Raw genomic sequence first — 57,671 nt, 5'->3', positions numbered from 1 at the left:
TGCTTTTTCTCCCATACCCAGAGTTTCATCTTCATGGGGTTCAAGAGCATGCACTTTGTCCCCGCGTAAAGGGTGCCGCAACAGAAGATAATGGTAAATCAGCACGGCCAGCGCATGTCGATCAGTTTGAATACTGGGCAGTTTTCTGGCGCTGTCATTTTTATCAAGATGAGCTGTTGCTACACATTCTGGAGCTATAAAATCAGGAGTCCCAACAACATCAGGCGGATACTTCCCCGGAACCACGAGTCCATCAACGTCGATCACACAAGTTTGAGCTCTGGTCGGGGCGACCAAAACATTCTTATAGCTCAGGTCAGAATGCGCCAAGCCAGCAGCATGCATACGTCGAACTGTACGAGCAATCTTCAAACTGATCTGAAGATAGTTTAACCAACTACCACGTTCCCGTGGGTCCAGAAATCGATTTTGGTTATTGGCTGATGCATACCATTTCCCCTGCTTTTCTTTCCCTTTAATACCAAGCATGTCGTCATTAACGCTGCCGTGTTCAAAAAAGAAATGCCCGGGATAAACCGGCATCACAAGCCCTAATTTCCCCTGGAACTCTATGATCTGATCAGGCCAACAAAATAATTCTTTCCAATATTCACCGCCCGGCACATCAAAAATACGCTCACGGTAAATACCGGTAATCATCTCAAGTCGTTCACGGGCGGCTGCATCCTGAGGCTCGCGATAGAATGCAACAACCTTGGTTTTACACGGTGTAAAATAGACATCCTTCATGGCTCCTGAGCCAATCAAGTCATCTATGTACTCAATATAATTGCCATCAGATAATGGCACTCGAACAATATCAGTCATTTCGGTCAATCCCAGCCAGAAATGCAATGGAGCGGTCATCATGATTTCCAGGCGACCAGAAATTCAGCCAATCCAACACCGCCTTTTCTGCGTCTTCTTTTGAGCCTTTCAATAACGGCTCTAACTCCATCCACAGGGCTTGCCAAGGGGCGCTCTCGCTCAACATGGATTCAGTTTCGAATCGTGCGTCGGTGATTCCATCTGTCATCGCCATCAATGCGGTGAAGTCTGGCAGCAAACACGCCTTGATTCTTTGGTAAACATCCGGTTGTTTAAAAACACCTCCATCCAGAAAACGAGTCTGACCTGCAAACTCGCCACTATCAGGTGTACAAAGGAGGTCTACGCCACCTTCTTTGCTATAGGCAGCAATCGCTCCATCTCCAACAGAAAACGATAGAATGAGATGACCTTTTTCTGTTTTTTTGTAAATCAGTATCAGCAAGGTTGTGGAAAAATCTTTAACGCTAAGGTCATGATGTTTAGCTTCACTTTCAATCCCCTTTGCAGCTTTCCATGCGGCCATGACCAATGTTTGATGTAAAGCCTGAGTTACAGACTGATCAAATCCACTTTCCAGCTGCTCCCGCTCCAAACAGACAGCCTCAAGCTGTTTTCCAACCTCGCCATTCAGTTCATCAGTCAGGTGTTGTAGAACAAACGTAATAGCGAGCTGTGAGCCGCGCCTTGAATATTGACAACTGCCTGCACCATCAGCCACTACAAGAATATGCCAGCCGCTTTCGGGAAGGTATTTAATGCCAGCCTCATCATCACGGTGTGTTCCCTTATGAGCGTGACTGCGACCTCTTTGGCTCGCAGCGATCATACGATACTCTTCGACATCTAAACTACTGCTATCAAAATCCGGTTTATGAAATTTTGCCTGTGAATCGGACTCAACATCTTTCCACAACGAACGAGGATCAGGGTTAATCGTAAAACGGGAAATTACAAATACATCCTTCCGGGTCTGCTCACTCGAAGAATTTTCCTCGGATAAGTAGCCCTGAAATCGAATTTCAAAGTCCCCAGCCTGCTTTGGGATACCACTAATACAATTTGATCCTTTATCAAATTGCAGACCCAGCTCATCTGGTATTCGACTGTCCTCTACATGAAGGTTGGCCAGCTGAATTATCTGGCTATATTCTCGCCCACACATACCGTTTGGCATATTGACATGAACCGTTTCCCTCTCTTGAACCAGCTGAAGATCCGGTGGGTTATGTTTCATAGCGTTGGACTCACCTACTTCCGATTCTTTAACAAGGCTTATGCTTGAATGGTCAGAGCTGTCTACCTTCACACTGTCATCAGCGGATGGATTCTCATCAGCACTATCCACGTTTACAGATAGCAAAGCTTCATCAGCTTCATGTATGGGAGCAACTATTGAAAGCTCTGCTGACTCCTGCTCATCAGGGATATCACTATTCGCGTCTGTAGTTGAAAGGTTTGAAGCATCACTTGCAACATCACCCTGCTCCTGAGGGCTACTGGAACTCTGGCTGGAGTTACTGTCACTGCAAAGATTTAAGAACTCACTCTGAGGGCTCTCAGATGTACTCTCATTATCAAGCATTTGCTCAATAGATTCTTTTGGTTCCATACTTTCATTGCTATCTTGCTGATCTGATGTATCTGCAATAGCAGTAAGGGTATCAGTGCCTTCGCCGGACTGAACGGCATCCAGTACGGGCGGTATCTGCTCAATATGCTGCAGAACCATGCTTTTGATACCTGAATAAAACGAACAGAAAGCACTATCTTCGAGCAGCTGCTGAATCAATCTCTCATCTGGTTCATGTTGAAAAATAGACACCAGTGTCCGCACTTCAGCGGAGGGTATACGCGACGTTTGACCCATTAGCCCATACCTCGGGTTACATCGAAATCTCCGTCACTGCCTTCTGAAAACATACCTTCAGTTTTGCACCAAGGACATGAATAAGGGCCAGCGCCATCAGTACACAGCAGTCCCCCACACGAACACATGGCAAAAGCAGTGCCGTTACCGCAATGTGGACAGGCCGGCACACCTATTAATTGGTCGGTATTGACCTGAGCGCCCTCTTTATCGATTGCAGACCATGCGAAGAAACTTTCTTCGATTGGGAATGCGCCCTCAAGCTCAAACTCTTGTTCACCAAAACCAGCATCGTCACTACGGTTATACTTTATGAGATAGGGTCGCTCACTCTTCTGGCAACGACCTGTCAGCACTACGACAGATTCATCAACAGCGCTTGCAGTATGTACGGGAAAGTCCTTTACCAACGTCAGTCCGGTTGGCTTCTTGGCAAGAGAAACTCCTGCACCAGCATTGCTCTCAACGAGGTAGCTGGTTGCAGTGACTGATGCGCTGATCCAGTCAATAAACTGCTTGAACGTCTTGCCATCATTTCCCTCAAGGCATAACACGTCATCAGTCATTTTTGAAAGAACAGACGTGTCAGCCTGATCACCCAAAGTAATAGCAACTAGTTGAGCCCGATGAGCAAACTCCGTATTCCATCGCCTGACAGCCTCATCGGTATTATCTGTGGGACGTCCATCAGTCATTAAAAAAATCACCGGCTTCCAGTCACCCCGGCGCTCAGTTGTTGTTTTCACAACATCTTTTTCAATATTGTCCATCAGGCAATTAAGAGCTGCTCCCAATGCAGTTCCACTACCTACCGGTAAACGGGGAGGATAAAAACTGACCACATCAATCAAAGGGACAATAACATCAGCCTTGCCCGCAAAAGCAACAACGGATAAATAAACGCTTTCAAGAGCCTGAGGATCTGTTCGTAAAGAACGAATAATCTGCTCCATGCCAGTTTCCAGCTGTCGCAATGGCAGACCAAGCATTGACTCAGATACGTCTAACAGAAAATAGACAGGTAATCTGCGCATCATTAAATTCCCTAATTACAGAACCAATTGAATTTCTTCAGGTGGAGGGGGTAATGTTCCGCCGCTTGTGCTTAGTGATACTCCTGCCGATTGACTACCAGCAGCAATGGAGTCAGAGACCCATTTAAAAAATGCGCTGAAGGCTGATGAATCCATAGTATCCAGAGTAACAACGGTATTGGTCATCTTCTGCAAAAATTCAGAGCTAGCTTTAGGCCCCGCAGCACAACCAACAATAGCGGCAAAATTCGCCTGCTTAATCTTGACTGACATCTGTTCAAATAACTGCAGATCACTGGGCTTACCATCTGTCAGCACAAACAGCATTGGTCGAAAATCGCCTTTACTGGTAGGAGTAGACTTGTGGACGTCTTTTTCCACTTTCTGGCAGAGAGTTTCGAGAGCTTCACCAAGATGGGTGGCACCACTTCTCGGCAAGGTGATTTCGGGAACTTGAACACTCTCCAGCGGAGTAAGAGGAAACAATTCCTCTATTGTGTTACTGAAAGTAATAATAGATAAAGCAACGGATTCAAGCGCATAAGGGTCCTGACGTAATCCAGCAACCAAAGAACTCAATCCAACATTAACAGCATGAATAGGCTCTCCAGCCATACTGCCTGAGGAGTCTATCAAAAGATAAACAGGTAAACGTCGCGCCATAAAAATCACCCGATAAAAAATCAAAAAAGGTCAAACGAAAAATGTGGAGATGGAGACTAAAAAACGATTTTGACTTCTTCAGGGGGAGGAGGTAGTTCATCCAAAGTGGATACTTCTTTCTTGGTCAAATCAATTTTAACCGAACTAGTACTGACAGAAGCGGAAACCCACTTAAAGAAAGCGGCAACACCCGCGCTGTCCAGAGTATCCAGCCGAACTACGCAATCGGTTATTTTTTTCAGCTCATCAACGTCAGCATGAGGTCCTGCAGCACAGGCAACGATCATCCCGAGCTTCGATTTATCCAGATCAGCCAAACCTTTTTGAAGGTCATCCGTTGGTATTCCATCGGTAAAGAGGAAAACCAATGGCTTCCAGTCACCTCGAGAATCCGCCGTTGTCTTTTTTACTTCCTCTGTCACTCTTGCGTTCAGAAGTGACAGCGCAGCCCCCATGGCTGTCCAGCCATTAGCTTCGATAGTTGGGACTTGAAAATTAATCAACTCAGTCAGTGGTACGCTCTGCTTTGCATCTGAGCCAAACTCAATAACAGATAACGCTGCAGTTTCCAGGGCATGAGGGTCTTGTCGAAGACTACTCAACAACGTGTCCATACCATTGCGTACAGCTTCTATTGGTTCTCCAGTCATTGATGTAGAAACATCAATGACTAGGTATACAGGGAGACGTCTCATACTTTATGAACTCCGAAAAAATACATACCCGTGCCAAATAATTACTGATGAAGAATTATAGAATCAGTGACTCATCAGCATAACCTGCATAAATGCAAGAAAACGACAGTCGCATAATACCTCTAAAGGAAGCCATCTTCACGGTAATTGGAAGACCTCAGTCAAGAGATATGGCATAAATCATTAGAAGTGAAATTCTCTCAATGATATGACTGCCTGTCAGCAGTAATCACACGAACTGAATTACGATTTGCGTCAATACAAAGAGCATTTTTACCATGCTAAGATTCTCCGGTTTGGAAAATCACTTTGAGGCCGATCGCTAGCTGATTTTTTTCAAAGATACTCAGATCACATTGAGGGCGTATTTACCCCTATCGATAATTCGATGTATGTATGGCAGCTCATTCAAAGAGTAAGTGGTCTACGAATTTCGACGGACGGTAGTGTGCCTGATTTATTCTTAGATAACTTAGATCAAAAACGTTAAAACCCAGAAAAGTGCAAAGTCTCTTCTCTTTTCGAGAATTGATGCCTTTTAAACTTTGCCTTCAAAACATCAATTGCTTAATAGGGTAACTTATGGAATTAACATCAATACTTGTCTCCTGTGCATTTGCTGTAATGGCATTTGTTCTGGGTTACATACTGTCAGCTCAGAAAAGTCGCCAGGGTCAGTCAGATAAGGATGCAGAACTCAGGCAATACAAAGCTGAAAGCACCCGGTTGTCTGAAGCCTTGGAGCAAGCAAGAAATGATGAAAAGGAAAACTCAACAGAGCTGCAGACGATTCGTCTCAGTCATGAGCGTTTAGATGCAGAACGAAAGAATTTGCTTTCACAGATTTCGCAAAAGGATCAGCGGATCGCCGACTATTCTCAGCGAATTCTAGAACTCAGAGAGTCAGAGCGCACTGTCAGGGAAAGCCTGGTCAAAACAGAGGAGACGATGTCAAACCTGAAGCAGAAAGAGTCTGAGAACAAAGACACGATCAGCCTGTTACAGAGTAAAATAGAACAGCTGCAAAGCAGTGAAAAAACTGCTTCTGAAGTTGCCGCCAAATCAAAAGAGACCGCGGAAAGTCTTACTCATCAGCGCTCAAAAGATGCTGCCGCCTATCAGGAAAGACTTCAGGAAAGGGATGAACGAATTCAGGAGGTTCTGGCTGACGCTAAAAATCTGGTCGAACAAAAAGAAGCACTATCAAGCATGCTTTCTGAAAGCAGACAGGCTCATAAAAAATCAGAGGCGTTGTTGGAAAACACAACTAAAAAAACAGCAGAATACAAAGAGCTCTGGGAAAAAACAGAAGGTAAATTATCAAGTCTGCAAGATGAATACCGTGACATTTTTGCTAACTATACCGAACTGAAAACTACCCTTGAGCAGAGAGAAAGAAACTTTGCAGAGCAATTTCAGCAGCTTGAAAATAACAAAGAAGTTCTGACCAAAGAGTTTGAACGTCTGGCAAGCCAGTTCCTTGAAGAAAAAGGGCAGAAATTTAAGCAACTAAACAGTGAGACCATCAGTAATCTGCTCACCCCGATTCAGAGCGAAATGAAAGGCTTTAAGGATAAAGTGGAAAAAATCCATGAGCGCGATGTGGAGCAACGTATACAGCTCAAAGCAGAACTGGAAAACCTTCAAAAACTGAATCAGGACATCACCGACAAGGCAGAAAAGCTGACAACTGCACTGCAAGGACAGAAAAAAGTTCAGGGCAACTGGGGTGAACTAATGCTGGAAAATGTTCTCGATGGTTCCGGCCTTCGCCTGGGAACGGACTATAAGCGGGAAGTCAGTTTTAATACCGAAGATGAGGGCAGAAAGCGTCCTGATGCCATCGTCTACCTGCCTCAGAACAAACACATGGTCATCGACGCCAAAACCTCACTGGCTGCATACACGCGCTATGTCAATTCAGAAGATGAGTTTGAGCGTAAAAAGGCACTGAAAGAGCATACGCAGGCAGTAAGCGACAGAATCAATGAGCTATCTGATCGGAATTACTACAAATTGCCCGGACTGAATTCGCCAGAAATAGTGGTTATGTTTATTCCGATCGAATCAGCCTATGTAGAGGCGCTTAAATCCGATGAAACGCTTTACCAGCGAGCTATTGAGCGAAATGTACTGGTAGCAACACCCACGACCTTGTTAACCAGCCTCAATATTGTTCGGCAACTGTGGCGTTTTGAAGATCAGAACAAGCATACAGCCGAACTGGCAAACAGGGCAGAGAAGTTCTATGACAAGCTCAGACTCTTTTTAACGAGTATGCAGGAGGTTGGCAAAAAGCTGGATCAGGCAAAAGTTACCTACGATAAAGCTCTGGGGCAGTTGCATAGCGGTAAAGGCAATCTTATTAAGCAGGCTTCTGAGTTTAAGGATCTTGGGGTTGCTGTTAAAACTGAACTGCCCGTTGAGCTGACTGAAAGAGCTAGTCTGGAATTAGATCAATTCTCTACAGCTGAAATAGCTCCGAATAATAATTAGCCGTAACCACCTGTTGTAATTCAGGTTTAATCTGACAGCCACCTTCTTGAAAACGGTAACTGCCAGATTGAATCTGAATCACCTACAGATGAATAAGTAACCATCTTCAGATAAAGGGTGAGTATGAGATTAGAGTGTCACTTATTCATTAAATATTTGTTCTCTTCCTGACTCTGTCTCACAATACCATTCTTGCAAACCTTCTCGTTCCACGATTTTCAAACAAGCCTTATACGAATTTGAAAACAGCTCATCAAATATAGAAGCCTTTTTTGTTTCGCATACTTGATATGCGTCACCTAAAAATTTGCATTTCCCATTGTATTTTCGATCACATGCTTCCCACGCTTCTTCGGTGGACTCATAACAGCGTGGACTTAAAAAAAATATTGATGCTCCAGCAAATAGGAGAACACCTAGTAAAACTTTGACTTCTTTCATTACTGAAACTTTACCTATTGCAGAGTATTGGCGACTATATACTGTTAGAAAATCATCTGATATAAGTGCTCCCCAATCAAAATATATCTTATATGCGAATAGCAAAATCACAGTTAATGTGTTTCATAAGTAGGTATGCATTTCGATAAATAGTTACATAATCTGATCGACCAACAAACTATTATTTCTTACAGTTACTATCTCTGATACTTTGCTTATACAGAAGCAGAACGATTTAGCTGTTGATTGGAATCATGACGACTGTTTAACTACTCCTGTCTGGCTTATTATGAATCATTTCAAAAAAGCGGTGACGCCAACGGAATGCGATCTTCAACTCAATGCCATTCTCAGTAGTGGCTTGCTGAAAGACGACAGAGTAAGTCATACAGGTAAGGTACTGTTCCACTTTCAGGAAGCTTGAGCCTTGCCAAAGTGAACTCTTATTTTGGATATCGACATCCTTTATAAATTAATACATAATCGCATGGTATGGATAATACATAGGAAAGTTTGTTTTGCTTCGCCCTAAAGCGCCAGAATTAATGGTGCTAAGAGGTGGTTCTTTAAATTCGTACAAAAATACGCTCTACTTGTCTAATGTGATGACATATTAAAGGTTACTCATGCAAAAGCTGTTCAGTTTTATATCAAGGCTATCAAAACTGTTGCCAGAGTATTACTACCTAAAGCACTTCATAATTGCTTTATTGATTGCTTTAGGTTTGATGTCTGAAAATGGTTTTCCGTTAGTGGGAACGCTGTTAAGTATCATTAATGTTATTTTCTACCCTTTCTCAAGATATGTTTATTCAAGCATTTCTCACATGCTTCCATGGGAAGATAGCTGGTTCAATGAGATTATTGCTACCCTTTGTTGCTATGGTGGTGCTTTATTCATTGCTCCGATAGGCATTGGCTATCGACTCTATAAAAATGAGAACATGGAAGAAAAACAAGTGTAATGGTGTACAAAATCTATTCTACAATTCTGAGACATACTAAGTAGGTTATATATTGAAAACGGATATTTTCATCTCTTCAGGCCAGAGCTAACGTGGAGCATTTCCTAAAATGCTTATGCTTTCAGCGAAGATTTTTTCTTTCATGAGCTCAACTTAATATTTTCGCTTCTGTTCAAATTAGATGCATGGTCGCGTGTAAAATGTTTCTGAAAACTTCACTTTTCAAAGGTTTTACTAAAGTCTGGATCTCCACACAGATACTGGCCTTGAGGGCCTCACCAACATCTATTGTGAACAGAGCCGAGCAGTTACCGTGGCGGCTGGGAATTAAAAACTCCCGGCTACCCGATTAGATGCTTATTCAAACTCAACTTCTTGAGCCTGCTTTTCATAAATGTGCTTTTGTCTTAATACTGAAACTTGAATTACGGATGGGATTGTTACTCGATATGCTGCACCAGCTATATCAACAGCAGTCCATAATCCGGTAATAACCCAACCAATTGGGCCAGTAAGAATAGCCATAGTCCTGGTTAATGCGGCATTACCAGCAAAAGATAGGCCTCTACCAATCAATGCTTTAAGAACTGCGTTGACAATGATTAGTGTTAATTGATAGGATTTGAAGCCGCCTGCTTGAAAAATAGCTTGGAAGACGCCAACCATTGCTTCTTTAGTAACACCTGATTTGTTTTTTATACCTGTTGCTTGAGCTAGTTCTTTTAACTCCTCTGGTGTCATATTTTCAATAGCATCTTCGAGGATCTTCATTAAAAGGTTTTGTTCGATTTTCTCTACGCTTGAATCTTTATTAAAATTAACCTTCACTTTTCTACAAACATCAACAAGCACCTCTTTGTACTCTACACCTTTTCCTCCGCGGAACATTGTGGCGAAAGTATTTGCACCAAAACACTGAATTTCAGCAGCGATTTCCTTCCAATATTCAGAGTGTTTTGGATAGTGTCTTTTGTAGAGATCATGATTACTGAGCTCTTCAGTTAATCGCTCATCTCCGTCTTTATCATGTGTTAAACAATAAACAAGATCATTAAGGTCTTCTGAAGAGAGTTCTCCCAAGAACTCTAAATCACGATCATATCTATATGCCAAAATAATTCTCCCCTTATGCATTGATTTGTTGGGGTGGGTTTTCATCAGTTAACGCCGAAGTGTGGGGCTCCGGTAGCGTACCACGAACATAGCAAGGAACCACGGTCACTAGTTAGTATTTACAGCGTTCGATTAGGTTGTGGGTGGTTATTTACTATATTTATAGAAGAGGATGATTCCACCAAAAACGACAATCAACGGTGGGAAAGCAATACATAAGGCTATGGTAAGGATGATTAATCCTATACCAATGATCATACCAAGCAAGTTACCAAGAAATGCTACTAGTAAGCCAAATAAATGTTTCAAGAGTGGAATTGCTACAAAAAACAATAAAAGTAGAACAACAATAATTCCGATTATATATAACATTAATTATCCACGCTAATTTCGATTTTTCTTAAGATCATTACGATCATTAGTTTGTTTGTTTATTTGTTTGGTATTTTTTGAATGTATTTAAGATGCTCACACCTCCCGCTGATATTGCTATTGCAATAGATGGTTTTGTTTTCGATAATTCAAGTGCAGAGACGGAACCAGTTCCTCCATTACCAAGTAGAAAACAGCTGATCCAGTTGCTACGGTCAAACCACCTCTCTAGTAGTAGTTTTTTCGAAAAATAGTCTTGCAAATCTCCTTCTTTCTCAATCACATTATCGCTTTCTTTGGGTATAGAACCAAGTCATTCTTTATTTTATACGTACAAATACTTCACTGGGGTGTGGTGTTGATTTTTAGGTGGAGCCCAGCCCTACTTAACTTCTCAATAACTGCTGACAATCGGCTGTGATCGAATAAAGCCATAGTGATTGACTGGAGTATACCCAGGGTGGCTAGCGATTTTTACTATGGCATTTCAGCACTTTTTTGAGAAAATACTCAATCTAGTTTTTGTCAATCAATGGATTGCAGTCTTCTATAACAACTTGCCCTTGGAGTAAGTTACCCCTTGAGTATTCATTGAAATAACAAATATTTTTTATCGGATCATAATTCTCAATCCACAGGTGATCATCTTTCCACGTTGACCCTAGATGATGTTGCCCCTGAGGCACTTTTAATGTCATCACGCCGCCATAATGCTTTACAAAAACTTGTTGAAAGTGAAAGAAGTAGCTGGAAACACCTGTTATAAACACTATTATTGCTACAATAATTCCCATTTTGGTTTGGTTTGCACGAATCAATACCCATAATAGAAAAACACACAGGATTCCCAGAGTAATCCAATATACATATGTAACCATTAACCTCTCCTTATACTAAGTGTGTTTAATAAAATATCTAGTAAGTAAACGATAATTGACGTCTCACTCAATCATAAACAATTGTGCTTGCGTCAGTTTCAAAAACTGCTGATTACTAATTAATATTGATGATTAACAGTTTTGTCGAAAATAACGCATAGTACTTACATGTGATTCACCAGAACGTCGTGGTTCCAAGAAAACTCGTATTATCAAAATGGTTCAATAGACTTAAACAAGTTGGTCTTGGATAGAGTACATCGAAGCTCCCCCAAACCAAGCGCCTTCATCGGATCCAACTCTCCAAGTTGAGCGAAATTAATCTGACTAAACACTCGCCGAGTCATCTTGCCACTGTACAAATAATCTTCATTTGTATGGCCGGTACGACTGTCTTTCCTTTGAGAAAATCCACTGATAACGATCTGCCGAACACTCGGAAGACGGTTAAAACCTACGCCACACAACAGAAGTCCGATGCTGCCAATGTGGTGAGCATACAGACTGCGCTGTTGAGTTGCCGACAATTTTTTAATCCGCAACCGACTACTATCAATACTGGCTTCTCTTGCGGGAAAATCCTCAATTTCAGGCAGATCAACATCGATATAAAGCTGCTTGCCACAATCACTGAAGTTAAATGCAATTAATGTTTCTCTTGGCCAGTTAATTTCTTGAACGGCATCTTCAAACACTTCATACATCACATTGGTATCTTCTCGCAGTAGCTGCTCACGTCGTTGTTGCAGGCTTTGAGTTTCACCCTCATGAGCCCTTTGTTCTGTCTGATACCGAGTCATTGCCTCTTGGTAGGATTGGTCAATCCTTGCCTGCTCACTACGATATTGTTCTTGTAAGCGACGATAGTCTTCAAATGCCTGTTCGTAAGCTGTCTGGTCACGTTCCTGCTGCTGCGTTTTACGAGTATGGAAAAACGAAATTGTGTTATCTATCCAGGAAAACTCAGCACGCTCAGGTTCGGCAGGTAGCTCAGGCACAATAATAGGGTTCGCTTGCTTTTCCGGTGCCTGCTTGGAAAACGGTCTATAGATTGCCGTTGGCCTGTACTTTGGCTCAGGAATCATCAATACAAGATCGTTCAAAGCTCTGGTCAGCTCATTGATTTGATCTCGCTGCTGAACCAGAAACGCCCGGAAATCGTCGGGATCATTTTGCTCCACGTCTTTCACATATCGAGGAGGCAAGCGAACACCATTCTCATTAAAGGCTTCGATAACGCCCGTTTCTGTAACCTCTAAATGGATCTCAGTTGGTGCAATGGTCGATGGCTGAGCAGTACTGCTCTGTCGTTTTGTAGCTGTTGATTTTTTGTCTAAACGAGTACGATAAGAAAAGCCGGTACCAGGCAATCCCACGTTTCCATAAACACCTCTGGAAGAAACACTGACAGAAGCCCCTCTTGGGCCGAGAGAAAGTGACGCACCGTTAAGCCCTAGATTCACTCGAATACCCGGAGCGATAGTAATACTTTTTCGAAAACGCAAACCCATAAATCAGCCTAAAAATACTCTAGCTTACTACCTAGGATTTCAGTCCATGATTACCATTATCTGGACCATGATTTTCCTGGGGCAGACTTGCTCTTTTTGGTTTTACCTACAGTATCCACAAGGAGCAGCTCATAAAATAGGGCTGGAGGTACCAGCCCTTTCTGTTTTATTTACTACCGCGACTCCAACGGAACCCCCACCCAAAGGCTTCGTCCATTGGTTTATGGTCAGTATAGAATTGGTTTATGCGCTCAACTTTCAATTGGCCGTTCACGTTCAGCAAACGAGCAATTGCGCACATCCCTCCTTTATTCTGTCCTTCAGTCAGATGAGTTTCTATTGGCGGCTGGTTTGGCATATGTAAGGTGACAATTCCATCTGTTTCTGCCCAGTTAGGAACGCCTTCATAGATGAAGGTGTAAATTAACACCTCATCTATTTCATCCCACTTTCCACCATTTATATGCAGCCATTCACCATCTGATACCGCACCTGTTCGATCATCCCCCTGGAGTTCAACAAAAGGGGCATGTCCGTAACTGCCAAAGCTGTTGCCCAAGGCTTGAACCACGCCTTTCTGACCATTTTTTAGTCTGACAAAGGCACCAAGATCAAGGTCAATCCCCTTGCTCTTGCCAAAACCAAAAAAGCCGCCTGAAGCAGAGCCTTTCTGATTCCAGTTCAAGTTGACCTTCATCATGCCGTAAGAATTATTCCGTTTCTCAAGGCTGATCGAAGGGCTTGACTTGGTCAGTGTGATTTTGCTCAGGTTGATCGGCTTACTGGCTGGTTCCGGAGCGGCCTGAGGAGTAGGTGAAGGTTGGCTATTCGCTGCGATATCAACACCAAAGTGCTCTGCAAGTGGTGCTAGTCCACCATTAAAACCCTGGCAAACGAAACGAAACTTCCACTCATTGTTCCGGCGATATAACTCACCAAGAATCAATGCAGCCTCAGAACGTCCTGTCATCGGAACGTCCGCATTAACAAGCAAAGTGGAACCTTGAGTAACACTAATACCGGCAGTCCCCAAGCTTGCAATAGTGCCGGCATCGACCGTTGCGGTAAAAGCAATGCGTTGTACGTCTGGCTTTAAGCGCGTTAAATCAACATTGAAAACAGTGTTCAAGCCTTCACTGGTCAGGCTTACAGTGTTGTCGTCATTGTTCTTTTGACCGTAAAAGACAAAGTCAGGATCACTCTTCGTCTTACCATCCCCATAAAGACGGAATGATGAGATATCAGCACTCTTTCCTGTTTTTACAGAAACTGAGATAGTTGCGGTAGGCAGTGGTGCATTAGCACCCGGAGTTAGCTGGATAGCCATTTTCAAATCTCTCGATTATGCATACTCACGGGAGAAGCTTGCCAAGGTTTGCTCAAGCTTTGTATCACGGGTTGCCTGGCCAATAGAGTTAAACTTCCACTCACCATTATGCTTATACAATTTACCCATGATCATAGAGACGGCGCCGCTGAATGAAGCATCGTTAGCAATGTCAAATCGTGCAAATTCCTGATCAACCCGCTCAGGTGTACCTTCATAAATCCGAATGCGGGCAAAAGGAATATCTTTGAAGTCATGCCCTCTGAAACTGTTCAGGACAAAAGCTAACTGAGTAGCCTTTGGGTTGAGCTTATTCAAATCAATTTTGATCACTTCATTGTCGAGACCGTCATCACCATCAACGTCTCCAGTCAGATCATCCCCTGAATGGACAATGCCACCGCACCGGGACTTCAGTTGACGAAAAGACACCGTATCAATTAGCTGGCTATTTTCGTCAAAGATACCTACAGATGCATCAAGGTCTACGGCTTCTACTTTCTGCCCACCAAAGAAACCTTTTTTGATAATTGCACCCCAGTTAACGCCAATGCACATACTTTGAAGTGAAGAACCACTTTCTTTCTTCAAAGAAATACGCTGACCTTTCTGTAAGCTGATAGCCATTTTTTACTCCTCAGGCGAGTGCCATTTCCGGAACATAAGATACGGTTCGGACGAAGGCACAAACATCAATGAATTTTCAATTGGATAAAACGGCTCTTGCGCCATGCTGACTATTTGCAAGAGCTAATGTACGTAATGCCCATCTCTGATGGCAGGTTCGCTCCATCATTTGGCCACTTTCCAGGAACACTGCAGGAGCGCTCTCATCAATAACGGAACCTGCCTGAAGCTGGTTTGCCTCAACAAACGCAGCATACTGATGCTCGATGATTTTCACTTGATCGGGGTGGATCGCTGTTTTGGCAAAGAAGCCGTAACTAATGTCGTTTTCCAGCTCGCGAATAAGCGTTAATGGGTCATTTACCATATCGAAAACCGGGGAAGACAACTCAAAGCCATAAGGCCTGAAGGTAATCAACAGTTGATCGATGACACTTCTAAGAGGTGTTTCATAAACTGTTTTACCCGGCATACGTTTGAGCCCTAACACATTCATCAGATCGTTACCCCCGATCCTCAGGCAGCAGGTATTTTCACGCCATTCTAATAATTTTGTACGGATCTGGGTCAGTGTTTGGCTATCAAAAACCTGTTCGGTTTCCAGTGTTGGCATTAAAGAAAATGATCTGGATGCATGATTATCCAGCGCCGCTTTAAAAAGAGGGAATGTGGTTAGATCAACTTTTGGCAACACAAAACCATCAATCTTTTCGATATCTCTGATATTCAATAACTCAGCCAGTATCATAGGGTTCCGCGGACGTATAAAACGACGGAAATGATTGTTAGGCTGTAAATGCTGTAACGCTGTTTTCAGGTTTTCCAGAGCAATGCCAACTTCATCCTCATTGACGGCATCTTCCAGACAAAAAATCATGGAGCGAGCGCCTGAGAGACCATCCTGTATGATTCCCTGAAGATTTGGGTGATTACAAGGGGTGTATAGGGATGCCCCAAGCTCAAAATAATTCAGCCGACGACTATTCATTATTACTTCCCGTCTCTAAAACATCGCGTATTAAGGCGCAGGCTCCAAACGGCATATCCGCTCTTTCGATAACCTGGATAGATTTTTCAACAGCCAGCCTTTCAAGATGAGCAATATCCGGATGCCCAGACTGCTGCACGATCAAGAGGTCGGGTACTCGTCTCAACATCACCCGGGTAGCTTCTGCAATACCAGGTTTCACACGATTGAGATCAGACACCCTCATTTCACTCATGATTGTGTTCAGGAAATTTGTCGTAATCTCGCGCCGCTCTTGCCTGGGGACAGACAAGAGAGGAGCAATTCTGTCCAGACTTAATTCAGCAGAGACCTGATCAACAAACCAGCCTGAGAGATCGTGTTCACGCAGATGGTCATATACAACACAGCCGTGAAAGTCGTTTCTGCCTATTTGCTCATTCAAAATGGATCGAGATACCAGCCCGGATACTGTTGAGTTCATCAGAGCACTGGGAATGGCATAGTCATCGTAGGTTGCTGCAACATCGGCAGTACCGCCTATATCGGATATAACAAATAACTCAGATGAGATGTTGACACTATTAGCAACATTATAGGCGACTACGGACTTTTTTAATTCCTCGGTAATGACGCCTTTGGCTGTCCATCCGTCAATGAACACAAAGCTTTCAGGTAGATGCCCTTTGGATAATAAATAATCCAAAGCAACAGCATCAATCCCCCGATCCCTTATAATGGAGATGCTATAGTGGGTCGACTCCCGATCAAAGTGCCGGGTCAGAGCTCGGTACAACAAAACACCAAAAGGCGTACCGGCTCTTGCAAGGGAAACAAGAGTAACTGGCCCAGTCCGCCGTTGAGTGATTTCTAACGCCAGGCGCATAACTTGCTCTGCCAGTCGACTCTTATAGGTCGACAGCATTGAATAAAATAGCTCGGTATAAATATCTGACGGTTCACTTTCACGATGAATCATCTGGGAGTAATGAAGTGTTCCCTGTTGAATCAGTCGCTCTTTATCTTCGACGCTTTTGTAGTTCGCAGAGACAGGCTTGAGAAGAAAGAGGCAATCTTCCGGGCTATAGCTGCCACATAACGGCTTGAGGTAGTTTCCGGCCTCCGGTTTGAAGTTATTCACAAACAAGCTCTCGATCTATCTGACTATCGACTGGGATTACGCCAAAGTGGCAGGATCTGATAAACGGCAGATCAGTGATACTATCACCCATACCCAAGACCAGATCATCAGTATCAATACTGAGAAACTGCTTGATATGCTCAACAGCTTGTTTTTTACAGGCGTAGGGGGGGAGACAAGCTAAATTCCGTCCATTCCGGTGAAGGCCAAGTAATGAGTCTCTGGCCATCGGCTCAAGCGCCTCCAAAGCAGCACTGGAGCCTTTGACAGATACATACGCTGCTATGTTCTGATCAACAATGACCCGGGTTCTCGCATCCAGGTTGTTAACGTCGATATATTTCTGCACTTGTTCATTCATCTTTTCCAGAATCATGAACCAATCTTCAGGCTGATCATAAACCGACTTCTGCCAGTGATCACAGACCACTCCGTCAGGTGTTAATACCACAGCACCATGAGACACAGCTGAATAACTTTGAAATGAATAATTCACCCTGCCAAGTGCACCACTGGTGCGCCCGGTAATAGGTATGATGATTGCGTTTGCTCTTTCCAGAAGAGATACCAATGTTTTCTGGTGGTTTGAAAAGAATGACAAGGGTGCACCATCACGATCGTATGCACCGGTTTCGTAAGAAACCCCCTCTGGTAATTTTCCCTTGGTGGAAATCAGAGTGTCATCTAAGTCTGAAAACACATAAATCTTGGAGTCAGACATTATTCTTCCCTTGCTTAAGGTACCTTGCAAAACCGTTAGAATCATAAGCCCCTTCATCTTCGCAGATTAAGTGAACTTTGCGATCAGCAGGCAGGTTGTAGATGAAGTTAACAACGTCCTTTCCGGTATCGCTGAACGTAACCTTATGCTGTATGGCATCGCCCGGCAGAATTGGTGATCGTGTTGTGGATTGAAAGAGAACATCAGCCCCGGATGCCTCCATTTGTTCAGCGATCAGAAAGGGCAAAAACAGGTGCTCACCAGTGCCAACAACAGTCCACTTGCCACTTTTGTGCTGTTCCGGGGTTACCAGAGCGTCTTGATAAGGCAGCTTTATACCTCGTCTACCTAAGTCATCACGAGATGGGTCTTTACAGATACCTTTATCAATATTGTCAGGCAGTGTTGGCGAGAATGCGTCATCCGGCGTGTACGTAAATTCACCTTCTATCAAATTCACAAATCGTGTACACACAGGCAATGTTTCAAACAGCTGTTTTTTATCGGCATCAAGCCAGCTGACAATGGAAACAATGATCAGCTCTTCTACGTTTTTCAGTTCAGCCAATAGTTTTTCAGCGAGAAGAAACAATGTTCGACCGGTTGATATTTCATCATCAACAAGTATGAGTCTTTTCGCGGAAAGAATATTATCGTGGAGTTCATCAAGGGGCTGATAGAGGATATGGTCAACGGCATGACTGTGTGACTCGTCAATGGTCAACCAGATATCACTGTCCAGTTCATGCCGGGTAGTGTGCTGATAAATGACTGAACCCTGATTTTTCAGAAGAGAAAGGCTGTCAGCAACTCCAGCGCCAAGGCCTGTCGCAGTTTCGGCCATACCGACAACGAAGGTGTCTTGCCCAGAACCACAAAGTTTAGATAACTCTTGGTATAAGCATCTCATGGTGGAAGGTTTCACTGGGATGTGCTTGCCAAGAACCTTGCTAACAAAAAGGTAACCTCTTTTCTGGTTCTCTCTGCTAGCAAAACCGAGCAGCTCGTGCAGGCGATCTTCACCCTTGTAAATCTGCAGGGTTAACGTGCCTGCAGAAATATTTACTTCCATAAGAATACCAAAACCAAAAATGCGAAACAGGGTTAGCAGGAGCCCCAAGGCCCGACTGAGAAAATATAAGAAAGTTTTTTATAAAAACCGACGTTACACGAACCTATCTCATGTATTTTATTGATGGGACGCCACGATTAATTTTCTTTGATGTCTCAAATTCAGGAAAATTTATTTAAGGTTCATTTCCAAAAAATGAGTCTTCTGCTGATCGTTAGTGGTAAATGCGTAGATCGCTAGTGATATCCAAATGCATTACGCATTTATTAATATTTGAGTGAGCAATCCTTCGTCCTAACATCATGAAGATATCAATTCCTCATCACTAGTTACATGATTCTTCTTTCACTACACGCGAAAAAGGAGTGTGATGGAAATTTTGAACAAAGCCAATAAGACTAATCTCTTAATGTTCAGGCAGAGGGTACCACTTTTTCAGTACCCAATGCCTGAATGCGAGATATTACATGATTAGGGGTTCTTATCATTCACATGAATAAGAACATTAACCAATATTAACGCCATAATTTTTCGCCATTGCGCTCAGGCCACCCTCATAACCCTGACCTACAGCGCGGAATTTCCACTCAGTATTGTGGCGATACAGCTCACCAAAAATCATGGCTGTTTCGATGCTGTAGTCTTCAGAAAGGTCATAACGGCACACTTCTTGGTTATTTGCTTCATTCACAACACGAATAAACGCATTGGAAACTTGACCAAAGTTAAGACTGTTAGCCTCAGCGTCATGAATGGTGACCGTCACAGCGATTCTGTCAATTTCTGCTGGAACCAGCGACAAGTCCACTTTTACAGACTCATCATCGCCTTCACCGGCACCAGTTCTGTTATCTCCTGTGTGCTCAACAGAACCACACTGTGATTTCAGCTGGTTGTAAAAAATGAAGTCGTGGTCGCCACGAACCTTGCCGTCAGCTTTCACCAGGAAGATACTTGCATCCAGGTCAAACTCTTTACCGTCTGTTGAGCGTTCATCCCAGCCTAAGCCAATCAAGACATTTTTAATGCCTGGAGCTTCCTTGCTGAGAGAGATATTTCCACCTTTGGAAAGAGATACTGCCATGATAATACATCCTTCATTAGCATTTCTGCGCTACAAACAGTGCAGAGGTTGATTAACAAGAGGCGACCCTACTTAACAGCGAGAGTCTTAATAACTAACCTAAAAAGAGATTCAGGAGCCTAAACCATAAGTTCCAAGAAATGCAGATAGGCCACCGGCGAAGCCATCGCCCTTGGCAGCAAAACGCCAGGAGTCATCCTTTTTGTATAGCTCGCCAAAAATTAGAGATGTTTCGGCGCTGTAATCTTCTGTCAGGTCATAACGGGCAATTTCTTCCCCAGTATCTTGATTGACAACCCGTACAAAAGCATTGTCAACCAAACCAAAATTTTGATTTCGCTCATCGCCTTCGTGGATGGTCACTGCGACCAGCATCTTGCTAACATTGTCAGGTACTTTTTGCAGGTCTACAGTAAGAACTTCATCATCGCCTTCGCCTGCTCCGGTTCTGTTATCACCTAAATGTTTAACTGAACCACAGCTACTAGTATCGGTGTTATAGAAAATGAAGCCACCTTCGCCAATAGCTTTATCATCTTGATTAAGCATCAAGATTGAAGCATCCAGATCGAAGTCGCTTCCATCTGTTTTCCGAAGATCCCAACCAAGTCCGAGGTGGATATTGGATAAACCTGGAGCTTCTTTTTCCAGGTTGATACGCCCACCTTTTTGCAGATTGATAGCCATACTAATCTCTTACGTACTTACTGGTTTTACCGTCAGTGATCACATAGCCCACATCAGCCATAGACAGCATTTCTCTGTCAAAGGGAAGGTTGCCGTATGCCACTACGGTATCAAAATGAAGTGATCGCGTTGATAACAATTTGCGAACTTCATAAACCTTCTTCTCTCCGGAGCATTCGATTTCACAAAGATTGAACGAAGTACAGGGAGAAGAAAGCCGGGTACCTATAACAAGTTCACAGGGAAGACCCAGGGATTTTATCACTCCCTCTATGTAAGACTGTGGAGAGGCTGTGACCACCCAAATCCTGTGACCCTGTTCATGGTGACGCCACATCCTTCTGCATACTTCAGAATTCAGCGTGAAAGTTATACCAAAAGCCTGGCCGAAATTGTATTGACGAGAATCAGTTATCGAAAACAAACATCTGTTGTATACCTGATTCTTGACCGCTTGCCTCAGCTGCCCCCAGCCAGATGGATGAGCTAACACCCCTAAGGCTAAAGGCCATAAGAAACGTCGCCCAGAAGCCGCGTAGAGCAGTTTTTGGATTGAGTTCTCTTTGATGATGGTTTCATCAAAGTCAAAGAGAACCAACGTTTTACTCATATAAGTACATAACCTAGTTAAGGTCAAATTCTGCAGGATCAAGTCCCAGTTCACGGGCAACTACCGAGGCAACACGTTTTTCATCAGCATCAAAATCGCCATCGGCTGCACCTATTGCGATGACCATTCTCATCACGAGCCGAGCCTGATCTTCTTTCCCTTTGATCTTGCCAATCGCATCAAGGGCTTTTGCTTCACCTATGTCTGCGTCAAGTTCTAAAGTTTCGAGATAGTCTTTCCAGACTTTCACAACTTCGGAAGTGTCGTATACCGATAAAGCTTCATTACTCTGAATAAAGCGCATCATCTTTGATTTTTCACTGGCGTCGATATCACCATCCGCCATGATAACTAAAGCACTGCCACCAAGAGCGGCATGGAGAAAATCCTTAGACTTGTACTTTAGAACATCAGTTTTGAGCTCTGATACTTTAGCCTTTGCCTGATCAAACAAACCTTTGAGCACTGGACACTTCCTCTTCTTCGAATTTTTCAGACACTACCGGGTTCAGATATACACGAAAACCCGGTAGAGCACGGCATACTACAAAGTAAATCCACCCATTTGGCTAGCCCAGATTAGAAAACCAACCCAGATAGCAAAAAGTACAGCCAAGCCAGAAGCTGTATAGCCAGTGACTTTTTTAGGAATGTAAAACATTAGTAATACTGCAAGGGTGATCACAACCAATAACACACGAAGAGCTGCAATATCGGTTCCCTCAGGCATAGGCACAGTGCCGTAGATTAGACCATAGACCAACAGCGGTAATCCAAGTGCAACAGTGATGTCAAAGGTGTTACTACCGAAGGCGTTAGAAACTGCATCATCATACTGACCTTTCACCGCATCTTTGATGCTCAGGAAAGTATCTGGCACAGATGTGGCCGCTGCTGCAAACACCAAGGCTGATAAATACACAGGAATATTTAGACCGTCAGCAATCCCCACCACAGAAATACTAAGGAAGTGGCACGAAATTGCAATGATAACGGTAGCGCAGAACAGGTTAACCCATGCGGAGAATTTACTCAGAGGCTTATCACTGAAGAGAACCTTGTTAAAGTCAAACGTGATCAAAGCAGTCAGAATATTGCTACTTTCGAGGGACTCAAACTCATAATCATCCTCACCATCATGACTTCCGCTTTTCAGCATGTGGACAAGGTAGCCAAGATAAACAACGATCAATGCAAGACCCATCCACCAATGGAAAAGCTCAAACTTGATCAACATGAAGATTAAAACCCCTTCACCAAACAACAGCCAGAAGCCATCTCTTTTCAATGCAGTTTTACTGATGGTGAAAGATGTGACAGATTTGCCTCTAACGCCATAGAACCTAACGGCAAGAATGCACGCCAATGGTATTACGATAGCGTTGAAAACCGCGCTACCAACGGTTACCGAAATACCCGCTGCAAAACCTGCTTCATCATGGAGGAAGAAAAGTAATGAGAAAGTGGTCAACATTTCTGGTAAAGAAGAACCAACAGCATTGATGAGACCGCCCTTAACGCCCTCACTCATGTTGCGACCTAAATAAACAGCACTTTGTTCAAAGGTATCGCACGCATATTTGATAACCACTGATACAAAGGCAAGTATTGCAAAATTGCCTAAAAGTCCCATGAGAACCTCGAAATATTAATTACAGCGTGCCTTATACTCCCATGTTCTTGTGCAATCAATCTGTCGTTTATACCGGTAAGGAGATGTCGTACAAGGACATAACAATCTACCTACCGTATCAGTAAGGACTCCCTACAAAACAGGAAAGATGAATGCAAAGCGGATAATTACGCATTAAGCACAACCAATATCTCACTTATCATACGACCTAAATCATCTTTGGACTCGTCCACGCTAAGGTGAAGTAAAAATTTTCAGCGTTGTATAACCCGTATCATTCATGACATAGATCAATGGCAAATGCTTTGTATCTACTCTATGTTTCACCGCTATTTTTGCCCATTGCTATGAAGTAAAAAGCCTCCAGTCAGAAATCGCTAGCGGCTATGAATTATCCAAATGTTACATTGTGGCTATATGGCAAAGACCACGTTTTATTTTGATGAGCCCTAAATGAAAAAATCGTTATCACTCCTCTCTCTGGCAGCGATATTAATCACCACTAACATTCAAGCCAACGTCATCGCTGTAGTGAACGCTGTAAGCGTTGTCACTGGCGTATCCGATATGATTACGCCTGAGCAGAAAGAGCAGGCGGCTAAATTCATACAGCAGCAGTTAACAGATCACTGGAATCCTACCGCGGAAGGCCTGACTGAAATCCAGGAAGAGAGAGCAGAAGCTGAGACTTTGCCGGAAGATGCATTTTTTGGCCAAACAAAACAAGAAGCGCTTGATGAAATTGATCTTCTATATCAACAGCTTTTTCAGAATTTGCTTGACGAAGATATCAATGAATACCGTCATGACTTACAGCAGTACGATGCTGAAATACAACAGTATGAAGCCGATATTTCAGAGCTTCATGCAGGGCTGTCGTTTGTCTTTTCTGAAGATGAAATCAATGCCATCAAAGCAAAAGTTAAGAAAAAAGAAGCTCGACTTTTTTCAGTGGAACAAAAGCGCGCGAGCATGTTCCAGAAAATTGCCAATCAGCTAGCCTTACACAGTGTGTATTTGAGTAATGAACAGCTCGAATCTGCATTAGGACAAGCCAACAGTGATGACCTGATTGCATCAATGACGGTGTTCCCTGTCATGAAGGAAATGGTTCGTCAGTTAGCACAAGCTTCACAGAGCGCCAAAGGCAATCTGGATGTGGCCAAACGCTATTACGGATTATTTTCCGAACTGATTTCTTTGCAGCTCTTCATCTACGATCAGTTCGAAGATCGTCTGACCTACGATTACATTCCGAAACTGCAGCAAAATCGTTTCAAATCAGAACGGCTCATTCTTGAAACTCGACAACTGATTTCAAGTGCTGATACAGGGACGAAGCACATCTATGAGGCAAACCTGAAAGCACAGGCTATCAACTTACAAGCCATAGACCTGTACAGCAAGGTTCTTAAAAAGGATCGAGAAAAATTCCAAAAAGCCAAGAAGATGGTTTTAAATCAAAAGATGGCTGCGGACAATACTCTTGCTACCGTAAGCAATAGCCTCGCTATCAGCAGCCTGATTCAGACATCCACAGCCATGTTCGACAATGTTCTGGCGCTGACGACACCAGAACCGATTATTTTTGATAACAGCGCTCTGGAACAGCAATTTAACGATCTTACCATTCGTTTAAACAGCAATTAATTTCACAACCGGTGGCTGACTCATCAGCCACCCGATCATGGCAATACATAGATGTTAATGTTCAGATTATTATCCGTAGCATTTTTTATGCTGACCCTCTCTGGTTGCGCTTCGAAGGCAATGCAGGATTACAATACAGCAGGGACTGAAAAGCGTGAAGCTTGTGCTCTGGTGGAAGAACACAAGCAGTGTGGTGCGAAACCTGTTAGCCGAGCCCACAAACCAAAATCACCACAAAAGCTACAGGATAAAAAGATTAATGCCTGCCACTGGCAAGTAGAGAGTAAGTGGCGAGCTGAGCTTGACAAAGACCTTGAGATTGAAGCGCTTGGGGTTCCGGATTACAACAACGTAAATAGCCGTAAGCAGACCTTCAAAAAGGACTGGAAGAATGCTGCCGTCCAGAAATGCGGTAAGTTCAAAGATGATATGGTGAATAATAACAGTGCCGACTGGGTCAAATACCGCAGGGAGCTACAAACCTTCCAGGCCAATAATCGCCGTTACCAGCAGTGTAATGCAGAACTGAATCGAAAGATCAAACAGTGTGATGTTGCGACTGAGAGTGAAAATGCAGCTGAAGTTAAAGTACCTGCCAAGGACAAGCTTGTATATCATGCTTCGCTGTTGCCTGTGTATGCAATCCTTCTGCCTGTAGTCATTGTTATGGCAATATTTAACTGATCTTCTTCAGCGTAGCTAGGGGATTATATACTATCCCCAAAGGGGAGGCTGGTTATTTAAATTGCCCCCCTTTTTTTGCTCATTCACTATTTATTTCTTCGGATATGCATCCGTCTTTGACCTTCAATTAAGTTTCTATAGTTGGAAACATAAGTCAGAGGAAAATACTCAATGCGCGAAACTATGATTTAAGGAACGCCAGTGAACAGTTACTTCCCATTAAGTTCAATAATATTCTCTTTCCGGTCAGCATTTGACTGGAAAGAGAAGTAGGGCATATTTTAAACTTGTATGAAAAATACTTGCCACTGATCAACTGAGGATTGGATTAGCGGGGATACCACACTTTATAAATCCCACTTTACTATTTCTGCACAACTCTTTTAAAAATTGAATAAGATTTTCTAAATCAACCGTTGGTTTGGAAGCCTAGTTGACAGTACCCTCCCGGTGAACAGAAAGGTAATACCCTGTATCACTTAGCACCCAACTCCTTCAGGAGTTTATCAATGTTTTTATTCTTTTTGTAAAAGTGACAGTAACCGCCATCAACAGTAGGACCAGAAACGGGTTGGATTTTTTTGGCTTCCAGCAGTTTTCTTAATTTTTCACTGACAACTCCCGTTTTTCGGCTGAGAGTTCGAAGCAAGTAAAAGTTTTCATTAAATGCTTTCACCTCAGATTTTTTACACGCGACAACAGGGCGGGTTCTACCGGGGAGACTGACCTTTTCCATGGGTAAATGGCCACTTTTCAACAACCCGTAAACAAGATCTTTTTTACAGCCAAGGTATTTTTCTATCTCCGGTGGCTGCCAATAGTCATTATTTGATTTCAGCTCTGGCCGAAGAGCTTTGATTTCCTCAGCTGAAAACTGGAGTGCATTTAACGTGATCGCTTTACTCTCGCTGGCAGGTCGTAATTTACCTGCAGAAATGGCCTGAACGATCTCAGCCAACCCCATTTGGTAGTATGAAAGTTGTTCTAAAGCCTGTTTTAGATCCATATCATGAGTACGCTTTGCACCTTTGTATAAACAATACTTGGCTATCTGCTGATGAAAGGCTTCTATAGATTCTGGCTCAAAGTACCAGTCTCTTGATTGATCAATGGTTGGACCACGCAATGGAGTAATAACATCTTTACGAACCATGGCTCGGAGTTGATACACCGAGATACCCATAATGTCTGCGGACTGTCTGATGGTCAGTAACTTACTGATAAAATCCTTTAGATCAGCCACTTGCTCTCGGGAAATCAGTTTGACGTCCTTATAGGCGGTTTCTAACGGTATATTAAGCCTTTCACAGAACTTTCGAAGCTGCTCAGGACGTATCTTCAACTCTTTAGCTGCGGTGCTGACGGGAATATTTTTTGCATGAATTCGAGCAAGGCGTAGCTCATCGAGGGTTTTTCGCGCAGCTACCTCTCTGAAGTTGCAATAGGCCTCCCATAAAGGCCTATATATGGCCTTTTCATTATTGGCGCGAAGAAAATAAAAGATCCCCCCCACTTCTTTGCTTATACCTTCTTTCATTCCCTGACTCCTACGATTCTGCCGGCTCTCAGCCATAAACTGATAAAAGTTATGGGGCCAGTTATCCAGATGCTTCATAGCATTAGTGTAATGTTCATGTAGCCGATAGTTTGGAGCGGTTTTCAAAGAAAGAAATTTCCCATCTTTGCTCTGGTCACCCAATAGATGATAATCAAAAAATGCAATAGAGCTGACCAGGCTGAGAACCTCCGCCAGGCTATGATTTTTCAATACGTTTGGAATCATTCGGTGGTTTATTTTATCTATCATACAGAGCTGATGGATAAGTCTGGATAAGCGGTATTGTTTTTCAGACAATTTATCACTCGTATAAGAGCGAAAGTCGCAATTGCACTTATGACACTGATGTACAGCCGGTCGATTCCAACGAAGACGGGTATTGCATTCAGGACAATAATCAAAAAGACTCATGTGATGCACAGGGCAAACAGTCAGTGCCGGAATATCCCATACAGCGAGAGCTATATTGTTGGACTCAAGACACTCAGGACAGACTCGTGGGTAATCCAGCCTCAAATGCTCATTACTAATTAGATGGCCATGAATACTCGACTGTTTTTGGTCATCAAGCCCGTACCGTAAAGCTTCCAACTCTCCCTTGGAAGTGTTGGTGATCTTTGCCAACTTACTCAAGTTGCTATCACCAAAAACGTACTTGCTGGCAGTATCATAGTTTCTACCAGTCCAAAGGTCTGCCAGCTCTAAAACATACTGGGTTGTATGGTAGCTATTTGCTTGCGATAAACGGAGGATATAGCCTCTCAGGCTTTCAAGCTTGTTGGGTGTTGGTCTTGAGAGTAGCAGCATCCATGCTGACCTTTTTATCTTTCCATGACCTTAAGAATAGAACTACAGAGTTGAGGGGCTGCGTATGCGGCAGTGAGGACATAACGCACTCCCCGTCTAGCACCCCTTGAATTTTCAGCTGCGTATGCGGCAGTGAGGTTCTGGTGACGGATTCTCCGGTTCCAGGTCAAATTTTCAGCTGCGTATGCGGCAGTGAGGATTGCGGGAAGTGCGGTTGGATAAGGGGTGTTATTTTCAGCTGCGTATGCGCCAGTGAGGTAGAACAACTGTAATATAACTTATTGAAACATGGATACTTATCCTCCTACCTGGTGAAAAACCATCATTTATGAACCAAGCAAGGCTACGCAGTAACCCATTGAAATTAAATAACAAAAACAACTCAAGACAAGCCTGTTAAAATATTGGTGAAATCAGAGGCACTACCGCACGATGTTGCTCAAGTGTGCTGAATCCATAGTGATCAAAGGTCTGAGTACCGACTATTCCTTCACTCTCAGCGACTGGTATCATTTGAATGCAGAGTGGCATAATCTGCTCAGTGCTCTTACTATCAAGAAAAAAAAGATGGTAGAAGACGTCTGGCATGTCAGTCTGTTGTTGATCTGTTCTGGGTCGATACTCTCTGGCACTTTGAATTTCACCTCTCTCTATCTGCCTTTTTATTATCCGTTTGATCTTTCCTTGCTGGCGTTTAGGCGTATTGCTGGTGATTTTCTGATTCTTTAAAAAAATCACTTTCTGATGATTGATAGGATCAATGTCTAGTAAATTGTATTTTAACACCCCAGCATCAATCATAACCCTGAAATATTCGTGTTTCATGATTCTATTTAGAACATCCAATGCTCCACAAAAAGCAATTGAACGACCAGGTTCATCGACATTCCATTCAGGAAACAACGTACCAATTTTATTATTGCCATAACGAGCAATTATAGGATGAGCCTCTTGAAGTATATAGCCTAATAAAAACCTTGGATCTGCATCGTCAGGAATAATTTTAAATGACAGATAATTCATAAAATTTCTCATGGATTACTTAAATCGATTGGGCATTCATCTGGCTCACCTTTATTTTTTGTCTTGGAGCTCTCTCGGTTATACACACCGCCTTTAATCAAGTTGGCCATAATGAAGTGAATATTGCCAAGAGTTAGTATCGACTCATCATTAAACATATCACCGTCAAAAGCTCTGAGTGTCTCAATATGCTTTTTGATGTTACTGATCAGAGTATAGAAATCGTTCTTAGTGCCACGCCCTCTTATCGCTGCATGGCTTTCCGGGTCGAGCCCATAAACACTCACTGGAACCTCTTTAGCGACATCATTCCATCGATCAGGCCGTAAACCGGCTCCTATTTTTGTTGGGCGTAACATGGCCTGACGAAAATTACCTAGGTTGTAAGAGACATATTGCCTGGACTTCTGATACCTTCCCTGTCGATGGAGGTATTCTTTTTTAGCTTCAGGTAACTTTTCAATAAATTGCTGGCTTGGGTGCACTTCTTCAAGAATATCTTTCTTTAATTCTGCGATAACTCGAAGACGTAAAAAATTTCGTTTACCCGTCAATGCGCTTTCGATATTTTTGATAAGTGAATCAAGCTGCTGCTTGTCACTACCAATCAGTTCATCAATAGAACATGGAAGATTTGTGAAAACATAAGGTGGCAGGATGCTATCACTGATATTCATAACCCGTAATGTCATGCTTTCAGCATCTTTATTCCTCCAAAAGGGAACAGCTTGAAAAAGAGCATCCATCTGACAGTATGCCTGATATAAATAGCCCCCTTTTTCCCCATAGAGGAGAGCCATCTCCTTTAGCAGGGTAGTCCAATCGGCAACATTACAAGACCCTGGCTTCATGGAATTAGGAGAGTATTTAAGGGGGAACTCAATTATTAACTCACTGGCATCATGTGGTAAATGACAAATATCTTGCCTTACAGGCAACCACTCACCTAAGTCTGTATCTTTAGTTCCATGACAGGCAGTAAAGGTTGTTTGCGCTCCCCGCCCTTTTGCATCATAAACCTCAATCGGAACCTTTTTATTGTCGTACGTTTTTGCAAACATCAGGGCAACAGAAGGCGCCAGAGACTTTTCATAGGTAAGGATCGTTGGAAGTATCATAGCCACCCTCAATAATAAGAGGGCTTAAGCTTGGCACAGGATTCTTTTTCCTGCCGATCGATATGCCCAAAAAATCGGTAATGTGCCAAACACTTCTGGAGACAGATTTTTTATCAACCACAACTCTTGTACACCGATCACAGGTTCTGCATACGCATGATGTGTAAGCCTGCTATTCGGTCGCGTGACAGGCTCTTCCAATAATTTGAAACCAACATTTGAAACCGTGAGTTGGTTCCAGCGAGGGTTCTGTTCCTTGTACTCAAGGAAAGCATCTGCCAGATCCTCTAGTATAGAATCTGACTTACGTACAAACTTTTCTGAGTAATCAAGCACAGCCCAGCGAAGAGAATCTTCGGATTGGAGCTCATTAAGCAAATCTTGCTCTGACTGAAAAATCAAGAAAGATTCTGACATGTAATTTTTTGTGGAAATCTCTTCCGCAGTACTGACCATGCCTGAAGCAAATTTAGCGGGCAGGCAATCTGGCAACTCCTCCTTTAAGCAGTTGAGTTGCTCATAGTCCGCAGAACATTTTAAAATCAAGTCAAACGATAGGTTACAGAATTTACGACTGACAACATCACTCAAAGTTGTTTTCTTTTTACTGTCCCAACGAGCTGGCTCGTGTTTTTTCATACCCTCAATACGCTGAAAATCACGAAGAAGCCAGGCTACTTCGATGTTATCAATTTCGACCTTAGTTTGAATTTGAATATTTCTGCATAACTTATCAACATAACCAACAAGAGCAGTGATTCCGGGGAGGCCTGTTGTGTATGCCGAACTATCTGCATGAGCATCTATAACCGTCAGCCTGGGGATGACTATGAAAACAATGGCATTGGCAGCTGTTTTAATTGGCTCATTAGTATCTTCTTTCTCCCCTTCATGACCATCAGTGACAATTTCCGGCTTTGAGGACTCAATATTACCTCTGAATACAGGTTGTAGATGACGCCGAACACTTTCGCTAATATAACGGGTAAGCGTAGGGTGATAAGCAATTTGTTTGTAGTGAGTCCCTGAGATAAATTTCTGAATAGAATTATTAGCCTGAGTCCATACCTGATTCATTATCGCCTCAGAAAGCTTCTGCTCGATTACATAACTTCTTTGAACTAAGTTTAGCCCGTCGACCTTATCTTCATGCAGAACTCCAAGCTGAACAGCAAGCCGGAGTTTATCTAGTTTAGAGAACATTTTCTCCACATTGTTCTTGATGATATCGAGAAACGCGGCTTTTTGGGACGACTTTGGAGTGGGGATGTACCGACCTATCGCAAAGTCAGCTTTCTTTCGTAGCTTAAGAAAATAACTAAAGTCCAGATTAGAAGTATCAAAAAGATCCTTGTTGACGTTAACTCTAAGCTCTTTCAGTATGTCTGAAGAAGTGGGTACAATCTCTGATTCCAAGATTATATCCGGTGCCAGCACTCCAATACTTCCACCTGTAGATATCGCTAAAGCACCAATATTTTCCGGCCTGGTCGGATAATGAAAAGACCGACCCACTGTGTGAGCATTTTCGCTATGACAAAAGGTGTGTATAGCCGCTTGAACCTTTGAGGCAGATATTGGCGAAACCGAAATATATTCTGTATTCTTGTTTACATCAGTATATGGAATAAGCACTTGAACCTGATAGGGGGGCACAGAGTTTGGAAAAGCACTATCTTGATGAGCTAGGCAAGAGGTTTTGATAAGTTCTCGATGCTTACTTGTTAGCCCTAGCCCTGTAAGCATCTCCACAAGCTCCGATGACTCTTTGAGGAATTCATGATACAGCGTTGTATTATCTCCTTTATATATAAACTCAGTGCAAAGGAAATATCGCTTTGATATGTATCCGGCGTTACCTGCCCAATCGTATTGATGATGGTAGCTAACTGAGTCACCATAAATATAAGAGGAATCAGTTCCAGAGTTTACTGACAATGAAAAAACCCTTCCTCGGACTTTAGCATCATAAATTTTAGGATTATGAGTCAGAAAACCTTTTAAGGATTGACAAGCATCAATAATGAACAGCTTGCTTTTAAGTAATGATCTAGCTGTCTGTAATGGCGTTCCTGAAAGACTTGACTTAGATTTATTGGACTGATTTATAATTTGGGCAAAGAAACTGTTTACCTTTCCTGTAATATCTGAAGGAACAGAGAGCATAGAGGTAGAAAATTCCAAAGTTGACCTCGACTCGATATTGTATCCAATATCTAATTCTATGAATCATTAATGCTAAAATATAGCAGAATCTGTTTCGCTCAAAAGATCAAATACCTCGCCCAATGGATAACTGCCCACATAAGCTTTTAAGGTCTTTCGTTTTGCACACAACTTTCCTTTAGAAGTCAGCTTGGCTACTCGATCCGTTGATACACCTAACAATAATGCCACTTCATCTTTAGTCAACAGCAGATTTGAGACAGAGTTTTTATTTTCATTTTTTTTATCCAACAACAACCTCTGACGGAAGAAAGCATATGTCTCCTTCTTAATCAAATCATCCTTATCTAAATTATTAGGTAGACGCTTAATATTATTTAATAAGCTACCAAAAATGGACTTAAACTCTGATTCATTAGATGGTTTAATAAGATAACGAAGACCCTTGTCAGCATTCTCAGATAGCAACGCTATATAGCTACGAGGCCACCTTCTAATGAAATCTAAAAATGCATAAAATTTTTTTGACAAGTGTGTAAGCTTACCCAAATATTGAAAATAAAAAACGGCCATTCCAAAAATTGTATAAATGTTATCTGAAGGTAATGAACTTAATTCTGCTCGAATACTATTCTCAGTCATGCTGCTATAAATTAGGTCTACCAGCGATAGAAGTACCTCATCATGATTTTTGTTAAGATAGGAAGATGGCTCCTGGATAAAACTATAACCACAAGGACAGCACAATATCAACTCATGATTCAAATATGAAATAGTAGTCTGACAACGAGGGCAAGACTTCAATAAATCTATTTTATGCTTTGAACAACATTGAACTAAAGCTATATGCCAATACTGTCTAATATAAGGAGAATCAACTAAACATAATGGGCATATAGGTACTGACTCACTCCTGAATAGGCAAGCAGGAACCTCGACCCCTTTATAAATATATTTTGACAATTCAAGATTTTCAGAAGGTACAGATTCTACTAAATTGTTGAATAATCTTGCTTTATCCTGCCTCGTAGAAGAACTGATTAACTCAAAAAAAGATATCCTATCTTTATTCTTAAAACAACCATGATTGAGATTAACAAGTTTAAGAGGTGGTGTATATTTATCAAAATCCTTATAAGATTGAAAGCCTGTAAAATAAATATTTACAAACTGTCTAACCGTATAACCGTTGGCTCCTGAAAGACGGATAATATAGCTTTCAATTGATTCATCATCCTGTATATAAGGTCTTGATAATAGCACGATCAAAACTCCAAGAACTAAATAAAACCTTTTGATTTTCCAGTTTTAAAAACCACATCTAATAAACCATTGTTTTTTCCTTCAAGAACCGCATGACTACATTTTGATTCCACCCACGTCGTATAAGTTGTACTCTCAGTAAAGGGAATATCTTTCAGCGACGTCGCTTTAAATGGATTTTTCTTTTGCTTTCCAAAGACATCCTCAAAGCCATTTTCAAAACAGGAGACGTCCACAATTTTATTATCACCCCTTGAACAACCGATACCACAAGCACATGAGATTATCTTCATTAGTAATCGCGGAATACCGTTAGATGCAGCAAAAAGTCTTAAGTAGATCTCTGGATCTTCGAGATCTATTTCCAAGCCAAGATTCTTTATTTTATTACCAACATTGCTTAAAAAAATCTTGTAAAAATCAAGTTCATCTTTTTGAGATATGCCATAAGGAAAAAGATATGACTTTTTGGTAACCAGTGTATCCAACTGAGGATTTGACTGAAGGATTTTTATGCTACTGTACATTCCGACTGCAATTAACGGTATTTTTGGGCATTCCTTCGGATTGTCTTTGGGTGGCTTAATTATATCTTTAATCCAATCTGCTGTTTTACCTAAAACCCGACTACTGTTGCTCTGAACAATATGGCTAAACTCATCAATAATGATAACCTTTACACCACATAGACACAATAATGTCAAAATGCGGTCCGTCTGCTGCAATAAACTTCCTTTATCCGGATTTGGATCACCAAGAGCCTTTAACATTTCGGTTGCAGCATCTTTTTTAGTTGAATTTGATCTTAACGTTACGACTAAGACTTCTTTCTTATCCTGTTCCCCCTTATCATTTTTCTCAGTAACCGGCGGGTATTTTGAGGAGAAATAGTTAATCAATAATGTCTTTCCATATCCACTTCCCGCCATAATCATCATTGAAATTGGCTCCATCTTTGTATCAAAACTTTTTTTACATTTGATCATATCATTAATAACATCAACAATTCTTGAAGTGGGTATGAAGCAATTGTAATAAATTTCTTTTTCTATATTCATCATATTACTACCACTCTATGTCATCATCAGTCCACTTTTCGTAACTGGTGTTTTTTTTACTTTCTTCTGTACCCTTGGAGTCAGAGATAATTGAATCACATGCAGTACTTTCAACACTAACATCTGACACCGAACTGATTTGATTTTCTTCTAATCTTGGTATCGAATCTCTTTGATTTTCACCTGCATCCGCAATAGAGTTAGTCATTCCCTGTCGCAATTGCGCACCTCTTTTTGAAGCTAATTTACTCGGCTTATTTTCTAACAAGTCATTGATCATATCTCTTAATTGAATCTTCCCATCCATCAGAACCTTTATATCCTCCTCACTTCGTCTCATATCCTCTTTTACATACTTTTTAATAATTCCATGTTGATATAAAGTAAGTTTATTTGCATATTCACTATCAACAGCATTAAGCCTAATAAAGCGCTTCTCAAACTTATCAAAAAAATGTATAAATCCTAGATCAGATGGATCGAACTTAACCTTGACGGTCTCATTATTACCATGAGATGCTCTAAATTTAGTTAAATCAATACCATCATACTTCAGGTTATTTATCTCTATTCCTTTGTCTCGTGCTTTTCTACTGCCTGTTTTTCCAAAAATAATATCCAAGTTAGATTTTTCAATAAAATCCTGAGGATGATCCTTTATGTTTTTTTCCCAGAGTTTATGGGGAATTATTTTTTTACCATGCTCTACTCTTACTTCATTATATGGATAAACATCGTATAGCCACTTGTATAAAATATTTTTGAAATCAGACAGTCTTATCAACGATTGCTTTTTAGGGTCATACTTTGCACGCTCTAGTATATTGCTGAAGGTTTTCCCTTTAATCTTATCAAGTAGCATTACGTTCTGCTTCCTAAAAAAACCTTCTATGGCTCCTTTCTGCCAAGATTTTGTAACCTGAACATGATGTAGAATCATACCGATTTCCAGTGCTGCATCATCTAGATCATTCGATATAAAGTCTGCTCCATTATCCGTTCTAAGACTTTCAAGAATGCCTGAATAATTGGTTGTATTTTTAATATCAGGATACATTTCGTAGAAATTGCTCTTTGGTAGTATTGACATTTTTAGGGCATTAGCGATTGTAATAAAGCTACCATTTTCATAGGTTATCTCAGAGCCTAAAGGTATTCGAGAATACAATTCCATTATATTAGTCATCCATGGTCGCCCAAGAGGCATGAGTAAATCATCATCTATCACATAGTAGTCGAGTAATGTATGATCAGTTTCACCTATCTCCAATATCCTTTCGGGTCGATAATTATGCTTAGATGTACGCACATCTCTAGCCGCTTCTCGCTTTCCTTCTCTTTTCTCTAATTTGGTTAAATAATCAAGATTTTCTATTGCTTTCTGTACTTGAAATCGGCTTGGACATTTAATTATCATACTTTCATTATCTTTGTTCTCCCGATTATGTATCTCCACAAGAACTCCGAGTTCACTATGCGTTTGAGCCACTGTTCCTTTTTCCGGCTGAAGGTATACATTATCTATTGCCTTTTCAATCAGCTCTTTTTGGCATTTATTTAAATTTGACTTTCTGCCAGAATTAGAAAACCCATTAATTAATGATCGTATAGATCCATTTGCTGCATTGTAGTCGCTTTTCCATCTCATTAGAGTTCTTAATGATGGAGGATATGGATCTTTCAGCTCAGCCGCAATTTCAACAATTATTTTCGAATAATCTAAATCAGTCTCGGATTTTCTTAGCGCATCTTTCTTGTCAAGAAATTTTTTTATATACTCTTCCTTTCGCACCGCTACCTTTTTTTGCTCTTCACTGAGCGTTGATACTGGCGTTTTTAATTTGTTTTTTACTGAATTAGCCATTCGTCCTGAGACAAGCTTTATTTCATTTTTAATCCAGCACTTATTGAATTCATCTTTAGATATATGAATTTCTTCCTCATCATACCGATCCATCACGATCATCTCGGAATCACCCACGGAGACAATACTATAAACCCTATTCCTGAATCGGTACTCCATTCCAGGCTCTATCGAAGCTCTCATTCCAGACACCTACCATTACAGACTGATTTAATTTATATCTATCAATATCAAACCCAATGATTTTATTTGCTATACATTGATAGATATTTTGAAAAGCGTCCCTTTCCTCAACATCCAATTGATTTCTTAATTTAGCAATCAGATCGCCGAAAGATATGCCTTCATTACTTTCAAAGACCAACCTCTCAATAAACTCTCGTATTTTTCTTTCTGGTAAGCTACCGACAAACCTTCGAAGTTTCTTAAAATTAATTAAACGATTTCCTTTCTCAATATAATCACCTGTTACCAAATAAAAATTAAAGCCCATATCATAAAACACCTTCTCAACCTCATAGAATTTATCTTCTTCCTCCTCACTTTTTTCATAATCCTTAGGTTTTATTTCATAGAAGGCAGGTTTCGATAAATATAAGTCAACAAAAAAATCGGCAGTATAATCATGACCACATTGATATAAGTCATATATAATAGTTTTTGGTTGAGAAATATATCCCTTAACACGGCTGTCAAACTCAAGAAACTCGCAAAAATTACATTCATTTGGAGATTCAGTGATTACATGTGCTTCCATTTTCCTGCTTGGATATTTATAGCGATGCCTTCCCGGAGTCAGCTTCCTTGATCCTACATACTGACTAAGAAGTGGTGTCATTAATTTGAGCTCCTATAAACAGATTCAAAACATCTGTATCTATTTATAGAAGCTAAACATCTATTGTGCCAATCTTTCCTTGAATTTTATGTCATACTATAATTTAAAAATGACAATCTTTACTTAAAAAACCAACGTTAAATAATCTCAACCAGATTGCCACGGGCTTCAAGCCACGTCTTACGATCACCACTACGCTTCTTCGCCAGCAACATATCCATTCGCTGGGTGGTTTCCACTTCATCATCCAGCGTCAACTGAACCAAACGACGAGTGTCTGCAGACATAGTGGTTTCACGTAACTGAAGCGGGTTCATTTCACCCAGCCCCTTAAAGCGCTGTACGTTGACCTTGCCTCTCTTCTTTTCTGCCCGCAGCCGCTCGAGAATACCCTCTTTCTCAGCTTCGTCGAGCGCGTAGAAAACTTCCTTCGCTATATCAATTCGATAAAGCGGTGGCATAGCCACGTAGATATGTCCTTTTTCCACCAGCGGGCGGAAGTGTTGGACAAAAAGGGCACAAAGCAGTGTGGCAATGTGCAAGCCATCAGAGTCCGCATCGGCCAGAATACAGATTTTGCCGTAACGTAAGCCATTCAAATCATCAGAAGCAGGGTCTACGCCCAATGCAACAGAAATGTCGTGTATTTCCTGGGAAGCCAGAACTTCAGAAGAATCCACTTCCCAGCTGTTCAGGATTTTACCGCGCAAAGGCATGATGGCCTGATGCTCACGATCGCGCGCCTGTTTTGCCGAGCCACCAGCGGAGTCACCTTCCACCAGAAACAGTTCAGTTCTGGCCAGATCCTGACTCGAGCAGTCTGCCAGTTTACCGGGAAGCGCCGGACCTTGGGTTACCTTTTTACGAGCCACTTTTTTGGCTTTACGCATGCGTTTCTGAGCATTGTTAATGCACAACTCAGCCAGCAGCTCACCTTGCGCTGTGTGCTGGTTCAACCAGAGGCTAAACGCATCTTTCGCCACACCGGATACAAAACCGGCACACTCTCTGGAAGACAGCCGCTCTTTCGTCTGACCCGAGAATTGTGGGTCAGCCAGCTTGGCCGAGAGCACGTAGGCGCAGTTTTCCCAGAGATCATCCGGGCCAAGCTTGACACCACGTGGCAGCAGGTTACGGAATTCACAGAATTCCCGAATGGCTTCCAACAAACCGGTTCTTAAGCCATTGACGTGCGTTCCGCCCATGGGGGTTGGGATAAGGTTTACGTAGCTTTCGGTGAGCAGTTCACCCCCTTCTGGCAACCATTGCACCGCCCAGTCTACCGCCTCGCTTTCCCCTTTCAGAGTGCCGGTAAACGGTTCGGAAGGCAGCACACTGTAACCATGGGTAGAACTTTTAAGATAATCGTTCAGACCATCTTCGTAGTACCACTCAGTCACATCGCCGGAAATCTGGTCATCAAACTCCACCTTAAGGCCAGGGCAAAGTACTGCTTTGGCACGAAGGATATGCATTAATCGGGGAACGGAGAATCGAGGAGAATCAAAGTAGCTGGCATCGGGCCAGAAGCGAACGGTGGTACCGGTGTTGCGACGACCGCAGGTGCCGGTTTCACGCAGCTCTTCATCTTTGTAGCCATCTTTGAAACTCATGGCGGAGATAACACCACCACGACGCACCGTCACTTCCAGTCGGGTGGATAATGCGTTCACTACGGAAACACCCACACCGTGGAGACCACCGGAGAACTGGTAGTTTTTGTTGGAAAACTTACCACCGGCGTGAAGACGGGTCAGAATCAATTCAATGCCCGAGATGCCGTGTTCAGGATGAATATCCGTCGGCATACCCCGACCATCGTCCACCACTTCGAGGGACTGATCTTTGTGAAGAGTGACCTTTACCTGAGAGGCAAACCCTGCCAGAGCTTCATCCACACTGTTGTCGATGATTTCCTGGGCGAGATGATTCGGCCGAGTGGTATCGGTGTACATACCGGGGCGTTTACGCACCGGGTCGAGGCCACTGAGGACTTCAATCGCCTCGGCATTGTAATCGTTTTTAACCATGAGTCCTTGCTGACAGGGTCATATTTGAAAGATGGAAACAGGATGGAAATAGAGAGTGTAACGAAAGCCGGGGGATTTGTTCAAACGGATGTCAGAAATTCAAAGATCTCTGGCAACATTTTTTCAAAATCATCAAACCCATGACTTCCGCCTTCCTGAACTATAGCTCGACATAGCTGGTATTTATGAACGGCCTGCCGGTAATCCAGAGTTTCATCTCCAGTCTGAGCCAGAAGCAGCATGTCGTGTGGAGCTGGCAGTTTATTTACTTCCAACTGCACCAGTTGCTCAACATAGCCTTCAGTCATCACCCATTCCTCACCGGTATGAAAGTTTTTCTGCGGCCCCAAATAGTCGTCGAAGCGCTCATGAGGCACGACTGCCGGATTTACCAAAACGAGCCTGAGCTTCTGCTCATGCCCTTGTTCAATTAACCAACTCTGTAACCAAGTACCCAGAAAGCCACCAAGCGAGCTGCCAATAATGTAGATATCACGCTGATTAATCGATGGCGACACACAATTCTGCAAACACTGGACAATATCGGATGGAAAGATGGGGAGATCGGGTATCCACAATTCCAGATCAAGCGCTGACTTTTTAACGTACTCTGTCGTTTGAATCGCTTTAAGGGATTGTGATGAACTGTTCAAGCCATGAAGATAAACCAATAATGGCTTCATTGTTTGCTCTCCATCATCCGGCTGATCAGATCTTCCGGCGACGCTTCAACGATAAGCTGATCATAGCGCGCTTTATCAATAAACCCTTCGTCCACAGCGTTTTGAAGCCAGGCCAGCAAATGATTGTAATAGCCCCCGGTATTCAATATTGCACAGGTTTTACTGTGGTAACCCACCTGTCTATGAGTCAGCTCCTGAAATAACTCATCCATACTGCCGGTACCACCGGACAGGGTGATAAAACTGTCCGCCAATTCACACATCTTCTGTTTGCGATCACTCATATTGTCCACATGGATCAGCTCGCTAATGCCATTATGAGCTCTTTCCATCTCTACCAGTGCATTGGGAATAACACCAATAACATGACCGCCTTTTGCCATTGCTCTGTCCGCAACAATGCCCATCAACCCAACATTGCCACCACCGTAAACAATAGAAACACCTCGTTCCATCAAAGCATCCACCAGATCTTCAGCCGCTTGACGGTATGTTTCCTGACGTCCTGCCTGTGAACCACAGAAGATGGCTACTGATTTCATGGTTAATTCCATCGTTTTTTATACAAAGTGATTGATCACATTCCTGCTGCTCTCTGATTTAACAGCCCAGAGCAGAGCCTGTATGATACCTCAGAATGGCTAGCTCTAACGACAAAGCGAATTGTCGATCTTCTCCAAAGTAGCAAGGTAGCAAGGTAGCAAGGTAGCATGACTGAATACGTAGCAGCCCAAAGAATAAATCGAGGGCTAAGCCGCATAAACGATATTTTGCTTTACATCGAGACGCATCTGGATGAGCCTTTGACGGTTGAATCGCTGGCGGAAAAAAGCTGCTGGTCCCGGTGGCAGTTTCAACGGGTGTTTCAGCGTGAAATCGGTATGGGCGTGGCTCAATATATTAGAAGCCTGAGGCTGAGCAGAGCTGGACAGCTGCTCTTGACCACTAAACGACGACAGATGGATATTGCCCTTGCCTGTGGATTTGAATCAGAAATCAGCCTTAGCAGCAGCTTTCGTAAAGCGTATGATTGCAGTCCCGGGCAGTACCGAAAAGCCGGAATTTTTCGTAACCTTCACCAACCCATCGTGTCATTGAGCGACAAAACCGTTCAGGAAACGTCACTGCCGCCGTCTTTATTTCAGGTTCGTATCGAAACTCTTCCAGCAAGGCGTCTTCAGGGCATTAAAGGACACTTTGATGGCATCTTCTCCAAGCACCCCAATCATATGGAGGCCATTCCTGCCATATGGGCAACATTAATGAAATCGGTATCCGTTGCTGATTTTTTTGCCAGTGAGCACATTGGAGTGATCGACTTCAGTGAGCGATGGACAACAGACAACATTCCTTACTGGGCCTGTCTTAGTAGGGAAGATCACATCATCCATCCAACGCTGGATAGCATTGAGCTCCCCGAGCATACATACGCGGTGCTTCCCTGCTCAAATAACTTAGCTTCCTTTGATAAGATACTGACCTGGTTCCTCTGCTCCTGGTTGCCCGAGTCCAACTATCAAGGGGTTGAACATTATGAGCTGGAACATTATGGACAAGGACTCAGGCAAAACGACACAAACCTACAACTTGAATACTGGATGCCCGTCGTTTACTCAGATGCACCAAATGATTAAGTTTTAAACCGACAGACTCCTTACAATCGCGCCAGCAAATAATAATCATTATCATTTAGGCGCAATTCATGAAATATCCTTTCCCTGCCCAGTACCGCGTTATTGCTCTTGCGATGGCAGCGATGCATAGCGGGCTGCCGATGGCAGACACCGAGACGACACCAGACGGCATTACACAGTTAGAAAAAGTGGTGGTGACGGCGTCTACCTATCGCAATACCGCATCCAAAACTGCACTCCCTCCAGAAAAAACACCTCAGGGCATCTCAACGGTGACCGAGGAACAATTTAAAAACAAAGGAGCCGCCAGTGTCAGCCAGGCTCTTCGCTATACACCAGGCGTTAATACCGAGCTGCGTGGCGGTGGTGCCACCCGGATGGATCAATACACTATTCGTGGATTCACCAATTTCCAGAATTTTTATGATGGCCTGCAAATTCATTACAACAACTCATTCATCCAGCCGCAGATTGATCCTGCAGCCATAGCACAAATAGAAGTTTTCAAAGGACCTACTTCGGTACTTTATGGCGGCATGCCACCGGGTGGTATGGTGAACATAATCGCAAGACAACCGTCGTCCAACAACTACGACAGCATTGAACTGGCCACAGGCAGTCATAACCGTAAGGAAGCAACCTTCCAATCCACCGGTGCTATTGCTGGTAATGATGAGCTGTCTTATACCTTCACCTCTTTGGCTCGTGAAAAAGACAGCCAGATCGATTCCATAAAAGATGAGCGCTATATGGTGGCAGGCGGTGTAGATTGGCAAATCAGTGATCGCACCCTGCTTAACATGAACCTGTATCATCAAAAAGACCCAGAAGCTGGCGTATTTACTGGGGTACCCGCAACAGGTTCTGTACTGCCAAGCGCACATGGATCTTTTGACCGTGATACGTTTATGGGTGATAAGAACTGGAACGATTATGACCGTGACGTCACGCTTCTGGGTTATAAACTCAGCCATACGTTTAACGACAACTGGTCTTTTCTTCAAAATACCCGTTTCATGGATGCCAAGGCTCTTCAGAAACTGATTTATGAAAACCCACAGGCGCCTATCAATCCAGATGGTAGAACCATCTACCGGGTTGCACAGCTGAACGACGAAAAACTACAGTCGTTCACTATTGATAATCAATTGTCCGGGATGATAAACACAGGGTCATTGACTCACAATGTATTGGCCGGGTTTGATTATCAACGTTTGAAAACATATGTGTATAACTCTATTGGCCTCGTTAGCTCTATCGATTTGTTGAATCCAGATAATGATCAAGTCGATCCAAACACACCGCTGATTTACAACCCTTATCAAAAATACGACTTAACGCTGTACCAAAACGGCATCTACCTGCAGGATCAAATTTTGGTTGATCAGTGGGTGATGCTCGCAGGCTTGAGATACGACAACATTCGCAGTGATCAAACCGGGATAACCGAGGTTGTTAAACCACTGTCGAACAAAGTGCGTCAAAACAATCTGTCCGGTCGATTAGGCGTCCTTTATACCATGTCCAACGGTCTCTCACCGTTCGCCAGTTACGCGGAAGGCTTTGAAGCGGTACCGGGCAGTGATCGCAGAGGCAAAGCGTACGAGCCTTCTACCAGCAAGCAATGGGAAGCAGGCATTAAATATGCCCCTGAAACAAGCGACACAGTACTGACATTGTCAACCTTTAGAATCACCAAAGATAATGTGTTGACCAAAGATCCTTCGGGCGGAACCTACGACCAGATTCAAGCAGGTCAGATACAATCCAAAGGCTTCGAGATCGAAGCGACAAGCCAGGTCAACCATCAGTTATTGCTCGATGCCAGCGTGACATTTCAAGATGTGGAATTCACCAAAGACAATGCAGGCCTGACTGGCAAGACGCCATCCTGGGTGCCCGAGAAAAAAGCCACACTTTGGTTGAGCTACTTTGGTGACTCTGGTTTGCTGCGCGGCACTGAAATCGGTGGTGGTGTCCGTTACATTGGTGAAGCCGTTTTAGATGTTGCCACTGCAGATAAAGTCCCGTCTTACAGCCTGGTTGATATGTCGATCAATTCCGATTTGGGTGAGTATTCCCCCGGGCTGGAAGGCACATCACTTAACCTCAGTGTGACCAACCTGTTTAACAAGCGTTATTACAGCTGTTACGACCAGCGCACCTGTTTTATAGGCGCAGAAAGAACGGTAAAAACCTCGGTCAACTATGAGTTCTGAGCAATTCAGTTCTGACCAGTTACAGGAAACCTCAGAGGGCGCATGTCGCACCTCTGAGGTTTATTCGCGACTCTTTGCCGCGGGAAGTGCCCTTAGCCCTCTGCTCTATGGCAGTAAGGGTAACCCTGCGGATGAGCAAATTAGTTATACGACTAAAGATGTTCAAACCGTTAAAGGACTCTACGACAGATTAAAAAACAGTTTTCCTGAGGCGGGTCGTGGTTATTGGGCAGTTCGCAGCTGGGATTTGTTAATCTGGCAACCCGTCATGCTCAGCATCATCGCTGTATACAGCATGGAAGCGATTCCACCACTCAGGCTACTCGGGCAAAGCAGCCATAACGGCATGGTAGCCGGTTATACATTACCGGAAGGCACCTGTTTTACAGGGGAAACCGAACTACTCATCCAAAAAGCTGGTCACGAACTGGCTGATCTCTCGGCATTACTGCTTTCACAGCTTCAACAAGTGTGTTCCTTCAAACCAGTACTTGCGCAGCGCCTGTTGTCAGACCAACTTTTGGCCTCTCTTATCCGTATTCCCTTTTTATACGGCAAAGGCATTACGTTGCCGATTCTAGAAAGCCATGCACCTTTGTGGCTGCAATCAACAGGATTAACCAGCAGGCCACTCCAGTTAACAGACAGTTTTGAATTAAAACGCACAGGTTGTTGCCTGCACTATCTGAGACAGGATGCCGATGTGTGCAGCAACTACCCTAAAAAAGCGCGTCTGCAAAAGTTACAACAAAAAAAGGCCGAACATGTTTGCACTGAATGATATTTCCGTCTCTCACCAGAACCGGCCGGTTCTGGATATTCACGATCTTGCCATTGATAGTCGTCAGTTTACGTTGATTCTTGGTCACAACGGTTCTGGTAAATCCACACTGCTGAACATTCTGTCCCGACAGCAAAAGCCAGATACCGGTTCTGTATCTCTTAATAACAAAGCACTCGCCAAATACCGTGAAAAGGCATTGGCAAGAGAGCTAGCCTATTTACCCCAGCATATTCCTGAGGCTCCGGGGCTGACAGTAAGAGAACTTGTGCGTCTCGGTCGTTTTCCATGGCGGGGTGCACTAGGAAGGTTCACCCCTGCTGATAATGAGGCCATTGATCGAGCCATCGACCAAACCGATATTCGTAACATGGAACATCAGCTGGTGGACCAACTCTCCGGCGGTGAACGTCAGAGAGCATGGATTGCCATGCTATTAGCCCAGGATTCCCCGATCCTAATGCTTGATGAACCCGTTTCAGCTTTGGATATTTCACACCAATACGAATTGATGACGCTGTTAAAAAAACTTCACGACGAACAAAATCGTGGCGTGGTTGTAGTGCTACATGATCTTAACCTTGCACTTCAATTCGCAGAACAGATCATAGCGTTAAAGCACGGCCAGGTTGTTTATCACGATTCGGTGGATGACTTTTCAAGTTCAGTGCGGCTTTCCAGTCTGTTCAATCGCACTATTGAGGTGATTGAACACCATGAGAAAAAGGTCGCTGTCGTATGTTAAAGAAATTTTTACACTACTCAGTGTCAATGACTGCCCTTCTTTGGGTCTCACTGTCGACAGCAGAGGTCACTATTAAAGATGATCGGGGCGTGCACACATTTCCAGACGTACCCACCCGGGTTATCACCCTGATGGGATATGACCGAACAATTGCTGGAGCTGGGAGTAACTCCCATCGCCATGAGCGATAAAACCGGTTATACCGATTGGGTGGGTCAACCCGCTCTTCCTGATTCTGTAGAAGATTTAGGCACCAGGGCAGAACCTAACCTTGAAAAAATGGCCAACCTGAAACCAGACCTCCTTCTGGTCAGTAACGTGGATGAACCCATTATTCAACGGTTGGAAGCCATCGCGCCGGTCGTCACCTTTAAAACCTTCAGCAAAAGTCATAATAATGCCGAACGATCGATAGAAATATTCCGCCGTTTATCGGTGCTTTTTCAACAACAGTCGGTTGCTGAAGTAAAGTTGGCCAGTATGCAACAGAACTTTCATCACTTGAAAGAGCAGTTGCTAGTGGCTTATCAGGATGAACTACCGCAAGTGACCACTGTTCGTTTTGCCAATCCATCGTCAGTCTATATATACGGTGATAACTCAATGAGCCAGTATGCACTTGAGCAACTGGGCATCACGAATGCATTGCCGCAGCCCACATCCAAATGGGGGTTGGTGCAAAAACGGACACTTCTGTTAAGCAAAATACATGACGGTGCAGTTCTTTACTTTGAACCTTTTCCACAGTCGTCCAGGCTCAATCAATCACGCCTCTGGCAAGCCATGCCTTTCGTCAGAAAAGGAAATACAAACGCCATTGCCTCTACCTGGACCTACGGAGGAGCCATGTCACTCAACTATCTGGCCGAAGCAATGACAGCGAGCTTGCTGGCCATCGCCCCCGAAAACAGGAGGGCAGATTAATGCTGGCTCAAAGTAATATGACTGAAATCGCCGACACCGAAGCTGCATCTGGCGGTAATCCTGTGATCAGGGTTCTGGAAAAGCCCTACATCCGCTATCAATTATCATTGGTCATACTCCTGCTTCTGGGTTTTTTCTATGTGCAGTACGACAACAACCTGCCACTTACTCGTCAGTGGTCGTTGATTAATTCTGCTATCCCTGCCCCATTTCCTGAATTTGTTTTTCTGTTTGCCACCCTACCCAGATTAGCGATGGCATTAATGGTCGGGGCGGTTCTGGGTTTAGCAGGTAGCGTGTTACAACAGTTGACCCGTAACCCCTTGTTATCGCCTTTAACGCTGGGTACCTCTTTAGGTGCCTGGCTGGCGTTAATACTGATCACAGTGCTTGCCCCCGGGGTTGATCCCGATATCACCTCTCTGGTGGTAATGGCGGGGGCGTTATTATCCGTGGGGCTTGTGCTGGCTATTGCCGGTATTCGTCAACTGTCTGGCATGCCCATTGTTCTGGCAGGTATGGCGTTTAATATATTTTTGGGGGCGTAAACAACCGCCGTTATTCTTTTGAAAGATCAGTACGCCAAGCAATTGTTTATCTGGGGCGCAGGTGATCTGGCACAACATGACTGGATCTGGATGGAATGGCTGGCACCAAAACTGCTGATAGCCATCCCTATACTTCTATTAGCGCCCAGAGTCCTGCAGTTGCTTCGAATTGGTCAGCAGGCAGCACAAGGCCGTGGATTGGCTACAGGTCCTGTTTTGGCATTAATGCTCTTGATCACATTATGGATGGTGTCTGCATCCATTACCGCGGTGGGTGTGATCAGTTTTATCGGTTTGATTGCACCCAACCTTGCCCGCTATTTAGGTGCAAGAACCGCTCGGGATCAGCTTTGGTTTTCAACCCTTTTGGGATCATTACTGCTGCTAACTGCCGATTTCCTGGCAAGAGCATTAAGCGTCTTCACTATTGACCTGATTCCAACCGGTACCGCAGCGGCATTGTGCGGTGCACCGGTGCTTATTCTTATGGCACTAAGAAAACTAAAAGCAGAAGACCGCATGACCACAAGACCGATTCATCACAAGCGGATGATGCAAAGGCACTGGTGGTTTCTCTTCTTTTCCTGTGGAGCCTGCATCAGCGCCGCCTTGTTTTTAAATCAAGGTCCCTTTGGGTGGCAATGGCAGTTGCCCAGTGAATTTGCCTTTCACCTCAGAATGCCACGAATTATTGCTGCACTGGCAGCCGGTATCGCTATGGCAGTGGCAGGTACACTCTTGCAGAGGTTGATTTACAACCCATTAGCAAGCCCCGACCTGCTGGGAGTGTCTGCTGGTGCCAGTGGTGCTTTGGTTATTTACAGCCTGGTGTTTGGTGAACCCATTACATCCGCCAGCCCATTGGTTGCACTTGCGGGTAGCGGTTGTATGTTAATCCTTCTTCTGACACTTGCACGACGACAGCAGTTTTCCCCTGCTGCCATTATTCTTCTTGGGGTTTCACTAACCGCTCTGGTTGAAGCATTGATTCAATTTGCCCTGGCCAATGGTAAGGAAGACGTCTATCAAATTCTTGGCTGGCTGGCGGGCTCTACCTACCGAATTCAGGCTTTTGAAGCATCGCTACTTGTTGCCTTGTCAAGTGTTATTTTACTGCTCGCACTCAGCAGTCATCGCTGGTTAACACTGTTAAGCATTAGCCACTCGATGGCCCAGGGAAGAGGGCTCAATGTTCAAAAAAGTTACTGGTATCTATTGGGGCTGGTAGCATTAGCCTGCTCTGTAGTCACCGCACTTCTGGGGCCCATTGCCTTTATCGGATTGTTAGCGCCGCACCTTGCCCGATTGATAGGCGCGCAAACAGCCGTTACACAATTACTGGTCGCCTCATTAATCGGCTCAAGTCTTCTATTAACCGCGGACTGGCTTGGACGGAACCTGGTATACCCGGGGCAAATCGCAGCTGGTACTCTGGCAGCGGCGCTTGGAGGAGCCTACTTTATTATTTTATTAATTCGAATTCGTCGATAGCTCATAGAGAACGCAATAAAAAAGCGGCTCACTGGCCGCTTTTTTTCTTTCACTTTTTGTTAAATCAGCCTTTCACGCGCAAATAAACAAACCACTTGCTCAATCCAACCATCACACCACCACCCAAGATGTTACCGATGGTGACCGGAATCAGGTTCATCACAATATTTTGCAGAGTGATCATATCAAAATCGGCGGCACTGTAACCAATGGCCTGCCAAAACTCAGGACCCGCAACAGCTTTGGTCAAATAAGCGACAGGTAACAGATACATGTTCGCCACGGAGTGCTCAAAACCAGCGACAACAAATGCAGCAACTGGAAGAACGCAAGCCATCATTTTGCCAGCAGCGGTACGGGCACTTAACGTCATCCAGTAGCAAAGACAAACCAGCAAGTTACAAAGCAGGCCCAGAACAATATCCTGAACAAATGGATGGCCCAGCTTCGCCTTGGCAATATACAGAGAAGATAAACCTACCTGACCATGGCCGCCTTCCCAAATACCGCCATAGACAATCAGTGTTGCAAAAATAATGGAGCCAATGAAGTTACCCAGATAAACCAGACTCCAGTTTTTAGCGATGTTACCCAGCTTTAACTTGCCAGTCGCTTTACCCATTAACAACAGCGTGCTGCTGGTAAATAATTCACCACCACAAAGCACAACCAGCATAAGGCCAACACTGAAAACAATACCGCCCACCAGTTTGGTCAGACCATAAGGCGTTCCTTGAGCACCCGCCATGGTGATGGTGTAGAACATAGCACCGATAGCAACAAAGATACCTGCCATGACGGCCAGAATCAGTGTGATTTCAGGGTGTTTTTTAGCTTTACCAAGAACAACCTGTTCTGCCAGTTTTGCCATTTCGGCTGGAGGTACTGCACCATAGTTGGGCATATTTTCAATCTGCATCCGATTAATCCATCGCCAGTAAAAAATGGCGCCAAGTCTATCAGTGTGCGGTGTTGCTTATCAGAGTGGTTAGTTCAGAAGGTTTTGCGCCAAGTACGTAGTCGGTGTTGTGAAATGAGTCGGAATTCATTCTAAAACCCTGTAAAGAATAGTTGCTAATTGACATAAATGGGGAGAATATAAAGTTACTCACTTAAGAAATGTGCTGTTCAAATTAGCTGTCATTTACCCTATCGCCTCACGGACTGAGGTTAAGATTATAGGAGAATGGAGTCATGAATAGTCGTATGCTGTTTTTTGTTTTTGGAACATCGCTGATCTCCACGGTTCAGGCAAACGACCATGTAGACCTAGTTAACACAGTTGAAAAACAAACTTTCTCAGAAGTACCTCCGAACCCATCTTCCATAGCATTAAGCAGTGCGCCATTTACTCCAGCAGATGACAGTAAAGGTCTGCGCATTGATTACCAGCCATTTGATAACAACTTCAGTATGTCTGCTGGCAGTTACCAAAGCACATCCCGTGATGTTATCGCCCAACGTTACAATAATAAAACCTGGCTGGGTGTTGGCTGGAAGAAGATGGTGGATCAGGCAAGGCTTGGAGTGCGTATTGATATTGGTGCCGTGTATAAAAAAAACGAGGGCCGCAATATTGCAGCCCCCAGTACCAACAGTTTTAAATCAATATCCAGCAACAACGTTGATGAAACCGAAGCCACTCGTTGGCAACCCGTAGTGAACTTCGGCGTATCGTATCGTTTCTGATTACTTCGTCGTTTCCATCGCCACTTCTTCATGAACGGGCTTACCGATGGTGATTGCATTAATGTGCATGCCCTTCAGAACATTCAACGCCTGGTTAAGCTGGTAATCCTTAGACAACAACTCGGCGAGCTCTTTTTCTTCCTTAGCTGTGCGGTTGTTTTCTTTGGAAGTTTCTTCCTTATTGCCATTGCCTAAGTGCCGTTGAAGATCTGCTTCTTTGTATTGCTCACCACCATCATTTAGCAGAGTCACTTTAGCGCGCTCAACGACGATGTCCGGCTTAATCCCTTCTGCCTGAATCGAACGGCCATTCGGTGTGTAATACAAGGCAGTGGTCAACTTAAGGCCTCTTTGTGCATCCACACTCAGTGGCAACACAGTTTGCACCGACCCCTTGCCAAAGGATTCCGTACCCATCAATACGGCACGATTATGATCCTGCAATGCTCCCGCTACTATTTCTGATGCAGAAGCAGAACCTCCGTTAATCAACACAACCAATGGCACACCTTTTGATGGGTCTTCAGCGGTCGCATTGAATCTCAACTCCGAATTTGCAATTCGCCCTTCGGTATACACAATTAATCCGTCACTGATAAATGCATCCGTCACGCCAACTGCCGCCTGAAGCACGCCGCCCGGGTTGTTACGAAGATCCAGAACCAAGCCATTCAAGTGTTCGTTTTCTTCTTTTTTTATCAGCTCTTCCAGCGTTTCCACCAGCTCTTTACCAGTGTCTGCCTGAAATTGGCTGATGCGGATATAACCGTATCCTGGCTCCAGGTTTTTCGCCCTGACGCTTTGCACTTTAATCACTGCACGTTCCAGAGTGATTTCCAGTGGCTTATCTTCTCCTTCACGAACAATCGTCAGTTTAATTTCTGTACCGGCTTTACCACGCATTTTCTCAACAGAGTCTCTAAGAGAAAGACCTTTAACCGACGTTTCATCCAGTTTAATAATCAGATCACCTGCCATCACTCCAGCTTTGGATGCCGGGGTATCATCAATCGGGCTGACGACTTTGATAAAGCCATCTTCAACACCTACTTCAATACCAAGGCCACCAAATTCGCCAGACGTGTTTTCTTCCAGTTCCTGAAAATCATCCGGGGATAAATAAGCAGAGTGTGGGTCAAGACCACTGAGCATGCCCTGAATGGCATTTTCCAGCAGAGTTTTGTCATCAACCTCTTCGACATACGCTTTCTTAATGCGTTCCATCACTTCGGTAAAAGCGCGCAGGTCGTCCAGAGGTAGGCGCCCTTTGGGTGTTATCACTGACAGTTCAGACTGCTCAGCCTCTACCTCTGTCACGACTTCACTTTCTGCAGCAGCAGGGGCTGCTTTTAACGATTCTGTTTTCTGGCTGACATCATCAGCCCATCCAGACATCGAAAAACCGGCGACAAGCACCAGGGTCGATAGTCTGAAGTATTGATTAACTTTATAGGTCAGGTTCATGGATGCTCCCGAATGCTCAAAAACCAGTGAAGTATAGGAGCCTGTCAAAGGCTGGAAGGTAAGCCGGAGGATCAGGCGGGCATTACCTACTTATCGGTATCCCCTGATGAAACTCCACTGTTGAAAACTCATTGCTTACCCAGCCAGTTTCTTGGATTTTGTGGCTTGCCATTCTGGCGGACTTCAAAATAAACACCTTCGTCAGGCTGACCGCCACTTTGCCCGCTGATGGCGATGGGTTCGCCCGCCAGCACGGTATCACCTTCCTGTCTAAGAATGGAATCATTGTGGGCGTAGAGAGTTAAGAAGTTATCCCCATGATCAAGAATTACCAGCAACCCATAACTGCTTAGCCAGTCAGAAAAAATGACCCGGCCATCGTGCACCGCATTCACTTCAGTGCCTGTTTTGGCGGCAATAAATGTGCCCTGCCAACGCATACGTGTGTTCGGGTTTTGATCATTGAAGCGGTAAAGTACTTTGCCATCTACCGGCCAGATTAACTTACCTTTTCGAGCGGTAAAGGAAGCACCGCTTCCCGTTTGACGACTGACAATGGTCGCAAGAATTTCATCCAGCTGCGCTCTTTGTTTTTCCAGCCTTTTCAGTTCACTGCCGCCTTTTTGGTAACGACCGGCCAACTCACCCAATAACTTCTTTCGTTGAGCCTGCTGTTTGACCAGTGTCGCTTTTTTCTGATCCAACTGAGTTTTTTCTTTATTTAATTGGGCGACCAACGTCTGTTGACGGGCTTCATTCGATTGCAGTTCTGTAATAATTTTTTCATATTTCTGAATAGACTGAAGCTGCGCCTTCTGAAAATAATCCAGATACACCAGCTGTCTGGATACCTGCTCCGGGTCTTCCTGATTTAGCAGTAATTTAAGGCGGCTGTCCCCAAGACTTTTATAGAGGGACTGCAAACTCTGAGTGACTTGTTGTTTCTGTTGCTCACTCTTTGCCATCAACGCCTGTTGACGGCTTTGCAGCTTTTTTATTTCAGACTGCCCCTCCCGCAGGCGGTTCTGCAAGCTGTTCACATCCTTATTCAACTCATTCACAGCACGGTCATTCTTACGAACCTGATTCTCTGCGGAACTGCGCTCGGCATTCAGAGACTCCAGAAGCTTCTTCGCTTGTTGAATATCGCTTTCAATGGCTTGCAGTTCCGCTTCAGTGACCGCTTTTTCATTGGTTTCATTAGAGATGGCCAACAATGAAAAACTCATCAGTAAGGATAACAGAAGGACTGCGGATATCTTCTCGGCGCTCGTTGTAAAAAGGCGTGTAAAGCTCTTCATGGAGGGATCTTGTAGCTTAAGCAATATTGCCAACAGTATGCCTGCAATTTAGAAAAAATTGAACTCAGAACGGATGAACTCTCTGACAACTGTCGCTTCTTATCTGTTACCCTTTTATTAACGGAAGCAATGCATACTGGATTTATGAAACTGACTTTTCTGGGAACCTCCGCCGGCATGCCCACTACGGAGAGAAATGTCTCTGCTCTGGCACTGGCAATGGATGATGCCAAACAATGGTATCTGGTTGATTGTGGTGAAAGCACCCAGCACCAACTGCTTCGCTGTCGCTACACCCTGAACAATCTCAAAGCCATCTTCATCACTCATATTCACGGTGATCATATGTATGGTTTGCCGGGGTTGATTACCTCGGCATCCATGCAGGGGCGAAAAGCGCCATTGCTGATCTGCGCTCCCGATGGGGTTCAGCAGTTTGTAGAAGCGGCATTAAAATACGCCGATGTGACCAACCTGCCCTTCAACATTGAATTTATTGCCAGCGATCAGCCGGACTTTTTCTATGAAGATGGACAAGTCAGTGTAACGGCCCATGAACTGTCCCATCGTGTTCCCAGCTTTGCCTATCGTTTTGTGGAAAAGACCCGCAGCACACAGCTGAATATTGATCGATTGAATACGCTTGGTGTTCCCAGAAGTGAGTTATGGGGATTATTACAAAAAGGTCAGTCCGTTACGCTGGAAGATGGCCGTAGAATCCAGCCAGAAGATGTCTTACAACCGCCACCAGCAAACCGCATTGCCATCATCTCCGGAGATAATGACAAACCAGAACTGTTGGAAGACGCGCTAAAGGGTTGCCATATTCTGGTGCACGAAGCCACGCTCACCGAAGCAGCCCTGCAGAAAGCCGGCCCCGTCTGGATGCACAGTTCTGCCCAAAGAGTGGCAGAAACTGCCGAACGCGCCGGTGTACCTAATCTGATCCTGACCCATTTCAGCGGACGCTACCAACGCTCCCCTAATGCTGGCGCTAATAGCATCAATGCAATAAAAGAAGAAGCCGAGCGTTTTTATACCGGCAGCCTTGGTCTTGCTCAGGATTTGAGCGAATGGTCAGTGACCCGTAATGGTCAACTGATCGCAGAAAAATCATGATTCCCGTTGCCTTTCAAGTTGCTACTTTGTTGGCTGCCCTCGTTCCCCCCAATCACCTACTAGTAGTAGGCTCATGGGACCCGAGGGTCTAAAGGATTCACTCATTTGCCGCCGCGTAGCAACTTGAAATCCTTTGGGTATATAATCCCCCGCCTAACTCATAAAGAAGTTGATATTCGATGTCTGATACCTACAAAACCATGGAAGAACGTGTGAGCTACGGCATTGGCCGCCAAATGGGCGACCAGCTGGCCTCTAACCCGGTTCCTGGTATTTCCATTGATGCGGTACTGGCCGGCCTGGCGGATTCCCTGAATGGTGTTGAAAGTGCGGTTTCCCATGAAGATCTGCACGTTGCTTTCTCTGAAATGCAACAACGCCTGCAAGCTGAAGAAGCAGAAAGAGCGAAGGTTCTGGCCGCAGAAGGCGAAGCGTTCCTGGCAGAAAATGCCAAGCGTGAAGGCGTTCAGGTTACTGAATCTGGCCTGCAGTTTGAAATCATCACTGAAGGCAGTGGCGAAAAACCAAGCCGTGAAAGCACAGTGCGTACTCACTACCACGGCACACTGATTGACGGCTCTGTATTTGACAGTTCTGTTCAACGTGGCGAGCCAGCAGAATTCCCGGTTGGCGGCGTTATCGCTGGTTGGACCGAAGCGCTGCAGATGATGAACACAGGCTCCAAGTGGAAGCTGTTTGTACCTTATAACCTGGCCTACGGTGAACGTGGTGCCGGTGGTGCCATTGGTCCATACACGACTCTGGTTTTTGAAGTTGAGCTGCTGGATATCGTAGCCTGATTCAATAACCCGGCTCCCACATCTTTCTGCCTTTGCGGCAGGTGTGGGAGTCATTATCTATCTTTTTCTCTCTCGACTCCCTCCACAACGAATACCGATAAAATTTCTGGCCTGTTATTTGATAGCATAAGTGGTATCAAAGTCACCTCGGCTTACAGCATCGTGCCGTTATGAACGAGAGAGTTTATCCACAATGAAAATAATCATTGCACCCGACTCTTTTAAAGAGTGCCTCATCGCCGCTCAGGTAGCCAATGCGATTGAGACAGGTATACGACAAGCTATACCCGATGCCCATTGCGTCAAAGTGCCTGTGGCTGATGGCGGCGAAGGCACGCTGCAATCGTTAGTGGATGCCACTGGCGGGCAGCTGATTGATGCGTTAGTCACTGGCCCGATGGGTGAACCCGTCACAGCGGCCTTCGGTATTCTTGGTGATGGAAAAACCGCGGTTATTGAAATGGCTCGGGCATCTGGCATTGAGCTAGTACCTCCGGAACATCGAAACCCAATGATGTCTACCACCCGCGGTACTGGAGAATTGATACTTCAGGCTCTGAATCATAGTATTGATAAGATAATCGTCGGCATTGGCGGCAGCGCTACCAACGACGGTGGTGCAGGCATGATACAGGCACTGGGCGTTAAGCTGTTAGACGACCAAGGCGTTGAGCTGCCCTGTGGCGGTGCAGCGTTGTCACAATTAGCCACCATTGATATTAGCGCGATAGATGAACGACTGAAGTCCATTAAATTCATTGCCGCCTGCGATGTGGATAACCCACTGACAGGCGAAAATGGCGCACCTGCTGTATTTGGTCCACAGAAAGGCGCCACGCCGGAAATGATTCAGCTGCTGGATCAGGCACTCCACCACTACGCTAACCGAATTAAGCAAGACATTGGCGCTGATGTTGAACATACTGCCGGTGCTGGTGCTGCTGGGGGGATGGGTGCCGCTTTATTGGCCTTTCTTAATGCTGAATTAAAACCGGGCATTGATATCGTTATGGAAGCGGTAGATCTCGCGGCAAAAATGGAAGATGCGGATTTAGTCATTACCGGTGAAGGCAGAATTGATGGTCAAACAGCCCAAGGAAAAACGCCGGTTGGTGTTGCCCGGATGGCTAAAGAATTTAATCTGCCAGTCATTGCTCTCTGTGGTTCTGTTGGCGCCGACGCAGAAGCCGTATACGACTGTGGTATTGATGCGCTGTTCCCCATCGTACACGGAGCCGTTCCCCTAACCGAAGCGCTGGAAAATGGCGAAAATAATCTTATTCGTTCTGCCAGAAACCTTGCATACACTCTGACATTATTCCGCAAAACCAGAACTTAAACGTTCCTTTTTAAAAGTGGAATTGAATTAAATGAATCAATTGAGAGAATCAAATCACAGATAAAAACAATAATGAATAAAAAAAATCAGCTTTATATTATTGAGTACGCTTATCATTTTACTAACCCGTTATCTAAGGTATATTGCTTAATTCATCCAAGCCTTATCATTCCTATCAAGTGAGGCAACACAGTGACTAGCCCTTCTGCTCTGGATCATTTTCCTGTATCCGGAAATCTGACAGCTCTGCAAAAAGAACTGTCTAACACTCATCTTCGTGATCTCTTTGCCAACGACCCTTCCCGGTTTGATCGCTACACTTTGGAAGCTGCTGGCCTGTTTCTGGATTATTCAAAGCATTTAATAAACGACGAAGTAATGGCGTCACTGATTAAACTGGCTGAAGAAGCCGGATTACCAGAAAAACGCACTGCCATGTTCAGCGGCGAGAAAATCAATTACACCGAAAAACGTGCGGTTTTACATACCGCTCTGAGAAACTTTGGTGATGCTCCAATCATGGTAGACGGCGAAGACATCATGCCGATGATTCGCGATACCCGTGCGCGTATGAAAGCCATGACCGAGCAAGTTCATTCCGGAGATTGGCTTGGGCATACCGGCAAACCGGTGAAGCACATTGTGAATATCGGTATCGGTGGCTCCTACCTCGGTTTGAAAACCGCCATCAACGCCATGACGCCTTACCACGTTGCTGGTTTTGAGCACCACTTCGTTGCGAACATCGACCCGAATGAACTGTCCGAAGTTCTACGCAAGGTGGATCCGGAAACCACTTTGTTTATTGTTGCATCTAAGTCCTTTAGTACTTTGGAAACCCTGCAAAATGCTCAGGCAGCCCGTGCCTGGATGATTGAAAAAGGCTGCGCAGAGCAAGACATCCGCAAACATTTTGTGGCCATCTCCACCAACTTGAATGCCATCGATCAGTTCGGCATCGCTCAGGAAAACACGCTGCCTCTTTGGGATTGGGTAGGTGGTCGCTATTCCCTGTGGTCCAGCATTGGTTTACTGACGTCTATGGTCGTGGGTTACGACAACTTTGAGCGTATGCTCAAAGGCGCTGAAGCCATGGATCAACACTTCTGCAATGCACCGTTGGCTGAGAATATGCCAGTCATCACCGCCATGCTGGGTGTGTGGTATCAGAACTTTATGGGTGCCGAGTCTCAGGCCTTTATCTCTTACGATTATTTCCTGCGGGATCTTCCCGGCCACCTGCAACAGGTGGATATGGAAAGTAATGGCAAACGCACCCGTGAAGATGGCAGCACTGTTAACTATCAGACTGGCGCAGTTATCTGGGGCGGAACCGGCACCAATGATCAGCACGCTTATCATCAGCTGCTGCATCAGGGAACTCGCCTGATTCCTGTGGATTTCATCGCACCAGCCACCACTCATAACCCGATTGGCGAGCAGCACCCATGGTTGTTCACCAATGCCCTGGCACAGAGCCAGGCTATGATGCAGGGGAAAACACTGGAAGAAGTTCGTGAAGAACTCAGTGCTACCGGCATGAGTGCAGATGAGATCGAACGACTCGCACCTCACAAGGTCATCCCTGGTAATCGACCAAACAGTATGATCGTGCCTGAGAAAATCACGCCAGAAACCACTGGCGCTCTTATTGCCATGTATGAGCACAAAGTATTTGTTCAGGGCGTGATCTGGCAACTGAACTCATTTGATCAGTGGGGAGTTGAGCTGGGTAAAGTGCTGGGTGATCGTCTGATTGAGAAGATTCGTTCTAAAGATGAAACAACCGATCAGGATTCCTCAACTAACGGGTTGATCAAGCGGTTCAAGCAGTTCAATTCCTAATCTATAAAAGGCCGCCCTGTGAACTATGGGGTGGTCTTGCGTTGAAATATCCTGTAGATAAACTCTGATTTCATCTTAAAACTACGACCTTTTGACTAAGTATTTTCCAATCCCAAAATGAGCCTGAAAAGAGTATAAACCCATGATTTCAGGCCTTTCGCTTAAAGATGCCTTGAAACAGTGATTCTCTGGCAGACTGCAGTTGCTGGGCAGCCTCGTTATCACTCATTGATTCAGCCTTTGACTCCAATGCATGCGGCGGAGTTCCTTTCTTCAAATATTGCGTCCAGTCAGG

50 protein-coding genes and 1 pseudogene (1 of these 51 cut by a window edge) are annotated in these 57,671 nt (G+C 44.0%); 16 read left to right on the top strand and 35 right to left on the bottom strand.

Annotated features, from left to right (window positions below):
- The 5 genes in view from AKL11_RS09340 to AKL11_RS09320 are tightly spaced (at most 32 nt apart) and all read right to left on the bottom strand, a layout consistent with a single transcriptional unit that may run on beyond the window.
- Positions 1-828: the 5' portion of a helix-hairpin-helix domain-containing protein gene (locus tag AKL11_RS09340; protein WP_067517298.1), read on the bottom strand. The gene continues 672 nt to the left of window position 1, outside the view; 828 of the gene's 1,500 nt are visible here — the first part of the coding sequence; its start codon is at positions 826-828; its stop codon lies beyond the left edge, outside the window.
- Complete coding sequence (locus AKL11_RS09335) at positions 821-2,698, bottom strand: PP2C family serine/threonine-protein phosphatase (protein ID WP_067516702.1); 1,878 nt, start codon at positions 2,696-2,698, stop codon at positions 821-823. The genes AKL11_RS09340 and AKL11_RS09335 overlap by 8 nt, the downstream gene beginning before the upstream one ends.
- Positions 2,698-3,735: a TerY-C metal binding domain-containing protein gene (locus AKL11_RS09330; protein WP_216636487.1), complete on the bottom strand. Its 1,038-nt coding sequence runs from the start codon at positions 3,733-3,735 to the stop codon at positions 2,698-2,700. Before AKL11_RS09330 ends, AKL11_RS09335 begins: the two co-directional genes overlap by 1 nt.
- Positions 3,736-3,747: 12 nt before the next feature.
- Positions 3,748-4,419: a vWA domain-containing protein gene (locus AKL11_RS09325; protein WP_253705187.1), complete on the bottom strand. Its 672-nt coding sequence runs from the start codon at positions 4,417-4,419 to the stop codon at positions 3,748-3,750.
- Between the two features lie 32 nt (positions 4,420-4,451).
- Positions 4,452-5,090, bottom strand: coding sequence for a VWA domain-containing protein (locus AKL11_RS09320; RefSeq protein WP_067516698.1), 639 nt, complete (start codon positions 5,088-5,090; stop codon positions 4,452-4,454).
- Positions 5,091-5,672: 582 nt separating this feature from the next.
- Between AKL11_RS09320 and AKL11_RS09315 the strand changes: the two genes are divergently transcribed.
- Entirely contained in the window at positions 5,673-7,586 is a 1,914-nt protein-coding gene (locus AKL11_RS09315; protein ID WP_067583134.1) for a DNA recombination protein RmuC, read from the top strand.
- A 141-nt stretch (positions 7,587-7,727) separates the two neighbouring features.
- On the opposite strand, the gene AKL11_RS09310 is transcribed toward AKL11_RS09315, so the two are convergent.
- Positions 7,728-8,027 (bottom strand): hypothetical protein, encoded by a 300-nt coding sequence (locus AKL11_RS09310; protein WP_157673488.1) that lies wholly within the window; start codon positions 8,025-8,027, stop codon positions 7,728-7,730.
- 289 nt (positions 8,028-8,316) lie between these two features.
- Here AKL11_RS09310 and AKL11_RS26435 point away from each other — a divergent pair, with 289 nt between their 5' ends.
- Positions 8,317-8,451, top strand: coding sequence for a hypothetical protein (locus tag AKL11_RS26435; protein ID WP_281180416.1), 135 nt, complete (start codon positions 8,317-8,319; stop codon positions 8,449-8,451).
- A gap of 202 nt (positions 8,452-8,653) precedes the next feature.
- Positions 8,654-8,992: a hypothetical protein gene (locus AKL11_RS09305; protein ID WP_067516692.1), complete on the top strand. Its 339-nt coding sequence runs from the start codon at positions 8,654-8,656 to the stop codon at positions 8,990-8,992.
- Between the two features lie 357 nt (positions 8,993-9,349).
- Here AKL11_RS09305 and AKL11_RS09300 read toward each other — a convergent pair whose 3' ends face one another.
- The 15 genes from AKL11_RS09300 to AKL11_RS09225 form a co-directional block, all read right to left on the bottom strand.
- Positions 9,350-10,150, bottom strand: a complete 801-nt coding sequence (locus AKL11_RS09300; RefSeq protein ID WP_245673319.1) for a YaaW family protein — start codon at positions 10,148-10,150, stop codon at positions 9,350-9,352.
- Positions 10,151-10,523: 373 nt separating this feature from the next.
- Positions 10,524-10,760, bottom strand: coding sequence for a hypothetical protein (locus AKL11_RS09290; RefSeq protein ID WP_067516688.1), 237 nt, complete (start codon positions 10,758-10,760; stop codon positions 10,524-10,526).
- 232 nt (positions 10,761-10,992) lie between these two features.
- Positions 10,993-11,355, bottom strand: coding sequence for a hypothetical protein (locus AKL11_RS09285; RefSeq protein ID WP_067516686.1), 363 nt, complete (start codon positions 11,353-11,355; stop codon positions 10,993-10,995).
- A 212-nt stretch (positions 11,356-11,567) separates the two neighbouring features.
- Positions 11,568-12,866, bottom strand: coding sequence for a DUF4236 domain-containing protein (locus tag AKL11_RS09280; protein WP_067516684.1), 1,299 nt, complete (start codon positions 12,864-12,866; stop codon positions 11,568-11,570).
- Positions 12,867-13,032: 166 nt separating this feature from the next.
- Complete coding sequence (locus AKL11_RS09275; RefSeq protein ID WP_157673487.1) at positions 13,033-14,193, bottom strand: TerD family protein; 1,161 nt, start codon at positions 14,191-14,193, stop codon at positions 13,033-13,035.
- 15 nt (positions 14,194-14,208) lie between these two features.
- Positions 14,209-14,820: a TerD family protein gene (locus AKL11_RS09270; protein WP_067516682.1), complete on the bottom strand. Its 612-nt coding sequence runs from the start codon at positions 14,818-14,820 to the stop codon at positions 14,209-14,211.
- Positions 14,821-14,896: 76 nt separating this feature from the next.
- On the bottom strand, positions 14,897-15,808 hold the full coding sequence (locus AKL11_RS09265) for an HpcH/HpaI aldolase/citrate lyase family protein (RefSeq protein WP_067516680.1): 912 nt from the start codon (positions 15,806-15,808) through the stop codon (positions 14,897-14,899).
- Positions 15,801-16,928, bottom strand: coding sequence for a cysteine protease StiP family protein (locus tag AKL11_RS09260; protein WP_067517290.1), 1,128 nt, complete (start codon positions 16,926-16,928; stop codon positions 15,801-15,803). Before AKL11_RS09260 ends, AKL11_RS09265 begins: the two co-directional genes overlap by 8 nt.
- Positions 16,921-17,649, bottom strand: a complete 729-nt coding sequence (locus AKL11_RS09255) for an HAD family hydrolase (protein ID WP_067516678.1) — start codon at positions 17,647-17,649, stop codon at positions 16,921-16,923. Before AKL11_RS09255 ends, AKL11_RS09260 begins: the two co-directional genes overlap by 8 nt.
- Positions 17,642-18,721 carry a phosphoribosyltransferase domain-containing protein gene (locus AKL11_RS09250; protein WP_067517288.1) on the bottom strand — a complete coding sequence of 360 codons (1,080 nt, stop codon included), beginning with the start codon at positions 18,719-18,721 and terminating at the stop codon, positions 17,642-17,644. Before AKL11_RS09250 ends, AKL11_RS09255 begins: the two co-directional genes overlap by 8 nt.
- 505 nt (positions 18,722-19,226) lie before the next feature.
- A complete protein-coding gene (locus AKL11_RS09245; protein ID WP_067516676.1) occupies positions 19,227-19,805 on the bottom strand; it encodes a TerD family protein in 579 nt (192 codons plus the stop codon).
- 111 nt (positions 19,806-19,916) lie between these two features.
- Complete coding sequence (locus AKL11_RS09240) at positions 19,917-20,492, bottom strand: TerD family protein (protein WP_067516674.1); 576 nt, start codon at positions 20,490-20,492, stop codon at positions 19,917-19,919.
- A 1-nt stretch (position 20,493) separates the two neighbouring features.
- Complete coding sequence (locus AKL11_RS09235) at positions 20,494-21,102, bottom strand: HAD family hydrolase (protein ID WP_067516672.1); 609 nt, start codon at positions 21,100-21,102, stop codon at positions 20,494-20,496.
- Between the two features lie 13 nt (positions 21,103-21,115).
- Entirely contained in the window at positions 21,116-21,568 is a 453-nt protein-coding gene (locus AKL11_RS09230; RefSeq protein WP_067516670.1) for a tellurite resistance TerB family protein, read from the bottom strand.
- Positions 21,569-21,646: 78 nt separating this feature from the next.
- Complete coding sequence (locus AKL11_RS09225) at positions 21,647-22,735, bottom strand: sodium:calcium antiporter (RefSeq protein ID WP_067516668.1); 1,089 nt, start codon at positions 22,733-22,735, stop codon at positions 21,647-21,649.
- Between the two features lie 453 nt (positions 22,736-23,188).
- Here AKL11_RS09225 and AKL11_RS09220 point away from each other — a divergent pair, with 453 nt between their 5' ends.
- Both AKL11_RS09220 and AKL11_RS09215 read left to right on the top strand, forming a co-directional pair.
- Entirely contained in the window at positions 23,189-24,385 is a 1,197-nt protein-coding gene (locus AKL11_RS09220) for a hypothetical protein (protein ID WP_067516665.1), read from the top strand.
- Positions 24,386-24,472: 87 nt separating this feature from the next.
- Positions 24,473-25,069 (top strand): hypothetical protein, encoded by a 597-nt coding sequence (locus tag AKL11_RS09215; RefSeq protein WP_157673486.1) that lies wholly within the window; start codon positions 24,473-24,475, stop codon positions 25,067-25,069.
- A 475-nt stretch (positions 25,070-25,544) separates the two neighbouring features.
- Here AKL11_RS09215 and AKL11_RS09210 read toward each other — a convergent pair whose 3' ends face one another.
- The 11 genes from AKL11_RS09210 to AKL11_RS09160 form a co-directional block, all read right to left on the bottom strand.
- Positions 25,545-27,434 (bottom strand): TniQ family protein, encoded by a 1,890-nt coding sequence (locus AKL11_RS09210; protein ID WP_067516660.1) that lies wholly within the window; start codon positions 27,432-27,434, stop codon positions 25,545-25,547.
- 396 nt (positions 27,435-27,830) lie between these two features.
- Complete coding sequence (gene cas6f / locus AKL11_RS09205) at positions 27,831-28,457, bottom strand: type I-F CRISPR-associated endoribonuclease Cas6/Csy4 (protein ID WP_157673485.1); 627 nt, start codon at positions 28,455-28,457, stop codon at positions 27,831-27,833.
- An 8-nt stretch (positions 28,458-28,465) separates the two neighbouring features.
- Positions 28,466-29,575, bottom strand: coding sequence for a type I-F CRISPR-associated protein Cas7f/Csy3 (locus tag AKL11_RS09200; protein ID WP_067516656.1), 1,110 nt, complete (start codon positions 29,573-29,575; stop codon positions 28,466-28,468).
- A gap of 24 nt (positions 29,576-29,599) precedes the next feature.
- Entirely contained in the window at positions 29,600-31,759 is a 2,160-nt protein-coding gene (locus tag AKL11_RS09195; RefSeq protein WP_157673484.1) for a type I-F CRISPR-associated protein Csy2, read from the bottom strand.
- A gap of 54 nt (positions 31,760-31,813) precedes the next feature.
- On the bottom strand, positions 31,814-33,004 hold the full coding sequence (locus AKL11_RS24550) for a TniQ family protein (protein WP_157673483.1): 1,191 nt from the start codon (positions 33,002-33,004) through the stop codon (positions 31,814-31,816).
- A gap of 17 nt (positions 33,005-33,021) precedes the next feature.
- Entirely contained in the window at positions 33,022-34,065 is a 1,044-nt protein-coding gene (locus AKL11_RS09185) for a TniB family NTP-binding protein (RefSeq protein ID WP_067516650.1), read from the bottom strand.
- Between the two features lie 4 nt (positions 34,066-34,069).
- Positions 34,070-36,109, bottom strand: coding sequence for a TnsB C-terminal domain-containing protein (locus AKL11_RS09180; RefSeq protein ID WP_095210281.1), 2,040 nt, complete (start codon positions 36,107-36,109; stop codon positions 34,070-34,072).
- On the bottom strand, positions 36,063-36,764 hold the full coding sequence (locus AKL11_RS09175; RefSeq protein WP_157673482.1) for a PDDEXK family nuclease: 702 nt from the start codon (positions 36,762-36,764) through the stop codon (positions 36,063-36,065). Before AKL11_RS09175 ends, AKL11_RS09180 begins: the two co-directional genes overlap by 47 nt.
- A 137-nt stretch (positions 36,765-36,901) precedes the next feature.
- Entirely contained in the window at positions 36,902-38,794 is a 1,893-nt protein-coding gene (parE, locus tag AKL11_RS09170; protein ID WP_067516643.1) for a DNA topoisomerase IV subunit B, read from the bottom strand.
- A gap of 80 nt (positions 38,795-38,874) precedes the next feature.
- Entirely contained in the window at positions 38,875-39,477 is a 603-nt protein-coding gene (locus AKL11_RS09165) for a YqiA/YcfP family alpha/beta fold hydrolase (RefSeq protein WP_067516641.1), read from the bottom strand.
- On the bottom strand, positions 39,474-40,019 hold the full coding sequence (locus tag AKL11_RS09160) for an LOG family protein (protein ID WP_067517286.1): 546 nt from the start codon (positions 40,017-40,019) through the stop codon (positions 39,474-39,476). Before AKL11_RS09160 ends, AKL11_RS09165 begins: the two co-directional genes overlap by 4 nt.
- Positions 40,020-40,187: 168 nt before the next feature.
- Between AKL11_RS09160 and AKL11_RS09155 the strand changes: the two genes are divergently transcribed.
- From AKL11_RS09155 to fhuB, 6 genes and pseudogenes are all read left to right on the top strand, one after another.
- Positions 40,188-41,111, top strand: a complete 924-nt coding sequence (locus AKL11_RS09155; protein ID WP_067516639.1) for a helix-turn-helix domain-containing protein — start codon at positions 40,188-40,190, stop codon at positions 41,109-41,111.
- Positions 41,112-41,179: 68 nt separating this feature from the next.
- Entirely contained in the window at positions 41,180-43,330 is a 2,151-nt protein-coding gene (locus AKL11_RS09150; RefSeq protein WP_067516637.1) for a TonB-dependent siderophore receptor, read from the top strand.
- The gene (locus AKL11_RS09145) at positions 43,320-44,111 is read left to right on the top strand and encodes a siderophore ferric iron reductase (RefSeq protein WP_067516635.1); all 792 of its coding nucleotides are present in this window, start codon (positions 43,320-43,322) and stop codon (positions 44,109-44,111) included. Before AKL11_RS09150 ends, AKL11_RS09145 begins: the two co-directional genes overlap by 11 nt.
- On the top strand, positions 44,095-44,856 hold the full coding sequence (locus tag AKL11_RS09140) for an ABC transporter ATP-binding protein (RefSeq protein WP_067516633.1): 762 nt from the start codon (positions 44,095-44,097) through the stop codon (positions 44,854-44,856). The genes AKL11_RS09145 and AKL11_RS09140 overlap by 17 nt, the downstream gene beginning before the upstream one ends.
- A 138-nt stretch (positions 44,857-44,994) precedes the next feature.
- Positions 44,995-45,780: an iron-siderophore ABC transporter substrate-binding protein gene (locus AKL11_RS09135; protein WP_095210280.1), complete on the top strand. Its 786-nt coding sequence runs from the start codon at positions 44,995-44,997 to the stop codon at positions 45,778-45,780.
- Positions 45,780-47,819: pseudogene (gene fhuB / locus AKL11_RS09130) on the top strand (Fe(3+)-hydroxamate ABC transporter permease FhuB). The gene AKL11_RS09135 and the pseudogene fhuB overlap by 1 nt, the downstream one beginning before the upstream one ends.
- Before the next feature lie 64 nt (positions 47,820-47,883).
- On the opposite strand, the gene focA reads toward fhuB, so the two are convergent.
- Entirely contained in the window at positions 47,884-48,738 is an 855-nt protein-coding gene (gene focA, locus AKL11_RS09125; RefSeq protein WP_067516631.1) for a formate transporter FocA, read from the bottom strand.
- A gap of 275 nt (positions 48,739-49,013) precedes the next feature.
- Between focA and AKL11_RS09120 the strand changes: the two genes are divergently transcribed.
- On the top strand, positions 49,014-49,508 hold the full coding sequence (locus AKL11_RS09120) for a hypothetical protein (RefSeq protein ID WP_157673481.1): 495 nt from the start codon (positions 49,014-49,016) through the stop codon (positions 49,506-49,508).
- On the opposite strand, the gene AKL11_RS09115 is transcribed toward AKL11_RS09120, so the two are convergent.
- Together AKL11_RS09115 and AKL11_RS09110 are read right to left on the bottom strand one after the other, a co-directional pair.
- Positions 49,509-50,972 (bottom strand): S41 family peptidase, encoded by a 1,464-nt coding sequence (locus tag AKL11_RS09115; RefSeq protein ID WP_067516627.1) that lies wholly within the window; start codon positions 50,970-50,972, stop codon positions 49,509-49,511. It lies immediately after the preceding gene.
- Between the two features lie 128 nt (positions 50,973-51,100).
- Entirely contained in the window at positions 51,101-52,201 is a 1,101-nt protein-coding gene (locus AKL11_RS09110) for a murein hydrolase activator EnvC family protein (RefSeq protein WP_067516625.1), read from the bottom strand.
- Positions 52,202-52,417: 216 nt separating this feature from the next.
- Here AKL11_RS09110 and AKL11_RS09105 point away from each other — a divergent pair, with 216 nt between their 5' ends.
- The 4 genes from AKL11_RS09105 (at position 52,418) to pgi (ending at position 57,376) form a co-directional block, all read left to right on the top strand.
- The gene (locus tag AKL11_RS09105; RefSeq protein WP_067516624.1) at positions 52,418-53,392 is read left to right on the top strand and encodes a ribonuclease Z; all 975 of its coding nucleotides are present in this window, start codon (positions 52,418-52,420) and stop codon (positions 53,390-53,392) included.
- 179 nt (positions 53,393-53,571) lie between these two features.
- Positions 53,572-54,192: a BamJ family beta-barrel-assembly machinery protein gene (bamJ, locus tag AKL11_RS09100; protein WP_067516622.1), complete on the top strand. Its 621-nt coding sequence runs from the start codon at positions 53,572-53,574 to the stop codon at positions 54,190-54,192.
- A gap of 193 nt (positions 54,193-54,385) precedes the next feature.
- Positions 54,386-55,531, top strand: coding sequence for a glycerate kinase family protein (locus AKL11_RS09095; RefSeq protein WP_067516620.1), 1,146 nt, complete (start codon positions 54,386-54,388; stop codon positions 55,529-55,531).
- 192 nt (positions 55,532-55,723) lie between these two features.
- Positions 55,724-57,376 (top strand): glucose-6-phosphate isomerase, encoded by a 1,653-nt coding sequence (gene pgi / locus AKL11_RS09090; RefSeq protein ID WP_067516618.1) that lies wholly within the window; start codon positions 55,724-55,726, stop codon positions 57,374-57,376.
- Positions 57,377-57,671: the final 295 nt, after the last annotated feature.

The organism is Endozoicomonas ascidiicola (assembly GCF_001646945.1).
Lineage (GTDB): Bacteria > Pseudomonadota > Gammaproteobacteria > Pseudomonadales > Endozoicomonadaceae > Endozoicomonas > Endozoicomonas ascidiicola.
Note: the sequence above shows the minus strand (reverse complement) of the source record. Positions and strands in the feature narration are given on the sequence as shown.

Coding starts and splice junctions, on each gene's coding strand:
- AKL11_RS09335 (WP_067516702.1), bottom strand. CDS start 2,698: ATGGGTCAAACGTCGCGTATACCCTCCGCTGAAGTGCGGACACTGGTG.
- AKL11_RS09330 (WP_216636487.1), bottom strand. CDS start 3,735: ATGATGCGCAGATTACCTGTCTATTTTCTGTTAGACGTATCTGAGTCA.
- AKL11_RS09320 (WP_067516698.1), bottom strand. CDS start 5,090: ATGAGACGTCTCCCTGTATACCTAGTCATTGATGTTTCTACATCAATG.
- AKL11_RS09315 (WP_067583134.1), top strand. CDS start 5,673: ATGGAATTAACATCAATACTTGTCTCCTGTGCATTTGCTGTAATGGCA.
- AKL11_RS09310 (WP_157673488.1), bottom strand. CDS start 8,027: ATGAAAGAAGTCAAAGTTTTACTAGGTGTTCTCCTATTTGCTGGAGCA.
- AKL11_RS26435 (WP_281180416.1), top strand. CDS start 8,317: ATGAATCATTTCAAAAAAGCGGTGACGCCAACGGAATGCGATCTTCAA.
- AKL11_RS09305 (WP_067516692.1), top strand. CDS start 8,654: ATGCAAAAGCTGTTCAGTTTTATATCAAGGCTATCAAAACTGTTGCCA.
- AKL11_RS09300 (WP_245673319.1), bottom strand. CDS start 10,150: ATGAAAACCCACCCCAACAAATCAATGCATAAGGGGAGAATTATTTTG.
- AKL11_RS09285 (WP_067516686.1), bottom strand. CDS start 11,355: ATGGTTACATATGTATATTGGATTACTCTGGGAATCCTGTGTGTTTTT.
- AKL11_RS09280 (WP_067516684.1), bottom strand. CDS start 12,866: ATGGGTTTGCGTTTTCGAAAAAGTATTACTATCGCTCCGGGTATTCGA.
- AKL11_RS09275 (WP_157673487.1), bottom strand. CDS start 14,193: ATGGCTATCCAGCTAACTCCGGGTGCTAATGCACCACTGCCTACCGCA.
- AKL11_RS09270 (WP_067516682.1), bottom strand. CDS start 14,820: ATGGCTATCAGCTTACAGAAAGGTCAGCGTATTTCTTTGAAGAAAGAA.
- AKL11_RS09265 (WP_067516680.1), bottom strand. CDS start 15,808: ATGAATAGTCGTCGGCTGAATTATTTTGAGCTTGGGGCATCCCTATAC.
- AKL11_RS09255 (WP_067516678.1), bottom strand. CDS start 17,649: ATGTCTGACTCCAAGATTTATGTGTTTTCAGACTTAGATGACACTCTG.
- AKL11_RS09250 (WP_067517288.1), bottom strand. CDS start 18,721: ATGGAAGTAAATATTTCTGCAGGCACGTTAACCCTGCAGATTTACAAG.
- AKL11_RS09245 (WP_067516676.1), bottom strand. CDS start 19,805: ATGGCAGTATCTCTTTCCAAAGGTGGAAATATCTCTCTCAGCAAGGAA.
- AKL11_RS09240 (WP_067516674.1), bottom strand. CDS start 20,492: ATGGCTATCAATCTGCAAAAAGGTGGGCGTATCAACCTGGAAAAAGAA.
- AKL11_RS09235 (WP_067516672.1), bottom strand. CDS start 21,102: ATGAGTAAAACGTTGGTTCTCTTTGACTTTGATGAAACCATCATCAAA.
- AKL11_RS09225 (WP_067516668.1), bottom strand. CDS start 22,735: ATGGGACTTTTAGGCAATTTTGCAATACTTGCCTTTGTATCAGTGGTT.
- AKL11_RS09220 (WP_067516665.1), top strand. CDS start 23,189: ATGAAAAAATCGTTATCACTCCTCTCTCTGGCAGCGATATTAATCACC.
- AKL11_RS09215 (WP_157673486.1), top strand. CDS start 24,473: ATGCTGACCCTCTCTGGTTGCGCTTCGAAGGCAATGCAGGATTACAAT.
- AKL11_RS09210 (WP_067516660.1), bottom strand. CDS start 27,434: ATGCTGCTACTCTCAAGACCAACACCCAACAAGCTTGAAAGCCTGAGA.
- cas6f (WP_157673485.1), bottom strand. CDS start 28,457: ATGAATTATCTGTCATTTAAAATTATTCCTGACGATGCAGATCCAAGG.
- AKL11_RS09200 (WP_067516656.1), bottom strand. CDS start 29,575: ATGATACTTCCAACGATCCTTACCTATGAAAAGTCTCTGGCGCCTTCT.
- AKL11_RS09185 (WP_067516650.1), bottom strand. CDS start 34,065: ATGATGAATATAGAAAAAGAAATTTATTACAATTGCTTCATACCCACT.
- AKL11_RS09180 (WP_095210281.1), bottom strand. CDS start 36,109: ATGAGAGCTTCGATAGAGCCTGGAATGGAGTACCGATTCAGGAATAGG.
- AKL11_RS09175 (WP_157673482.1), bottom strand. CDS start 36,764: ATGACACCACTTCTTAGTCAGTATGTAGGATCAAGGAAGCTGACTCCG.
- parE (WP_067516643.1), bottom strand. CDS start 38,794: ATGGTTAAAAACGATTACAATGCCGAGGCGATTGAAGTCCTCAGTGGC.
- AKL11_RS09165 (WP_067516641.1), bottom strand. CDS start 39,477: ATGAAGCCATTATTGGTTTATCTTCATGGCTTGAACAGTTCATCACAA.
- AKL11_RS09160 (WP_067517286.1), bottom strand. CDS start 40,019: ATGAAATCAGTAGCCATCTTCTGTGGTTCACAGGCAGGACGTCAGGAA.
- AKL11_RS09155 (WP_067516639.1), top strand. CDS start 40,188: ATGACTGAATACGTAGCAGCCCAAAGAATAAATCGAGGGCTAAGCCGC.
- AKL11_RS09150 (WP_067516637.1), top strand. CDS start 41,180: ATGAAATATCCTTTCCCTGCCCAGTACCGCGTTATTGCTCTTGCGATG.
- AKL11_RS09145 (WP_067516635.1), top strand. CDS start 43,320: ATGAGTTCTGAGCAATTCAGTTCTGACCAGTTACAGGAAACCTCAGAG.
- AKL11_RS09140 (WP_067516633.1), top strand. CDS start 44,095: ATGTTTGCACTGAATGATATTTCCGTCTCTCACCAGAACCGGCCGGTT.
- AKL11_RS09135 (WP_095210280.1), top strand. CDS start 44,995: ATGACCGAACAATTGCTGGAGCTGGGAGTAACTCCCATCGCCATGAGC.
- focA (WP_067516631.1), bottom strand. CDS start 48,738: ATGCAGATTGAAAATATGCCCAACTATGGTGCAGTACCTCCAGCCGAA.
- AKL11_RS09120 (WP_157673481.1), top strand. CDS start 49,014: ATGAATAGTCGTATGCTGTTTTTTGTTTTTGGAACATCGCTGATCTCC.
- AKL11_RS09115 (WP_067516627.1), bottom strand. CDS start 50,972: ATGAACCTGACCTATAAAGTTAATCAATACTTCAGACTATCGACCCTG.
- AKL11_RS09110 (WP_067516625.1), bottom strand. CDS start 52,201: ATGAGTTTTTCATTGTTGGCCATCTCTAATGAAACCAATGAAAAAGCG.
- AKL11_RS09105 (WP_067516624.1), top strand. CDS start 52,418: ATGAAACTGACTTTTCTGGGAACCTCCGCCGGCATGCCCACTACGGAG.
- bamJ (WP_067516622.1), top strand. CDS start 53,572: ATGTCTGATACCTACAAAACCATGGAAGAACGTGTGAGCTACGGCATT.
- AKL11_RS09095 (WP_067516620.1), top strand. CDS start 54,386: ATGAAAATAATCATTGCACCCGACTCTTTTAAAGAGTGCCTCATCGCC.